The following is a 55,915-nucleotide window of genomic DNA, read 5'->3' as shown; positions in this document are numbered from 1 at the left end:
CGCGCAGCCAGCGGACGATACGGATCTGCGGCAGCGGCCGCGGCACCAGGCCCTGCTCGCGCAGCGCCGAGCGGCGGGTCTGCTTGAGCGCGCGGTCGAAGAGGACCGCGGCCGACAGCGACATACCCGCGAAGAACTGCGGGGCGCCCGCGTGGCCGAAGCCGCGCGGCGCGTGCACCCAGTTGAACCAGGCCGCCGCGCCCGCGAACAGCCACACCAGCAGCCGCGAGCCGAGCGCCGCGTCACCGTGGCTGGCCTCACGCACCGCCAGCACCGAGCAGAACATCGCGGCGCCGTCGAGCCCGAACGGCACCAGGTACTCCCAGCCGTTCGTCAGGGCGAGGTTCTCCCGGCCGAAGCCCACCAGGCCCTGGAAGGAGAGCGCGGCGGCCACTCCGGCGCAGCAGAACAGCAGCACGTAGGAGGCCATGCCATAGATGGCCTCCTTACGGCGGCGGCGCTCCTCGCTGCGCTCCCAGGAGTCCGTGGTGGCGCCCTCGCCGTTCTTTCCGTTGCGGCCGCGCGCGAGGACAACCGCCGCCCCCACGACGCCGGCGAGCGCCACGACGACTGGCAGGGCCCAGCCCAGCGATATGTCGGAAAGTCTCATCCGGTGTCCTTGTCTCGCTTCCGTGAAGTTCTGGCCGCGGTGCGGCCCTACTCGCGCGACATCCTGGCGGAATCCTGCCGGGCCTCGAGCGGTTTCTGGACAAGAGGCCGCCAAGTGGGCGGGGGGACACGCGGATAGGTGCGGTACGGTTCGAACGCTCGCTCTGTGCAAGCGGCTTGATTCTATTCACGGAACCCGATCGCGGGTAATCCGAGCGATCATCCCGCGGCCCGGTGTTTCGATGCGCCTCGTCTCACCGGGGCCGCGGTGCGGGCGAGGGGGAGCGTGGGCACGGTCATGCCGGGACCACCGATGCGCGGTGCGGTGCCGGCTTAGCCTTGCCTTCGTTGTGTTCATGGGCTTTGACCTCGGGCGGCGTCCGCATATCGTTTCGAAGGGATGTCAGGAGGACCCGAGTGGAGCAGGTCGAAGCCGGAGCGGCAGCGGAGCCGTGGCAGCCGTCCGGCCTGCCCGCGGCGCGCAGGTCCCCCCGCCGCCACTCCGTGCGCGGACAGATCCTGGACGCCCTGCGGGACGCGCTGGTCGGCGGCGAGCTGACCCCGGGCGAGGTGTACTCCGCCCCGGCCCTCGCCGAGCGCTTCGGCGTCTCGCCCACCCCCGTACGGGAGGCCATGCAGCAGCTCGCCGGCGAGGGCGCCGTCGAGGTGGTGCCGAACCGGGGCTTCCGGGTGGCCCGGCGCAGCGCGCGCGAGCTGGCCGAGCTCGCCGAGGTACGCGCCCTGCTGGAGGTCCCCGTGATGCTCAGCCTGGCGCGGGCCATCGCCCCCGAGCGATGGGCGGGGCTGCGGCCCTTCGCCGAGGCGACGGCCACGGCCGCCGCGAAGGGCGACCGGGCCGCCTATCTGGAATCCGACCGTACGTTCCACCAGACCGTGCTCGGCCTGGCCGGGAACCAGCAGCTCGTCGTCGTCGCCGACGAACTGCACCGCCGCGCCCAGTGGCCCCTGGCCTGCGGCCGCGCGGTCCGCACCGCCGACCTCGTCGCCGACGCGGCCGAACACATGGCCCTCCTCGACGCCCTCACCGCCGGCGACGTCGACGTCGTCGAGTCACTGGTCCGCGACCACTTCACCTGACCGGCCTACGGCCGGGAGAACCGGATCCCGCGCCGTGCCTCCCCCGAGGCGGGGTCCGCCTCGGCCCCGGCCCCGGCCCCGACCGACGGCGCCGGGCCCGGCCGTATCCCATGGCCGTCGTCGGCCCGGACACGGCGGCCGGCCCTGACCGCGGCGGCTTCGTCCACGGTGGGCCCGTAGCGGCCCGGCCATCGACGGCCCCGCCCTGCACCGTCTCTGGCCGCCGTCACCTGGGCTCGGTCCCGCGGGTCAGCTCAGCCCCCTGGGACGGCGCCGTACGGGTCTCACCGGCCGGGGCCGTGCGGGATGCGTCCCGGACCGCCGGGGCCGGCCCTGCGTCGGTCCGGGGCACCGTCGGCCGGGTCCCGCCGGCCGGGTCCGCCCCTGGGGCGGACCGGGGCCGTACGGTCCCCGTCGGCCTGGGGCCGGGCCGCCGGCGGGGCCTGGGGTCGGCCGGGGGCATCGGTTGCGGGCGGGGGTCAGGCGCTGCGGTCCTTTTGGCCTAATTTCTCCGCGAGCCAGACCGGGACGCCGCCCAGCAGGCGGACCAGGCGGTGTGCTTCCGTGCGGAGGCGGGTGGCCTCCCGGGGGTCCGGTTCCACTTCGGCCAGGGCGGCCAGGGCCGGGGCGATGCCGACCAGGTAGCCCAGCTCTTCGCGGATGCGCAGCGACTCGGCGAAGCCGTGCCGGGCCGCGGGGAGGTCGCCCTCCTCCTCCGCGATACCGGCCAGGTGCCGCCAGGTGGAGGAGCGCAGCAGGTCGTCGCCGTGGGTGTCCGCACCCGTGTGGGCGCGCTGGAAGGCGGCCTGGGCGCCGGTCGGGTTGTGGGCGAGGTGCTGGGAGATCAGCCCGCGCCGGAAGTCCAGCAGCGGGCGGGTCGGGGAGCTGGGCGAGAGCAGCGCGGCGGCGCGGCCGAGGGCGGTCCGCGCCTCGTCGGCCCGGTCGCGTACGCCCAGCAGTGTGGACGCGTACGCCAGATAGCCCCGCTCGCACGCCGTGGCGCCCCGCTGGCCGTCGGTGAGCGCGAGCGCCTCGGCCGCTCGCAGCGCGTCCTCGGCGGCGTCCCACCCCTGGGAGGTGTACATGCACCGCTCGATCAGGACGACGCTGCGCCTGAGCGCCGCCGTGGCGTCGGCCGCGGCGTACGGGGTGAGCAGCTCGGCGGCGTCCTTCCAGCAGCCGCGCGAGCGCAGCCGCCAGACCGCCGTGTCGAGCGGGTCGTCCACGCGTCCCGCTGGTACCTCTGGTACCTCTGGATCGGAATTCGACGATCCAGGTGACATGGCGGTGTCCGCCACATTGCCCTCCCCAAGCGCGCCATTGAGCCGGAAGCCGTGAGCCGAATCTCAGCATGAATGGCGGGCGGGGCCAAGAGGTCGGTGTGAACGAATTCACAAACCGGCCGTGAAAGGGGTGGCTCCTTGAGGCGCTGGTGGGGCGCGGGGGCGTGTGCGGGGCTTGTGGGGGCTCGTCAGCTCGTGCGTCGGTTCACGCGCCAGCTCGTGCGGCTCGTGCGTCGGTTCACGCGTCGGTTCACACGTCGGCTCACGTCAGCTCCGTGGGTTCATCCGCGGCGCGAGCCGTCAGCTCATCCGCAGCGCGAGGAAGAAGTCCAGCTTGTCCTCGAGCCGGGACAGTTCACGCCCGGTCAGCTGCTCGATCCGGCCGACCCGGTAGCGCAACGTGTTGACGTGCAGATGCAGCCGGGCCGCACAGCGCGTCCAGGAGCCGTCGCACTCCAGGAAGGCCTCCAGGGTCGGGATCAGCTCGGCGCGATGGCGGCGGTCGTACTCGCGCAGCGGGTCGAGCAGCCGGGCGGTGAAGGCGCGCCGTACGTCGTCGGGGACGAAGGGGAGCAGCAGGACGTGCGAGGCCAGCTCCTGGTGGCCGGCCGCGCAGACCCGGCCGGGGCGCGCGGCGGCGACGCGGCGGGCGTGCCGGGCCTCCTCCAGGGCGCCGCGCAGCCCGTCGGCGGAGTGCACGGCGGCGCTGACGCCGAGGGTCAGCCGGCCGTCGCCGTCCAGACCGCGGGAGAGCGGTTCGCGGACGGCGGCGAGCAGCGTGTCCGCGTGCAGCCCCTCGTCATGGGAGGGCGCGCTGTCCGGGGAGTCGTTCGCGGGGGCGTCGGAGAGCGCCGGGAGCGGTACGAGCGCCACGGCCTCGTCGCCGGTGTGCGCGACGGCGATCCGGTCGGAGGGCTCGGGCCCGGACGCCTCCGGGTCGACCAGGACCTCCTCCAGCAGCGCCTGGGCGACCGGGCCGCCCGGGACGCCGCCGCTGGGAGCACCGCCGCTCTGGGGATCGCTGTCTCCCCACTCCACGCGCGCCACCACCACCTGCCAGTGCGGCGCGGTGCCGAGCCCCGGCAGCAGCACCGGGGCCGCCACCCGCAGTCGGGCCGCGATCTCGGCGGGCGGCGCGCCCGTCTGGACCAGCTCCAGCACCTCCTGGGCGAGCCGCCGCCGCACGGTGCGGGCCGCGTCGCGCCGGCCGCGCTCGACCGCGATCAGCCGGGTGACGCCGTGGAGCAGCTCCAGCCGCTCCTCCGGCCAGTCGCCGGCGTCCGCGCCGACGACCAGCAGCCAGTCGGAGAGCACGGTCTGGCCTACGTCGCCGGAGTCGCCGCTGCGGATGGGGAAGACGGAGTACGTCACGCCGTTCGCGGCCGTCAGCCGGAGCGGGCCCCGGCGCCCGGTGCGCCGCGCCGCCAGATGTTCGCCCGCGAGCTGCGCGCGGACCGCGGGCGGCAGCTGCGCGGCCGTGTCGTCGGCGGTCGGGCCCGCGATCCTGCGGCCGGTGGGGGAGAGCACCCATGCCGGCAGGTCGAGGTCGGAGCCGAGCAGATCCAGGAACACCTCCGGGCCGCCGCCCGCCGGCCCCGAGGTCATCAGCCGCCGGTGCCGGTCCACGACGGCCGCGAGATCCCCGGCCCGCTCGCCGGAGACCTGGCGCACCACATGCTCGGTGATCGACGCGAACGAGACATCCTCGACGACGGAGAACAGCGGCAGCCGGTGCCGGCCGCAGGCCAGCACCAGATCCTCGGGGACGGCGCCGAGCTCCGCCTCGCCCGCCGCGAGCCCGGCCACCCCGGCGGCGGCGAGGATCCGTACGAACCGCTCGGAGTCCTCCGGCTCGCGCCGCCAGGCGAGCCCCGTCAGCACGAGCTCACCGCCCGACAGATAGCGGCTCGGGTCGCGCAGATCGGTGGTCATCACGCCGCGCACGGTGCGGTCCAGCTCGTCCTCGCCGCCGAGCAGGCGCAGGCCCAGGGCGTCGGTGTCCAACAGTGCGCGCAGCCGCATGGTGATGCCAGCCGATCTTCTCTTCGTCGCCGGTGGAATGTTGCCGGTGGAATACCGCGAGGTTTCGGGGCCTCGTCGTTCGTTCGAATCTACAAGACCAGCCCGCTGGCCAGCCAACTGCTTCATGTCTTCGGTGACTGCACCAGGTGGCCCACACCTCGGTCTACTGGCGGAAAGCCCGCGTCCATAGTTCTTGAGGGCCCCGTCCGGACCCCGTCCCCCGCCACCCCGCCCGATCGTCCCGCCTGCCCGCCGACTCGAGATTCGAGAAGAGAACCATGGACTTCCTGCGCCCCGCCGGCTGGGAGGAGGCGCTCGCCGCCAAGGCCGAGCATCCCACCGCCGTGCCCATCGCGGGCGGCACCGATGTGATGGTCGAGATCAACTTCGACCATCGGCGGCCCGAGTACCTGCTGGATCTGAACCGCGTCGGCGAGCTGGCCGAGTGGGAGGTGGGGGAGCGTACGGTCCGGCTGGGCGCGGGGGTCCCGTACACCCGGATCATCGAGGAGCTGCGCGCCGAGCTGCCGGGGCTGGCGCTCGCCGCGCACACCGTCGGCTCGCCGCAGATCCGCAACCGCGGCACTGTGGGCGGCAACCTCGGCGCCGCCTCGCCCGCCGGGGACGCCCATCCCGCGCTGCTGGCGGCCGGGGCCGGGGTCGAGGTGGCGTCGGTGCGGGGGACACGGCTGATCCCGGTCGAGGAGTTCTACACCGGGGTCAAGCGCAACGCCCTGGAGCCCGACGAGCTGATCAGGGCCGTCCACATCGAGAAGGCCGACGGACCGCAGCAGTTCTCCAAGGTCGGCACCCGCAACGCCATGGTCATCGCGGTGTGCGCGTTCGCCGTGGCGCTCCATCCGCGCACCCGCACGGTGCGCACCGGTATCGGTTCGGCCGCGCCCACGCCCGTACGCGCCCGCGAGGCCGAGGAGTTCCTGACCGCCGCGCTCGCGGAGGGCGGCTTCTGGGAGAGCGGGGAGCGTATCACCCCGTCCGTCGCCCGGCAGTTCGCCGAGCTGTGCTCGGGTGCCTGCAGTCCGATCGACGACGTACGCGGCAGTGCGAAGTACCGCCGTCACGCGGTGGCGGTGATGGCCCGCCGCACACTCGGCTGGACCTGGGAGGCGTACCGCGAGGGAAACGAGAGGACCGCACAGTGCGCGTGAACGTCACGGTCAACGGCCGGCCGCAGGAGGCCGACGACGTCTGGGAGGGCGAGTCCCTGCTGTATGTGCTGCGTGAGCGGCTGGGGCTGCCGGGCTCGAAGAACGCCTGTGAGCAGGGCGAATGCGGGTCGTGCACGGTCCGGCTCGACGGAGTGCCGGTGTGCGCGTGTCTGGTGGCGGCGGGGCAGGCCGAGGGGCGCGAGGTGGTCACCGTCGAGGGGCTGGCGGACTTCGCCGAGCGGCGCGCGACGGGCGCGGGCGAGTCGCGCGGCCGAAGCGTGGACGAGGCGAGGCGCCGGCGGCCCGCGCCGGGCGGCGGCGCCCCGCTCGCCCCCGTCCAGCAGGCGTTCATCGACGCCGGCGCCGTCCAGTGCGGCTTCTGCACCCCCGGGCTGCTCGTCGCCGCCGATGAGCTGCTGGAGCGCAATCCCGACCCCTCCGACGCCGACATCCGCGAGGCCCTGTCCGGCAATCTCTGCCGCTGCACCGGCTACGAGAAGATCCTTGACGCGGTCCGGCTCGCGGCCGCCCGCACCGGGGAGGCGGTGTGACCATGGGAGCCGGCCGCACCCCCACCACGGTCACCCAGTCCAGCAGTGCCACCCAGGGCACCATCGGCGAGTCCACGCTGCGCCCCGACGGCACGCTCAAGGTGACCGGTGAGTTCGCGTACTCGTCCGATCTGTGGCACGAGGACATGCTGTGGGGCTTCACCCTCCGCAGCCCGTACGCGCACGCCGAGATCAGGTCCATCGACATCGGCGAGGCCGTCGCCCTGCCCGGGGTGTACGCCGTGATGACCCACGACGACCTGCCGGCCGCGACCCACTACGGTCTGGAGATCCGCGACCAGCCCGTGCTCGCCAAGGACCGGGTCCGCTACCACGGCGAGGCGGTCGCGATCGTCGCCGCCGACCACCCCGAGACCGCCCGCCGCGCCGCCGCCAGGATCAAGGTGGAGTACGCGGAGCTGCCGCTGGTCGTCGACGAGGCCACGGCCACCGCGCCGGGGGCGCCGCTGCTCCACCCCGGCCGGGACGACCACCACGCGAGCCATGTCCCGCACCCCAACATCGTGCACCGCCAGCCCGTCGAGCGCGGCGATGTCGCCGGCGCCAGGGTCCGCGCCGATGTGGTCGTCCGCCGGGACTACGAGGTCGGCATGCAGGACCAGGCGTTCCTCGGCCCCGAGTCGGGGCTCGCGGTGCCCGCCGAGGACGGTGGCGTCGACCTCTACATCGCCACCCAGTGGCTGCACGTCGACCGCGATCAACTCGCCCCGGTGCTGGGGCTGCCCGCCGACAAGGTGCGGCTGACGCTGTCGGGGGTGGGCGGGGCGTTCGGCGCGCGCGAGGATCTGTCCATGCAGGCGCACGCGTGTCTGCTGGCGCTGCGCACCGGCAAGCCCGTCAAGATCGTTTACAACCGGTACGAGTCGTTCTTCGGCCATGTCCACCGGCACCCCGCCAAGCTCACCTATGAGCACGGCGCGACGCGCGACGGTGAGCTGGTCTACGTCCAGTGCCGCATCGTCCTGGACGGTGGGGCGTACGCCTCCTCCTCCCCGGCGGTTGTCGGCAACGCCGCCTCCCTGGCGATCGGCCCCTACGTCGTCGAGCACGTCGACGTCGAGGCCATCGCCCTCTACTCCAACAACCCGCCCTGTGGCGCGATGCGCGGCTTCGGCGCGGTCCAGGCGTGCTTCGCGTACGAGGCGCAGATGGACGCGGTGGCCGGGGAACTCGGTCTGGACCCGGTCGAGTTCCGGCAGCGCAACGCCATGGCGCAGGGCGCGACCATGCCCACGGGACAGGTGGTCGACTCCCCGGCCCCGGTCGCCGAGCTGCTGCGCCGCGTCAAGGCGCTCCCGATGCCGCCGGAGCGGCAGGGGGTCCCCCCGGACGGAGTCCGGGGGAGGGAAGCGCTCGGCTCGCTGGACGTACGGGCCCTGCCGGGCGGGCTGTCCAACACCACCCACGGCGAGGGCGTGGTGCGCGGGGTCGGCTATGCGGTCGGCATCAAGAACGTCGGCTTCTCCGAGGGCTTCGACGACTACTCCACGGCCCGGATCCGGCTCGAGGTCATCAATGGCGAGGCCGTCGCCCTGGTGCACACCGCGATGGCCGAGGTCGGCCAGGGCGGCGTCACCGTCCACGCCCAGATCGCCCGCACCGAACTCGGCGTCAGCCAGGTCACCATCCACCCCGCCGACACCCAGGTCGGCTCGGCGGGCTCCACCTCCGCCTCCCGCCAGACGTATATGACGGGCGGCGCGATCAAGCACACCTGCGAGGCCGTACGGGAAGAGGTGCTGCGGCGCGGCCGCGAGCGCTTCGGCTCCCACCACCCCGCGTGGGCGACCGCCGAACCGCTGCTGGAGGGCGGCAAGGTGGTCGCCGACGGCGGCGAGGTGATCGGTGACCTCGCCGAGATCCTCGGCGACGAGGCGATCGATATCGAGAAGGAGTTCCGGCACCGGCCGACCGAGCCGTTCGATCTTCGGACCGGGCAGGGCTTCGGTCATGTCCAGTACTCCTTCTGCGCCCATCGCGCGGTCGTCGAGGTCGACACGGAGCTGGGGCTGGTCAAGGTGATCGAGCTGGCGGCGGCCCAGGACGTCGGCAAGGCGCTCAATCCGCTGTCGGTGGTGGGCCAGATCCAGGGCGGTTCGATGCAGGGGCTGGGCCTGGCGGTGATGGAGGAGATCGTCGTCTCGGCGGACGGGGCGCGGGTCCGCAATCCGTCCTTCACCGACTATCTGATCCCCACCATCCTGGACACCCCGACAATCCCCGTGGATGTGCTGGAACTGGCCGATGACAACGCGCCGTACGGGCTGCGCGGGGTCGGCGAGGCACCCACGCTCTCCTCGACCCCGGCCGTCGTCGCCGCCATCCGCGCGGCGACGGGCCTCCCCCTGAAACGCGTCCCCGTCCGCCCGGAGCACCTGACGGGCACGTGACCGTTGCTCCTCCTGGGGGCTCCGCCCCCTGGACCCCGCCGGGGCCGGCCGGGGCGGGACTGGGCCGATCGGGGGGTGGCCATTCCGGTCTTTCCGACCGGGGCCCTGACGCCGTTCACCTGCTCCATCACCGCCGGGGTCGGCGCGGGAGTGATCGCATACACCGCGATCAAGGGGGCGCAGGGCAGAATTCGGGAGCCCGGAGCGTTCAATTGGGTATTGACGGCCGTTTTCATCAGCTATTTCGCGCTGGACCCGATCGAGCACGGGGTCGGAGCCACGTAGCAGCGGGCACAAGGAGCTGATCATCATGCTGGACATCGCTGCCGAGCTGCACCGCTGGTGCGAGGAGGGGCGTGACTTCGCCGTCGCCACGGTGGTGTCCGTCGGCGGCAGCGCGCCCCGTCAGCCCGGCGCGGCCCTCGCGGTCGACGCCGACGGAACGGCGGTCGGCAGCGTGTCCGGCGGCTGTGTCGAGGGCGCGGTGTACGAGCTGTGCCAGGAGGCGCTGCGGACCGGCGAGACGCTGCGCGAGACCTTCGGCTACTCCGACGAGGACGCCTTCGCGGTGGGCCTGACCTGCGGCGGGACCATCGATGTCCTGGTCACGCCGGTCCCGGCCGCCGACCGCCCCCTCCGCCCGGTCCTGGCCGCCGCCGCTCGCTCCGCGGCGGACGGAGGGAGGGCCACGGCTCTTGTGCGGGTGGTGGACGGCCCGCCGGATCTCCTGGGCCGCGCCCTGCTCGTACGCTCCGACGGGACGTACGAGGGCGGCTTCGCCGCGCTCCCGGGCCGTGCCGGCCCCGCCTCGGACCGCACCGTGCTCGACCGCACCGCCGCGGCGGAGGCACGGGCGCTGCTGGACGCCGGGCGCACCGCGACCGTGGTCGTCGGTGCCGAGGGGAGCCGGTGCGGGCAGGCGGTGACGTTGCTGGTCGAGTCCAGCGTGCCGGCCCCGCGCATGATCGTCTTCGGTGCGATCGACTTCGCGAGCGCGCTCGTGCGGATCGGGAAGTTCCTCAACTACCACGTGACGGTCTGCGACGCCCGCCCTGTCTTCGCGACCGCGCACCGCTTCCCGGACGCCGACGAGGTGGTCGTCGACTGGCCGCACCGCTATCTCGACACGGTCGAGGTGGACGCCCGGACGGTGCTGTGCGTGCTCACCCACGACGCGAAGTTCGACGTGCCGCTGCTGGAGCGGGCGCTGCGGCTGCCCGTCGCGTACGTCGGGGCGATGGGCTCGCGCCGTACCCATCTGGACCGGCTGCGGCGGCTACGCGACGTCGGCGTGGGCGAGCGGGACCTGGCACGGCTGCGCTCCCCGATCGGGCTCGACCTCGGCGCCCGCACCCCGGAGGAGACCGCCCTGTCCATCGCGAGCGAGATCGTCGCAAGTCGGCGGGGTGGCAGCGGGGCGCCGCTCACGGGGGTGCGGACCCCGATCCACCATGACACCCACCCGCCCACGGGCCGGATCGGGTCCGTCGCTTGACGATCATCTGATCTAACGCCACTCCTGGGCGGGAAACCCGTTCCGCCACCTGGCGGAAGGGGCGTTGCCGGGCGCCGGTTTCTGAGTGAGAGTCAGAAAACCGACCGTGGCCCCGCCGCCCCCTGGAGTGCGCCTGTGCGAAAGAGACGGAAAACCTTCATCGTGCCGATGGCCGTTCTGGCCGCGACCACCCTGCCTCTGCTGATGACTCCCGCCGTGAACGCGGCCGTGCAGAAGGGCGGCGACGAGCCCTCGCGCAGGGTCCGTCTCTATGTGCCGCCGTCCGACCGGGACTCCTACCGCCAGGTGACCCGGCTCGCCTGGCGGGGCGCCTACCGCGACTCCGTCGGGCTCCTCTCCATGGTGCGTACGCCACAGGCGGTCTGGTACGGGGACGAGACGCCGGAGCAGGTCGAGCGGATGGTCCGCAGGACCACCCGCCGCGCCCACTGGCAAGGAGCGCTGCCGGTCCTCGCCCTCTACGACGTCCCCGGCCGTGACTGCGGCAGCTACTCCAGCGGCGGAGCGCGGAGCGCCGCCGAGTACGAGGCGTGGATCGACGCCGTCGCCGAGGGCATCGGCGACCGCGAGGCGCTCGTCGTCCTCGAGCCCGACTCGCTGGCGCTGCTGCCGTCCGACTGCCCGGCGGAGGAGGACACGGGCGCCGCCGGGCAGGAGCAGGGCGGTACGGATGCGCGGCCGGGCGCCGTGCCCGGCGGTGCCGTGGCCGATCCGGCCGCCCCCGCCGAGGGCAGTACGGATGCGCAGCAGGGCACGGTGCCCGCCGCGACCGACAACGCCGATAGGGCCACCCCCACACCCAAGCCCACGCTCACCGAGCTCCCCCCGCTGCCCGACCCGAACGGGCCGACGGCTCCGGCGGCGCAGACCGCCCCCGCGGCCGAGGCCCCCGTAGCCCAGACCGCCGCACCTCGGACCGACGCACCCCAGACCCCCGCGGCCGACCCCGCCCCGACGCCCACTCCCACCCCGGACCCCGACCCCGCGATCCCCCCTGTCGACGACCCGGCCGCCGCCGGACGCCTCGACGAGCCCGACGACCCCACCGCCGAGGACGACCCGCAGACCGTCGCCCGCTACTCCGAGATCCACTACGCGGTCGACGCCCTCTCCGCGCTCAGCCACACCATGGTCTACCTGGACGCGGGCCATGCGGGCTGGCATGCCGTCAGCAGCATCGTGCCCCGCCTCATCACGGCCGGGATCGACGAGGCCACCGGCTTCGCCGTCAACGTCTCCCACTACCAGACGGACAAGGCCAACGCCTGGTACGGGCGGCTCGTCTCCTCCTGCCTCGCCTACGTCGACGACGGCGGAGACCCCGAGGACTGCGCCGACCAGACCTGGTCGCGGCGGCACGCCCGCGCCTGGATGCGCGCCCACGCACCGGCCGATCCGGCCCGTATGAAGCACTTCGTCACCGACACCAGCCGCAACGGCCGCGGCCCGTGGACGCCCAGGACCAGTGAGCACATCGACCCCCAGGCGTGGTGCAACCCGCCCGGCCGCGGACTGGGCACCCGGCCCACCACCCGTACGGGCGATCCGCTGCAGGACGCGGCGCTGTGGGTGAAGACGCCCGGGGAGTCGGACGGACGGTGTCTGCGCGGTACGGCCGGGCCCCAGGACCCGGAGCGGGGGACGGTCAACCCCGACGCGGGGCAGTGGTTCCCGGAACAGGCCCTGGAGCTCGTACGCCACGCACGCCCGGTGGTCGGCGTCCGCCGCCGCTGACCACCCGCTTCTTCTCCCTCCCCGCTCCTCGTCAGGCCGTCGGGTTGTGCCGGACCAGGGCGTCGACCAGGCCGGATGTGGTGTTCGGGAAGTCCATCGGGACGATGCCGAGCCCCGTCCAGCCCTGGGCCTCCGAGCCCTCCAGGAAGGACTTGACCTGGGGGTTGAGACGGTCCGCGTTGGAGCGGGGCGGGAGGAGGGCGGCGGTGCTGACGTAGTTCATGAAGAGCTTGCCGGGCTGGGCCGCCGCCTTGCGGAACTGGCCCTCGATCTTCGGGTACTTGCCGAACGGCTCCGCCATGTAGTCGTCCTGGATGTCGAAGAGCTGCGCGTCGGCGTACCGCACCCCCGGCATGTTGTCGGAGTCGGCGAGCAGCACGACCCTGCCGCGGGCCTGGCCCAGGGTGGGCAGGGTGCTGTCGAGACGGAAGAGCGAGCGCCAGCCCTTGCCGTCGAGGTAGGTGTCGAAGATCCGGCGGAACTCGGCGGCGCTCTCCTCCGAGTACTCCTGCTTGACCCGCATCAGCACCGTCTCCGACGGATGCGCGGAGAGGAAGGAGCGGCAGGCGCCCAGCACATCGTCGAAGTTGAGATTCTGGTAGAAGGCGCCGTGGTGGATGGGGAAGGCGTTGTCGAAGGCGCGGCAGCGGATGTCCAGGAAGCGGATGCCGCTGTTCAGCTGGTCGGCGATGGTGGTGTTCTGGCACTCCGTCCAGGGGCCGCCGTAGCGCGCGCCGGAGTCATGGGTTCCGGGCAGCGTCAGCCGCTGGACGGGCGTGGCGTCGGCGATGGCGGACAGCCAGTCCTGGGCGGCCAGCGGCCGGGGCGGTGCGGCGATCGCCGTCGCCGCCCCGCCCGCGGCGGTGATCAGCCCCGCGGTGGAGAGGGCGGCCGCGCCCCTGAGAAACCCTCGCCGGTCCATACGCATACTCCTGTCGCTCGCCTGTTCGTACCGTGCCGAACGGCATCGAAGCACAACCAGCCCGGGAAATCTGCCAGTTGAGGCGAGAGACGGATCAGGACCGCCGGGCGAGTTCCTCCACCCGGGTCTGCAGCCCCGTCACATGGTGCTCGGATTCCGGCTTCATCAGCACGCTGCGCAGGATCCGCGCGCCCGATAGCCGACGATGGCGGCGGGATGCGGGGGCTTGAGTATCTGTCCGGCGTAACGGGAATGAAAAAAGGGGTAGTTGTCCTTCAGCCGCTTTGTGAACTCCCTGAACGCCTCGGCGAACCTGGTGTCGTCGATGTCGAGCGACGGATGGGCCGGAAACGGGCCGAACCCCTCCGACCACTCCATCGGTGTTCGGCCTTCCCTCGCGCAGAAGATTTGAGCCCAAACGTATGGGGGTGCGCGCGAGCTCGGCAACCATCGGGACACCGGATTCTCAGAGCCAGCCGCGGCGCTTGAAAACGAGGTAGAGGCTGACGCACACCACCGCCATCAGCACAATCGCGAAGGGATACCCCAGCACCCAGTCCAGCTCCGGCATATGAGTGAAGTTCATGCCGTAGATGGTGCCGACGAGGGTCGGCGCGAAGAGGATGGCCGCCCAGGCGGAGATCTTCTTGACCTCTTCGTTCTGCTCGAATCCGGCCTCCGCCAGCGCCCTCATCTCCGCGTTCTGCTGCTGGGTCACCAAGGTGGCGTTCACCGCGAGAATGTCGCTGAGGGCCGAGCGGAAGCCGTCCACGCGCTCGCTGGTGTGGGTCACGTGGTCGGCGACATCGCGCAGATAGCGCTGCAGCTCGTCGTCGGTGCCGTACTTGTCGAAGCCCGCCATCAGACCGTGCAACATTCCCACCAGCGGGCGGGTCGCCCGCTGGAACTCGACCATTTCGCGGGAGAGTTCATAGATACGGCGCGACACCTCGGGGTCGCCGCGGAAGACCTCGGTCTCGATTTCGTCGATGTCGTTCTGCACCCCCGCGACCACCGGGGCATAGCCGTCCACCACCGCGTCCAGGATCGCGTACAGCACGGCCTCGGGGCCCAGCGCCAGCAGCTCGGGCGTCGTCTCCATCCGGCCGCGCACCGCGGACAGATCCGGGGCGGCGCCGTGCCGGACGGTGATGACGAAGTCGGGGCCCACGAAGACATGCAGCTCGCCGAAGTCGACTTCCTCGGCCGCGTCGAGGTAGCGGGCGGCCCGCAGCACCACGAACAGCGTGTCGCCGTATCGCTCCAGCTTGGGCCGCTGATGGGCCTCCAGCGCGTCCTCGATGGCCAGCTTGTGCAGATCGAACTCCTGAGCGAGCGAGAGCAGCTCCGCCTCGCTCGGCCGGTAGAGCCCGATCCACGCCATGGCGCCCGGCGCCTCGCGCAGCCGCCGGTAGGTCGCGGCGAGGGTGTCGGGCGTGCCGACCCGGCGGCCGTCGCGGTAGACCGCCGCGTCGACCACACTGCGCTCGTCGGTGGCGGGGGCGGCATCGGCGGAGGAGTCGGGCCGGGACTCACCGCGCGAGGGGCCCGGGGGCGCCGGGGCGGGCCGCGGGGTGGAATTGGCCCGGCCCGTCCCGGCGGGGCGCAGCCAGGGGTACCGCTTCGTCGGGCGCGGGGTGCGGGAGCGGCGCTCGGGCATGAGGGGTCCTTACGGGTAGCGGACGCTGGGCGGGGCAACGGGGCACACCACAGACGCCGCCACCGGGCCGGGGGCCGGGGTCGAGCCGGGCGTCGCGCTGGGCGTCGCGCTCAGGCTCGGACCAGCCGGGCCGGGGTGGCGCCTCGCGGCATGCGACTGGGAGGTTCACTGTTCATCGCGGACCTCACCTCCTTGTCGCGGGCGCACGGGCGCGGAGCACTGGCCTCAATGCAGGATATCCCCGCAAATGCCCACGTGGCGGCCCGGGGCCCCGGCGGGCCCCCGGCTCCGCCGAGCCCCGGGCTCCGGTGCGCGGGGCAGGGGCGGCAGGGCGCCACGGACGGCCCGCGCCGCCGCGCCGCGGTGACGGTCACCCGGGTCTCATCCGGCCGGTGGCGGCGACGACGCGGCGCCGGGCGCGTGCGGCGCCTCGTCGGCCGCCGCGATGTCGCGGCAGCGGGCGCCCGGCAAGCGGTACGACGGCGACCGGCCCGGCCGCGTCGAAGAGCGTCGCAAGGCAGCGTGATCTCCTTGCGCCCCGGCTTCCGGGGGCGCGGTCCGTGCTCGCCGCCGCCGGCCGGGCCCGCGCCGCCGTGGTCGGGCCGCGGCGTGGCGCGCGATACCCGCGGCTCGGTACGAGCACGGGCACGGCGCCCACAGGGCCGAGCCGGGGTGCCGCGCGGGGCGGCGTTGTCCGTGCCCGGACCGGCACCCGGGCCCCGGTGCGCCGCGCGGGGACGGCACCCCGGGCTCGCCGTCGCCCCCTACGGCAGGAGCCCCGCCCGGCGAGCCTCGACCACCGCGTGCAAGCGCGTTTGTGCCCCCAACTTCCGCATACAGGAGCGCAGATAGCTCTTCACCGTCTCCGGCCGCAGCCCCAGCCGGTCCGCCGCCGCCGAGTTCGTGGCGCCCGAGGCCACGCAGGCCAGTACGTCCACCTCGCGCGGTGACAGCTCCACCACCTGCCGGGCCGACGGCTCACGGCCGGTGCCCGAGGAGGCCCGGGCCAGGCGGCCGCAGGCGGTGAGGATCTCCGCTCGTAGCTGCGGGTCCGGGACGCGGTGCGCGAGCGCGCGGAGGTCGACATGGGCCTTGCGCACCTCCTCCCACAGCGCCGGATCGGTATCCGCGGCCGATGGCGGCTGATGTGCCACGGTCATCAGCCGCTGCGCTTCCTCCTGCACCGCGAGCGACTGCTCGAGTTCGCGCGCCGCCTCCACCGCCGCGCTCAGGGCGCGGTCGCCGAGCATCAGCGGCTGGCGCAGCGCGCCGTACAGCACTCCGCGCACCCGGCCCCGTACGACGACCGGCACCGCCAGCATCGAGCGCAGCCCCTCGGCGCCCACCACCGCGTCGTACTCATGGCTGATCGCCCGCGAGGTGGGGTAGTCCGCCACCGAGATCGGCCGGGACATGGTGAGCACCTTGCCGCCCAGCCCGTTGCCCGGCGTGATGGCGAGCCCGTGCAGGGCGTTGGTGGTGGTCCCGGTGAGTTCGGAGATACGGAACTGCCGTGAGCCCGTGAAGAGCCCGCCGAACGCGACGGGCAGTCCACCGCGCCGGCGCATTCGCTGCAGCGTGGTCCGTACGTCGACGGCCCGGTCCGATTCCGCCACGGCCACCTCCCGGAAATACCGCCACCCCCGTCCGGGGGTGGTGAGACTCAGATCACTCGTCGCACGATGCTAGCGATCGGTACGTCAATCAGGAGGACAAGTGACAGCAAAGAGTCCGTCTCGCGACTTCCGCATGGCACGGGACTTCCTTCTCGACCACCGGGACGACTACACGGCGGCATACGAGGGGTTCAGCTCACCACGCCCCACCCACTTCAACTGGGCACTGGACTGGTTCGACCACATCGCCGACACAAGCGGCGACCGTACCGCGCTGCACATCGTCGAGGAAGACGGCCAAGAGATCCGCGTGAGCTTCGACGAGATGCGCCGCCGCTCCGACCGGGCCGCGCACTGGCTGCGCGCCCAGGGGGTCCGGGCCGGGGACCGCATCGTGGTCATGCTGGGCAACCAGGTCGAGCTGTGGGAGACGGCGCTGGCGGCGATGAAGCTGCGCGCCGTCGTCATCCCGGCCACCCCGCTGCTCGGCCCGCTCGACCTCGCGGACCGCATCGACCGCGGCAAGGCGAAACATGTGATCGTGCGGGCCGCGGACGCCGGGAAGTTCGCCGAGGTGGCGGGCGCCTACACGCGGATCGCCGTCGGCGGCGCACCGGCCGGCTGGCTGGCGTACGAGGACGCCCGTACGGCCGACGTGACGACGGGCGGCACCCAGGACGACGAGCCCTTCGTACCCGACGGGCCCACCCTCGCCGGCGACCCCCTGATGCTGTACTTCACCTCCGGCACGACCGCCCGCCCCAAACTCGTCGAACACACCCATATCTCGTACCCCATCGGACATCTGGCGACGATGTACTGGATCGGGCTCAAACCGGGCGATATGCACCTCAACATCTCCTCCCCGGGCTGGGCCAAGCACGCCTGGTCCAACCTCTTCGCCCCCTGGAACGCCGAGGCGACCGTCTTTGTCCACAACTACACGCGCTTCGACCCCACCCGCCTGATGGCGGAGATGGACCGCTGCGGGATCACCACCTTCTGCGCCCCGCCCACCGTCTGGCGCATGCTCATTCAGGCCGATCTCACCCAGCTGCGCACCCCGCCCCGCGAGGCCGTCGCCGCGGGCGAGCCGCTCAACCCCGAGGTCATCGAGCATGTGCGGCGCTCCTGGGGCGTGACGGTCCGGGACGGTTTCGGCCAGACCGAGACCGCCGTCCAGGTCGCCAACACCCCCGGTCAGCCGCTCAAGACCGGCTCGATGGGCCGGCCGACCCCCGGTTTCAGGGTCGTCCTGCTCGATCCGGTCACCGGCCGGCCCGGCGACGAGGGCGAGATCTGTCTCGATCTGACGGGCCCCGACGGCCGCCCCGTCGGCCTGATGACCGGCTACGAGGGTGATGAGGAGCGCACCGCCGAGGCCACCGCCGGCGGCTACTACCGCACCGGGGACATCGGCTCGCGCGACGCCGACGGCTACATCACCTACATCGGCCGCTGCGACGACGTATTCAAGAGCTCCGACTACAAGGTCTCGCCCTTCGAGCTGGAGAGCGCCCTGCTGGAGCACGAGGCGGTCGCCGAGGCCGCCGTCGTCCCGGCGCCCGACCCGCTGCGGCTGGCCGTGCCGAAGGCGTACATCGTGCTGGCGGAGGGGTGGGAGCCCGGACCGGACACCGCGAAGGCGCTCTTCGCCCACTCCCGTGCGGTGCTGGCCCCGTACAAGCGGGTCCGCCGTCTGGAGTTCGCGGAGCTGCCCAAGACCGTCTCCGGCAAGATTCGCCGCATCGAGCTGCGCGAGCGCACCGCGCGCGGCGACGGCGTCGAGTTTCGTGAGGAGGGGGCATGAGCCCCTTGAGCCCGTGAACCGTATAAGGCGCATGAAGCGCATGAAGTGTATGAAGCGCATAAGGCGCATGAAGCGCATGAACCGCTTGAGACTTAGGAACCGCGTGGAACTCATGAGCCGTATGACCCGCATGAGCCGTATGGCCTCATGACCTCATGACCGACCCTCACTCCGCATGTGATCACCAGGAGACGCCATGACCGACCTGCCATCCGACCCACCGGCGCCACCGGCCCCACCGGCCCCACCGGTCCCAACGACCCCACCGGCCCCTTCCTACGCCAGCGGAGCCAGTGACGTGCCGCTGCTCGGCGACACCATCGGCGCCAATCTGGCCCGTGTCGTCGAGCGGTTCGGCGAGCGCGAGGCGCTGGTCGACATCGCCTCCGGCCGCCGCTGGACGTATGCCCAGTTCGGCCGTTCGGTCGACGCGGTCGCGCTCGGACTGCTGGCCAAGGGGGTCGGCAAGGGCGACCGGGTCGGCATCTGGGCCGTCAACTGCCCCGAATGGGTGCTGATGCAGTACGCGACCGCCCGCATCGGCGCCATCATGGTCAATATCAACCCCGCCTACCGCGTACATGAACTGCGGTATGTGCTGCGGCAGGCCGGCATTTCCGTTCTGGTCTCCTCCATCGAGCACAGGACCAGCGACTACCGCCGGATGGTCGAGCAGGTGCGCTCCGACTGCCCCGCCCTGCGCGATGTCGTCTACATCGGCGACCGGACCTGGGACGGGCTGGTGCGTGCGGGCTCCGGGGTGGCGCCCGAGCGGCTGGCCGAGCGCGAGGCCCGGCTCTCCTGCGACGATCCGGTCAATATCCAGTACACCTCCGGCACCACCGGCTTCCCCAAGGGCGCCACCCTCTCCCACCACAACGTCCTCAACAACGGCTTCTTCGTGGGCGAGACGGTCGCCTACACCGAGCGGGACCGGGTCTGTCTCCCGGTGCCCTTCTACCACTGCTTCGGCATGGTGATGGGTAACCTGGGCGCCACCAGCCACGGCGCCTGCATCGTCATCCCCGCCCCCACCTTCGACCCCGCCGCCACGCTCGCCGCCGTCGAACGGGAGCGCTGCACCTCGCTCTACGGCGTCCCGACGATGTTCATCGCGGAGCTGGCCCTGCCCGACTTCGCCACCTTCGACCTCTCCTCCCTGCGCACCGGGATCATGGCCGGATCGCCCTGTCCGGTGGAGGTGATGCGGCGGGTGGTCGCCGAGATGCATATGGCCGAGGTGTCCATCTGCTACGGCATGACCGAGACCTCACCGGTCTCCACCCAGACCCGGCGCGACGACGACCTCACGCGCCGCACCGGCACGGTCGGCCGGGTGATGCCCCATGTCGAGATCAAGGTCGTGGACCCGGTCACCGGTGTGACCGTCCCCCGCGGCACCCGCGGCGAGCTGTGCACCCGCGGCTATTCGGTGATGCTCGGCTACTGGGAGGAGCCGGAGCGGACGGCCGAGGCGATCGACACGGCGCGCTGGATGCACACCGGTGATCTCGCGGTGATGGGCGAGGACGGCTATGTCCAGATCGTCGGCCGGATCAAGGACATGATCATCCGCGGCGGCGAGAACGTCTATCCGCGGGAGATCGAGGAGTTTCTGCACACCCACCCCAAGATCGCGGATGTGCAGGTCGTCGGCGTACCGGACGAGAAGTACGGCGAGGAGATCCTGGCCTGCGTCATCCTGCGCGAGGGCGCCAAAACCCTCACCCGCGATGAGCTCGCCCGCTTCTGCCGCGGCCGCCTCGCCCACTACAAGGTGCCCCGCCATCTGCGCATCATGGACGCCTTCCCGATGACGGTCAGCGGTAAGGTCCGCAAGGTCGAACTGCGCGAGGCGGGCGTCCGCGAGCTGACGCACCTCCCCGAGTCGCGGTCGGCATCCGAACTGCGAGCCGAGCAGCCCGAGACGGCGCCGCGCTGACGCCCCACTGACCCGACCGGGGTCCGCCCGACCCGTGCGGGGCCGTGTACCGCCGCGGCTCGGCCTGGATGGCCGAGCCACGCATCACTGCCCCGCGTTCGGAAGACAGCCCTTCACCCCACTCTGCGCTCCCCGGCTGAAGTACGAGACGCGCTGGGACGCGTCGCCGTGGTCGGAGGTGTTGGTCCAGGGGGTTTTGTCGGCGAGGGCGGTCAGGGCGTCGGCCAGTTCATTGGTGTCGCCGTCCTCGAAGGTGAGGGTCTTGTCCTTCGCGGCGCCGAAGAGGACCGCCCCGGCGAGGCAGTCGGCCTGCAACTCCCGGGCGAGATCGACGAGGCCCGCGTCCAGGCGGTTCTGGACGGCGTGGCCCCATTCATGGGCGATCACCAGATAGACCCAGGCGTCGCCCCGCTCATGGCCCCATCGCATCAGGTCCATGTCCCAGGCCACGAAGTCGCCGTCGGGGCAGTAGACGGCGTTGTCGTTGGGCAGCGGCGTTCCGCCGCACGAGGGGACGTCGGCGGCGGCACCGTCGTACGGGCCCAGGACCTGCGGGGGGTTGTAGGCGCCGGTGAAGAGCTCGGCCCAGTGGGTCTGCCAGTAGGCGTTGGTCACGGACACCGCCGCGTTGATGTCCCCTTCCACGCTGTCGCCGGCGCTGTCACCTCCGCCGGTGGTGCTGCCGGACGATGTGCCGGGCGGGGCGCCGGACGATGTGCCGGGCGGGGGTGTCGTACCGGCCGCAGGGGTCTCGGCCGTGCGCGGCGGCAGGTCGCTGCCGCCGCCGCAGCCGGCGACCAGGAGCAGAGTCAGGAGGGTGAGGAGCGACGCCGACAATCTCAGGTACCACGCAACAGCCATCGTTCGGCCTCCGGCCGGTTGAGCGGACAGGTCGGGTGAGCTGCTGAACGGTGGGGGTGGTGACTCAACGGAAGCGTTCACACGTCATGAGCGCAAGTACAGACGGTTGGTGAAGGCGCGTATTTCCCCGGTCGGCGTGCGCGGGCGCTCGAGGAGCGTGGGCGTGCGTGGCGCCGACCGGCCCTCGGCCGGTCGATAATGGACAAGGGACAGACGGGGTCAGCCGTCCGGCGGCCCCCTCCGGATCAGCACATCCGCCGGATCGTTGACCGGCTGCGGAGTGCCCGTCAGGTCCATGATGAACAGCGGGATGTGCAGCGCGTCGGCGCGCGCCCGCGCCTCCCGTGCATAGCCCGCGAGCGAGAAGAAGACGCTCACGGCCGACTCATGGAGCCCGTTCAGCCACAGGCATTCGATGTCCCGCAGCCCGGTGGGGCGGGTGGTCGGATCGACCTGGGCGACGACACCCGATCCGTAGAGGTCCACACCGGACGCCGCCCGGTCCTCCCGCTGCCGCAGGCTGCGGAAGCCGAGCCACTTCAGATACTGGGCGGCGGCGGTGACCGCGTCCTTGGCGGTGCGGATCGTCACCGGCCGGAAGGCGGGGCGCAGCACGGCCGGGCCGCCGCCCGTGGCCGCCGTACGACGATCCGAGGGGTCCGGCGCGGGCACGACGGGGACGCGGACCACCGCGCCGCATCCACAGCCGAACTCCGGCTGCGGCCAGTGTCCTTGGCGGCCGCAGGACGGGCAGTTCACCGCCACCCAGAGGTCCTGCCAGGTGCGGTGCTCGATCTCCTCAAGGGAGCCGTCGCGGAGGACGGGAAGGGTGAGCGGCGCGCCGCACGAACACGGGAAGGTGGGCGGCGTGAACGACTGCTCGCGACGGCACGCGGGGCAGCGCACCGGCACGCTGTCTGTCATCAGGGCGCTCCGTAGAGGGTCTATGGGAGAGGCGGACGCGGTATCCGCCCATGCTCCACGAAACGGGCCACCGGGGGGAGGGACTTGGGCGATCCGTCCCCCGCAGTGGGGGCGACGTGTTAAGGCCTGAGCGCCCGGTCCCCGCTCACGCCCCCACCGGACAGCCGTTCGACGCCGCGCAGCAGCGCGGAGTGGTCCAGTCCGCCGTCGCCCTGCGCCCGGAGGGCGGCGACCAGTTGGGCGACCACGGCGCCGACCGGAAGCGCGGCGCCGACCTCGCGGGCGGCGGCGGTGACGATGCCCATGTCCTTGTGGTGCAGATCGATCCGGAAGCCGGGGGCGAAGTCGCGGGTCAGGAAGGCGGCCTTCTTCCGGGTGAGGACGGTGGACCCGGCGAGGCCGCCCGCGAGCACGTCCAGCGCGGCGTCGAGGTCCACCCCCGACTTCTCCAGGAAGACGACGGCCTCGGCGCACGCCTGGATATTGGTCGCGACGATCAGCTGATTGGCGGCCTTCACGGTCTGGCCGGCGCCGTGCGGACCGCACAGGACGATCGTCTTCCCGAGCGCCTCGAAGATCGGCCGGGCCCGGTCGAAGTCCTCGCGCGCCCCGCCGACCATGATGGACAGCACCGCCTCGGCCGCCCCCGCCTCGCCGCCGGAGACCGGGGCGTCCAGGACGTGGATGCCCTTGCCGCCGTCGGCCGCGGCCTTCGCCACGGCGAGGGAGGTCCGCGGGGTGATCGAGGACATGTCGATCAGCAGCGCGCCGGGGCGGGCGTGCGCGAGGACGCCGTCCTCCGCGAGCACGACGGCCTCGACCTGGGGCGAGGCCGGAACCATGGTGATGACGACATCGGCCTTTGCCACGGCCTCCGCGAGGGAGGCGGCGGGGGTGCCGCCGGCCGCGGCGAGACGGTCCAGCTTCTCCTGTTCCAGGGTGAATCCGGTGACGTCGTAACCGGCCTTGATCAGGTTCTCGGACATGGGGGAGCCCATGATCCCGAGTCCGATCCAGGCGATCTTCGCCAGTGTGCCGCGTGGCGGTGTGCCGTTGGGCGGTGTGTCGCTCACGAGGGGCCTTTCGCTCGGCTCAGCCACGGGAAGGAGTCGGCGCTGGGACCGGTGGGCTTGTACTCCAGGCCGATCCAGCCGTCGTAACCGGCCTTCGTCAGCCGCCCGAGGAGATCGGGGAAGTCGAGACCGCCGGTGCCGGGCGCGCCGCGGCCCGGGTGGTCGGCGATCTGCACATGGCCGGTGCCGGCGGCGTAGCGGTCGATGACCTCGGGCAGGTCCTCGCCGTTCACCGCCAGGTGGTAAAGGTCCATCAGAAAGGCGGCGTTGCCGAGCCCGGTCGCCTTGTTGACCCGGTCGGCGACCTCGACGGCGGCGGCAGCGCTCACCAGCGGATAGTGCGGTGACTCGGGCGCGCCCAGGGCCTCGATCAGCAGGGTCGCGCCCACCCGGTCGGCGGCGCGGGCGGCCAGTGCCAGATTCTCCAGCGCGAGGGCGTCCTGGACCTCGGGGTCCACGCCCGCGACCCGGTTTCCGTACAGCGCGTTCAGCGCCGTACAGCCGACGGAACGGGCGAAGCCGGCCGCGGCGTCGATATTCGCGCGGAAGCGGTCCGACTCGGCGCCGGGTACGGACAGGGCGCCGCGGTCGGGGCCCGGCAGCCGGCCCGCGTAGAAGTTCAGCCCCACGAGCCGGGTCCCGGCGTCCTCCAACGCGCCGCGCAGCGCGTCGAGTCGGTCCGTCCCGGGTGCGGGCTCCTCGACCCACGGCCACCACAGCTCCACCGCGTCGAAGCCCGCCGCGGCCGCTGCCGCCGGGCGCTCCAGGAGGGGGAGCTCGGTGAAGAGGATCGAGAGATTGACGTCGAAGCGCTGATCGTCCGGGAATCCCACGGACCTTCGACTCCTTCCGCATCTCGGAAGTAAGCTTCTGTATTACGGAAGAATGGATCCGGTCTCGAAGGGCTGTCAAGAGGGGCTGCCGGAGGCGCCCGCGGGCGCAGTAGGTTGGCGGCGTGAGATTGAGGGTTGAGTTCACCACCGAGCCGTTCGACCTCGACGAGGTGCCGCCCCACGCCGTGGTGGCCCGCGAAACCGTCCAGGCCGCCCCACTGGACACCGTCGACGTCGGCCCCTTCGGCAACACCGCCGAGGGCCGGGCGGACGCGGTGCTCGCCGCCGTGGACCAGCTGCTGCGCAAGTCCCTGGAGGCGGGCGCCACCCGGGTCTCGCTCCAGGTCAACGTCATCGCGGAGGCCGACGCGTGAGCGGCCCGGGGGACCACCCCTTCGTCTCGGCGGTCAAGCCGCTCGTCGACGCCATGGGCGGCGAGCTGATCGCCCCCGACCGGGCTCAGGGCGACGATGTCCTGCTCTCCTGGGAAGGCCGCGCGCTGGTCGCCGTACGGCTGCCCCACCTCTCCGACTCGCTCGACCACATCCTCGCCGACCTCCAACGCCGCCACGGCGCCCCGCTCTCGGCCCTCGACCGCAAGACCAAGCAGTCGATCGTCCGCCGGCTGGAGCAGCGCGGCGCCTTCTCGGTGCGCCACGGCGTGGAAACGGTCGCGAGCGCGCTCGGCGTCAGCCGCTTCACCGTCTACAACTACCTCAACCGCGAGAAGGGCTCGCAGTGACCCGTTTGACGACCCGCTTGACGCCGACCAGCGTCCGATAGCGCGGCCGGGCCGCGAACGCGGCCATGGGCCATACGGCCGGGCGCCCCACCTCGGCGCAGAGGTGGAGGACGTGATCCGGGCCCGCCCAGACGCCCACATGGGCGCCGAAGGCGGCGTCGCCGGCGTTGAAGAGCAGCAGATCGAGCGGGCGGGCGGCGGTGACGCGCGCTGTGGACTCCCGGTCGTCCCACAGTTCGCTCGACCGGAGTACGGGCGGCTCAAGCCCGAAGTGGCGCAGCACCGCGTAGGCGAACAGCTGGCAGTTGGCGCCCTCGCCGAGGCCGGGGCGCTCCGTCACCGCGGCCGAGCCGGGGAAGCGGGCGCCGGCATAGGGGACGGACCACAAGCGGTCCGGCAGGCCGGCGAGCAGAGGGCTCGCCCCTGTCCCGTCGCCGCCTCGGTCGCTCATGCCGCCTCGGTCGTTCATGGGGAACAGCATGACGCGGGGCCCGGCCGTGCGGGGGCCGGCAGCCGTGATGTGGCGCGAAGTTTTCAACAAAGCGTTGACGGTCGAGGGGGGAGGCTCCTAGCTTGCGAGGGTGACTTCCAGCGCTCCGCCGGGCCTGACCCGGTTCAACGCAGCGGACGAGCGGGACGTGGCCCGGCTGCTGCACGAGGTGTGTGCCAGCCGGGCCTGGGGTGCCGCGGTGGCCGCCGGGCGGCCGTACGGCCGGGTCGGCGTGCTGCTCGACGCCGCCGACGCGGCCATGGCCGGGCTGACCGCCGACGATCTCGCCGAGGCGATGGCCGGTCACCCGCCCATCGGCCGGCCGGCACCGGGCGACGCCACCTCGGCGCGGGAGCAGAGCGGGGTGCGGGACGATCTGCGCGAGGAGCTGCTGGAGCTGAACCTCGCGTACCAGGAGCGCCACGGCCATGTCTTTCTGATCTGCGCCACGGGCCGCACCGGCGAGGAGATGCTCGCCGCTCTCGAAGAGCGGATCGGCAACGATGAGGACACCGAGCGCGAGATCGTCCGCACCGAACTGGGGAAGATCAACCGCATCCGGCTGACCCGGCTCATCGAAGCCCGAGCGGAAGGAGAGCGGTGATGGCATCCGCCACCTCCGTGTCCACCCACATCCTCGACACCAGCCTCGGCCGCCCGGCGGCGGGTGTGGGCGTCGAGCTGTCCGTCCGTTCGGGGCACGACACACCGTGGGCGGCCCACGCCGGCTCCGTCACCGACGCCGACGGCCGCTGCAAGGATCTGCCCGCCCTCCCCGAGGGCACCACCCAGGTACGGCTGCGCTTCGAGACCGGGCCGTACCTCTCACGCGAACAGCGGGGCGGGGCCACCGCCTTCTTCCCCGAGATCTCCGTCGTCTTCGCCGTCGGGCCGGGTGAGCACTACCACGTCCCGCTGCTCCTCACCCCGTTCGGCTACTCCGTATACCGAGGGAGCTAGCACCGATGCCCAAGCTCGGCCAGAACCAGTACGGCAAAGCGGAAACCCGCGTCGTCCGGATGGTGCGCGACGGTGCCGTCCACCACATCAAGGATCTCAACGTCTCGGTGGCGCTGTCGGGAGAGATGAGCGACGTCCACCTCTCCGGCAGCAACGCCAACGTCCTGCCGACGGACACGACCAAGAACACCGTGTACGCCTTCGCCAAGGAGCACGGCATCGAGTCGGCCGAGCAGTTCGGCATCCACCTCGCCCGCCACTTCGTCACCAGCCAGGAGCCGATCCACAGCGCCCGTATCCGCATCGAGGAGTACGCCTGGGAGCGGATCGGGACGACCGGAGGAGCCCAGCACTCCTTCGTCCGCAAGGGCCAGGAGGTCCGTACCGCGCAGATCGCGTACGACGGTGAGCGCTGGGAGGTGCTCGCCGGCCTCAAGGACCTCACCGTGATGAACTCGACGGACTCCGAGTTCTGGGGCTACGTCAAGGACAAGTACACCACCCTGAAGGAGGCGCGCGACCGCGTCCTCGCCACCGAGGTGCACGCCCGCTGGCGCTACGGCTGGAGCGACGACGCGCGGCCGATGCCCGACTGGGACCACGACTGGGCCGAGGCGCGCGGCCATCTGCTGAGCGCCTTCGCCGAGACGTACTCGCTCTCGCTCCAGCAGACGCTGTACCAGATGGGGGCGCGGGTGATCGAGCGTCGTCCCGAGGTCGACGAGATACGGCTCTCGCTCCCCAACAAGCACCACTTTCCGGTCGATCTGGCGCCCTTCGGCCTCAAGAACGACAACGAGGTGTACTTCGCCGCCGACCGGCCATACGGGCTCATCGAGGCCACCGTCCTGCGGGACGGCGCCGAGGCCACGATCCCCACCGACTGAAGGGCCCCGCCCCCGTGAACCGCATCGTCATCGAGAACTGCGCCGTCGCGACCGTCGACGCGCACGACACCGCATACGCCTGTGGGCATGTCGTCGTCGCGGGCAACCGCATCGAGTCGGTGGGCGCGGGGCGCGCGCCGGAAGGTCTGGGGGGTGTCGTACGCCGAGTCGACGGCACCGGGCATCTGGTCACCCCGGGCCTGGTCAACACCCATCACCACTTCTACCAGTGGCTCACCCGCGGCCTCGCCCAGGACTGCAACCTCTTCGACTGGCTGGTCGCCCTCTACCCCACCTGGGCGCGGATCGACGAGGACATGGTCCACGCGGCGGCGCGCGGCTCGCTCGCGATGATGGTGCGCGGCGGTGTCACCACCGCCATGGACCACCACTACGTCTTCCCGCGCGGCGCCGGCGATCTGCTCGGCGCCGAGATCCGGGCGGCGCGCGAGATGGGCGTGCGGTTCACCGCCGCGCGCGGCTCCATGGACCGCGGTGCCTCGGACGGCGGGCTGCCGCCGGACTTCGCCGTCGAGACCACCGAGGGCGCGCTGGCCGCCACCGAGCAGGCGGTCGACACCCACCACGACCCCGGCTTCGACTCGATGCTGCAGATCGCGGTCGCGCCCTGCTCGCCCTTCTCCGTCTCCACCGACCTGCTCCGCGAGGCCGCGGCGCTGGCCCGGCGCAAGGGCGTACGGCTGCATACGCACGGCTCGGAGACGGTCGAGGAGGAGAAGTTCTGCCATGAGCTGTTCGGAATGGGGCCGACGGACTACTTCGAGTCGACCGGCTGGCTGGGCGAGGACGTATGGATGGCCCACTGCGTCCATATGAACGACGCCGACATCCACGCCTTCGCGCGGACCGGGACGGGCGTGGCCCACTGCCCGTCGTCCAACGCCCGGCTGGCCGCCGGGATCGCGCGGGTCCCGGACATGCTCGCCGAGGGCGTCCCGGTCGGCCTCGGCGTGGACGGCACCGCCTCGAACGAATCCGGTGAGCTCCACACCGAGCTGCGCAACGCGCTGCTGATCAACCGGCTCGGCGCCCATCGCGAAAAGGCGCTGACCACCCGTCAGGCGCTGCGGCTCGGCACCTACGGCGGCGCCCAGGTGCTCGGCCGCCAGGACCAGATCGGATCGCTGGAGGCGGGCAAACTCGCCGATCTGGTGCTCTGGAAGCTGGACGGCCTCGGCCACTCGTCCATCGAGGACCCGGTCGCGGCCCTCGTCCTCGGCGCGGCGGCCCCGGTGGCCCTGTCACTGGTCAACGGCCGCCCGGTGGTGGAGGCCGGGCGGCTGCTGACCGCCGACGAGGACGAGATCGCGCGGGACGCGCGCACCGAGGCGCGGCGCCTCGCCCGTATCGCCGCCGAGAGCTGACCCACGGACTCCGGCCGGGAGGGACGGCTCCCGGCCGGACGCGGGCCCGGGCCCGACCCGGGCCCGTGGCGGCGGCCGCACCCGGGGGCGAGGGCTCTGGATCCATGTCCTCGGGTGCGGCTTTCCCTCGCCGCACAGCTCCACGCGCCGTAACGCCGTAACGCCGTAGCGCGGTGAGGGCCCCGGACCGTCCGTACTACGGTCCGGGGCCCTTCGCCGGTGCGGCCGGGGCGCGTCGCGCTCAGCCCAGCAGCTCGTACGCGGGCAGCGTCAGGAACTCCGTGTAGTCCTCGTCGAGCGCGACCCGCAGCAGCAGTTCGTGCGCCTGGGTCCACTTGCCCGCGGCGAAGGCGTCCGCGCCGACCTCCTCGCGGATCGCCGCCAGCTCCTCGGCTGCCACCGTGCGCACCAGATCGGCGGTGGCCTTCTCGCCATTCTCGAAGACGACCCCCGCGTTGATCCACTGCCAGATCTGGGAGCGGGAGATCTCGGCGGTGGCGGCGTCCTCCATCAGATTGAAGATGGCGACGGCGCCCAGCCCGCGCAGCCACGCCTCGATATAGCGGAGGCCGACCTGGACGGCGTTGCGCAGCCCCTCGTACGTCGGCTTGGCCTCCAGCGAGGCGATGTCGATCAGCTCGGCCGCCGTGACCCGGACGTCCTCGCGCAGCCGGTCCTTCTGGTTCGGCCGGTCGCCGAGGACCGCGTCGAAGGAGGCACGGGCGACCGGGACCAGATCTGGGTGGGCGACCCATGAGCCGTCGAAGCCGTCGCCCGCCTCACGGTCCTTGTCCGCCCTGACCTTGTCGAAGGCGACGGCGTTGACCTTGGGGTCGCGGCGGGAGGGGATGAAGGCCGCCATGCCGCCGATCGCATGCGCGCCGCGCTTGTGGCAGGTGCGGACCAGCAGTTCGGTGTAGGCGCGCATGAACGGGGCGGTCATCGTGACCGCGTTGCGGTCGGGGAGGACGAAGCCGGGGCCGCCGTCGCGGAAGTTCTTGACGATGGAGAAGAGATAGTCCCAGCGGCCCGCGTTGAGCCCGGAGGCGTGGTCGCGCAGCTCGTAGAGGATCTCGTCCATCTCGTACGCCGCCGTGATCGTCTCGATGAGGACGGTGGCGCGGATCGTCCCTTGCGGAAGGGAGAGGTAGTCCTGTGCGAAGACGAAGACGTCGTTCCAGAGGCGCGCCTCCAGATGCGACTCGGTCTTCGGGAGGTAGAAGTACGGGCCCTTGCCCATCTCGATCAGACGCCGGGCGTTGTGGAAGAAGTAGAGCCCGAAGTCGACGAGGGCGCCGGGGACGGGACGGCCCTCGGCGTCCCGCAGATGGCGCTCGTCGAGATGCCAGCCGCGCGGCCGGGTGACGACGGTGGCCAGCTCCTCGGCGGGGCGCAGCGCGTACGTCTTGCCCTCGGGGGAGGTGAAGTCGATCCGGCGCTCATAGGCGTCGCTGAGGTTGAGCTGGCCGCCGATCACGTTGTCCCAGGTGGGCGCGGAGGCGTCCTCGAAGTCCGCGAGCCAGACCCTGGCGCCCGAGTTGAGGGCGTTGATGGTCATCTTGCGGTCGGTGGGGCCGGTGATCTCCACGCGGCGGTCGTCGAGGGCGGGCGGGGCCGGGGCCACGCGCCAGCTCGGGTCCTCGCGGATGGCGGCGGTCTCCGGGAGGAAGTCCAGGGCGCTGGTGCGGGCGATCTCGGCGCGGCGCTCGGCACGGCGGGCGAGCAGCTCGTCGCGGCGCGGGGTGAAGCGGTGGTGCAGCTCGGCCAGGAAGGCCAGGGCCGCGTCGGTCAGCACCTCTCCCTGACGCTCCAGCGGCTCGGCGTCGACGATGGCCAGCGGGGACGGCGCTGGTGCGGACATGGGCTGTCACTCCTTAGCGGCCTGCGGTGGCCTGCCTCAGCGGCCTGCTTCTGACCTGTGGATACTAATTTCCTCATGGTGGAACTTCAATCGTTTGTTGAACCACGCGCCCCGTCGGCGGCACGCTTCCTGTCGGCCTCACTCCAGCAGTGTCAAGTCCTCGGGGGTGTCGATGTCGGCCGTACGGGCGATATCCGAGCAGTCGACGAGGGTGATCGCCGACTGATGCGCCCTCAAATAGGCGCGTGCCCCTCGGTCGCCCACCGCACTCGCCGTGATATCGGCCCACCGCTCGGCCCCGAACAGCACCGGATGCCCGCGCTCCGCGCCGTACACCGCGGCCGCCAGGCTCGTCGGCGAGCGATAGGCGGCCCGCACCCGTGCCACGGCCTCGGCGCCGATCCCCGGCTGGTCCACCAGCGCGACCAGCGCCGCCCGCGCCCCCGTACCGGCCAGCGAGTCGAGCCCGGCGCGCAACGAGGAGCCCATGCCCTGCTCCCAGTCGGGATTGTCGACCAGTACGCAGCCGGGGAGCCGGGCCCGCGCCCGTACGGCCGCGGCGGCGGCGCCCAGCACGATGTGCACCGGAGCGCAGCCGCCCTCCCGCAGCGCCTGCGCCGCGTGCTCCACCAGCGGCCGTCCCCGGTGCGTCAACAGGGCCTTCGGCCGCCCGCCCAGCCGCCGTCCACCGCCCGCCGCCAGCAGCACTCCGGCGACCTGCGCATTGTCACGTGAGGTGCGATCCATGGCCCCTGTTTACCGCACCGCGGGGCGCCGTGGGCCCTTCATCCCAGCCGGTCTGATTTTCGCTCTCCGTATGGCGCGTCGTGCACAGAGTGGCGTTAACTGATCCGCAGCCCCTTGTGCCCGAATCGGCGCATGGCGGCCGTGCGGGAGAGGGGGCAGGCTCGTGCAACAGTGCGCGAGGGGGAGAAGGGCAGTGTTGTCCAACGATGGAACGAGGCTCTGGGACGCACCAGGGGCCTCGTCAGTGGAGGGCGCCGCAGTCGTGGAACCCAGGCGAGTGGCGGGCACCGATGGAGACCCACGAGCGGCCGAACTGCGTCTGGCCGTGGCCCGGCTGAGGCGCGACCTGGCCGCCCATCCGGTGGAATTACCCGACCGGGCGATCGCGGACGACGAGCTGGCCGCCCTGGACGCCATGGCCCGCACCGGAGCCCCCGAGCTCCATCGCCTCCGCCGCTCCCTCCTGCTCATCGCGGGCGCCCTGGGCTCGGTCAGCGCCCTGGGCCCGGCCCTGACGGGCGTCCGGGCGGCGATCGACGTCTTCGGCAGCGTGCCGCAGTCGCGGGGGAGGGACTGAGAGAAGCCCCCGGGGCCCCACCGGCCCCGGGCCGCCCCACCGACGGTGCCTCCCCGCCGTCGGCCGGGGCTGCGGCCCGCCCGGCGCATGTGCACGTGCCGTCGGGCGGCTCGGGGCCGGCCTGCCTGTGGCTGGCTTTGGCCGCCCCGTCCCGGGGCACTGCTGGCTATGGCCGCCTTGGGCACGGTTGAGCGGGCCGGGCCGGGGCTGTCGCCCCGCCTTGTGCGCGTACGGCGCGCCCATGCCGCTTGGCGTCGGGTCGGCCCGCCGGGCCGTACGCCCCGCCAGCGGGCGAACACCCGCCGGGCGGCTGCCCGCGCATGTGGCGGGTGCGGCCCGACACGGGCGGGGCGCGAGGTCGGCGGGCGGCGCCGCCCGTACCGCACGGCCGCCGCCCCGCGCCGTGACGTCAGGCGGAGGCGGCGTTGGCCAGGGCGCCCGAGAGGTCGGCCGCGACCTGCTGGAGGATCGGCACGATGTCCTCGGTGGCCTCGTCCGTCACCCGGCCCGCCGGGCCGGAGATCGAGATGGCCGCCGCCGTCGGGGAGTCGGGCACCGACACGGCGAGGCAGCGGACGCCCATCTCCTGCTCGTTGTCGTCCACCGCGTAGCCCAGCTCGCGCACCTGCCGCAGGGCGTCGAGGAACTCGTCAGGCGAGGTGATCGTCTTCTTGGTCGCGGCGGGCATGCCCGTACGGGCGAGGAGGGCGCGTACCTCCTCGGGCGGCGTGGTGGCCAGCAGCGCCTTGCCGACGCCCGTCGAGTGCGGCAGCACCCGCCGGCCGACCTCGGTGAACATCCGCATCGAGTGGCGCGAGGGCACCTGCGCGACGTAGACGACCTCATCGCCGTCCAGCAGCGCCATGTTCGCGGTCTCGCCGGTCTCCTCCACCAGCCGCGCCAGATACGGCCGCGCCCAGGTGCCGAGCAGCCGTGACGAGCTCTCGCCGAGCCGGATCAGCCGGGGGCCGAGGGCGTAGCGCCGGTTGGGCTGCTGGCGTACGTAGCCGCAGGCCACCAGCGTGCGCATCAGCCGGTGGATGGTGGGCAGCGGCAGTCCGCTGCTGCCGGAGAGCTCGCTCAGCCCGACCTCGCCCCCGGCGTCGGCCATCCGCTCCAGCAGATCGAAGGCGCGCTCGAGGGACTGGACGCCCCCTGAGCTGGCAGCGGCGGTCTTGGGCTCGGCGGACGGCACGTCGGCATTTCCTTTCACAGCGGGCGGCACCGGCCCGCGCGCGGTGACGATTCGCGGCCGGCCGGCCACGGGCAGCCTACCGGTCCACGGCGGCGTCCACAGGGGCTTCGGAATGCTGTTGGCGCCGGTCACGGCCGGTTTGCCGGGGCGGCGGTCCGTCGGCCGTCCGGCGACCGTCCCCGCACGCGTTCTGCTTCTCGAGAATCAACTTCCATTTTATGGAATCCCTCTGGGGGCGGGTCTCGGCGGATGGAGTCTTGACCGGGCAGACGGCGGAGGGAAAGATTCAACGGAATGTTGATCTCGAGTCACGGAAGCCGAGTCGCCGAAGAGTGACGGAAGCGGAGGTGGGTGCCCGGTGCTCGACGTGGAGCTGGTGCTGCGCTCGAGGAATGTGGTCACCCCGGACGGCATGCGCGCGGCCTCCGTGTCCGTCGCCGGGGGCCGCATCGCGGCCGTCGAGCCGTACGACTCCGAAGTCCCCGCCGGGACCCGGGTCGAGGAGCTGGGGGACGACGTTCTCCTCCCCGGCCTCGTCGACACCCACGTCCACGTCAACGACCCCGGCCGCACCGAGTGGGAGGGCTTCGCCTCCGCCACCCGCGCGGCCGCGGCCGGCGGCGTCACCACCCTCGTCGACATGCCGCTCAACAGCGTCCCGCCGACCACCACCGCCGAGGCGCTGGAGACCAAGCGGGCCGTCGCCCGGCGGTCGGCCCATGTCGACGTCGGCTTCTGGGGCGGGGCCGTCCCCGGCAACGCGGCGGATCTGAAGCCGCTGCACGACGCCGGCGTCCTCGGCTTCAAATGCTTTCTGCTCCCCTCCGGTGTGGAGGAGTTCCCGCAGCTTTCCCCCGCCGAGCTGGAAACCGCCCTCGCCGAGATCGCCGGCTTCGGCGGACTGCTCATCGTGCACGCCGAGGACCCCCAGCTCATCGACGGCGCCCCGCCGCCCACCGGCCCGCACTACGCCGACTTCCTCGCCTCGCGCCCGCGCGACGCCGAGAACCACGCCATCGCGGGGCTCATTGCGCTCGCGCGACGGCTCGACGCCCGCGTCCACGTCCTCCACCTCTCCTCCGCCGAAGCGCTCCCGCTGATCGCCGACGCCCGGCGCGAGGGCGTGCGGATCACGGTCGAGAGCTGTCCGCACTTCCTCACCCTCACGGCCGAGGAAGTCCCCGACGGCGCCACCGAGTTCAAGTGCTGCCCGCCCATCCGGGAGGCCGCCAACCAGGACGCGCTCTGGCAGGGCCTGGCCGCCGGGCTGATCGACTGCGTCGTCTCCGACCACTCGCCCTGCACCGCCGATCTCAAGGTCGACGACTTCGGGCGGGCCTGGGGCGGCATCTCCTCGCTCCAACTCGGCCTCCCCGCCGTCTGGACGGCGGCCCGCCGCCGCGGCCACACCCTCCAGGACGTCGCCCACTGGATGTCCACCGCCCCCGCCGCACTGGTCGGCCTCGGCCATAAGGGCGCCATCGAGGCCGGCCGCGACGCCGACTTCGCGGTCCTCGCACCCGACGAGACCTTCACCGTCGACCCCACCGCCCTCCACCACCGCAACCAGGTCACCGCCTACGCGGGCAAGACGCTGCACGGCGTCGTACGGTCCACCTGGCTGCGCGGCCGGAAGATAGCCGACCATGGCGCGCCGGCCGAACCCACCGGCCGACTCCTGGAAAGGCAGCCCCGCGCATGACCGCGCCGATCCCCCGCTTCACCGGCGACGCCACCCCGTACGGCGGCGGCGACCCGTACGCCGACTACCGCACCGCGGACTTTCCCTTCACCCGTCTGGCGGACCTGGCCGACCGGCGGCTCGGCGGAAGCGTCCTCGCGGCCAACGACGAGTTCTTCGCCGAACGCGAGAACCTGCTGCGGCCCGAGGCGCCGCATTTCGACCCCGAGACCTTCGGCCACAAGGGCAAGGTCATGGACGGCTGGGAGACGAGGCGCCGCCGCGGCGCCTCGGCCGAGACCCCGCACCCCACCGACGAGGACCACGACTGGGCCCTGATCCGCCTCGGCGCGCCGGGTGTCGTCCACGGCATCGTCGTGGACACCGCCCACTTCCGCGGCAACTACCCGCAGGCGGTGAGCGTCGAGGCGACGTCCGTACCAGGCGCCCCGTCGCCGGACGAACTCCTCGCCGACGAGGTGGAGTGGACGGAACTCGTCCCCCGCACCCCGGTGGGCGGCCACGCGGCCAACGGCTTCGCGATCGCGGTGGAGCGCCGCTTCACCCACCTCCGCCTGAAGCAACATCCCGACGGCGGCATCGCCCGCCTCCGCGTCCACGGCGAGGTCGCCCCCGACCCCCGCTGGCTCACCGCGCTCGCCACCTTCGACCTGGTCGCCCTGGAGAACGGCGGCGCGGCCGAAGACGCCTCCGACCGCTTCTACTCCCCACCCGCCAACTCCATCCAGCCCGGCCGCTCCCACAAAATGGACGAGGGCTGGGAAACCCGCCGCCGCCGCGACAAGGGCCACGACTGGGTCCGCTACCGCCTCACCGCCCAGGCGTCGATCCGCGCCGTGGAGATCGACACCGGCTGCTACAAGGGCAACGCGGCGGGCTGGGCGGCGTTGTACGGCCTCGACGCGACGTCGGGCGCGGTCCCGGCCGACCACACGGCCCCCGGCTGGACCGAACTCCTGCCCCGCACCCGCCTCCAGCCCGACACGGTCCACCGCTTCCTGCTGGACGAGGCGCCACCGGTGACCCACGTCCGCATCGACATCTACCCGGACGGCGGCATCGCGCGGTTGCGGCTGCACGGGGCGCTGACGGAGGACGGCGCGAAGCGGCTGGCCGCGCGCCACGCGGAGTTGGGCGGCGCTTAGCCTCGTGCCCTTGCGCGAGGCTGAGGATGACCGGGTTCGCGCCCGCGGGGGTGATGTCAGGCCTCGGCACCGCGCTGGTCGTGGTCCGCGGTCGCCTGGGCGAGGGCGAGGCTGGCGCGGCGGGCGACCGCGATGATGTCCTCGGTGCTGGTGTCGGTTCCTTGCGCCGAGAGGAGCGCCGCGGCGGCGGTGTCGAAGGTCATGCGCAGCAGGAGGCGGTCCTGCGTGCTTGCGTCATCGTCAACGAGAAGGTCGATGACGCGGTCAAAAGCGCTGCGGATGTCCTGTCCGCTGTCCGCCAGCCGCCGCATGATCGGCTGGTTGGCATGCGCGAGGCGCATGGCCTGAAGGCGCTCGGGCGTGGTGCTCTCCACCCACCGCAGCGCTGCCCGCTGCGGCAGATCAGGCGTCCTGGGCTGCGCGGTGATCCACTCGACGAGCTCGTCCAGTTCCTGGCGGCGCTCGGTCACGAGGCTCGCCACGATCTCCTCTTTATTGCGGAAGTGGTAGTAGAGCGACGACTTCGTCAGGCCGAGCGCCTCCGAGATGTCCCGGGTCGAGGTCGCCTCAAAACCCTTGTCGGTGAACAGTCTCAGCGCCACGCGCAAAATCTCCGCGCGTGTCTCAAGGCCGCTGCGTCGCTCATGTCCCGTGGTCGTGGCCATCGCGGTTCCTTTCGTCGCCGCCATCCTACTTGCTTACCGACCGCCCGTTCAGCTACGTTCACTTACCGACCGCTCGTTAAGTAAGCGCTGAGGTGCGCTTTCTGTCCTGCCCCGGCCCCCTGCGGACGCGGCCACGCGGCGGTCACTCCACACCGAAGGAGACCCACCATGAAAACCACCCCCCGTATCGCCATCGTCGGCGCGGGCCCCGCGGGCCTGACGTGCGCCCGCGTCCTGCAGATCCACGGCATCGAGGCCACCGTGTACGACGCCGACGCCTCAGTGGACGCCCGCGACCCGGGCGGCACCCTCGACCTGCACGCCGACTCCGGGCAGATCGCGCTCGAGGACGCCGGCCTGATGGACGCCTTCACCGAGCTCGCCCGGCCCGAGGGCCAGGCCAACAGCCGCCTCGACCAGCACGGTGCCGTGCTCGACTCCTTCGTCCCCGACCAGGACGACATCGCCGCCCCCGAGATCGACCGCGGACAACTGCGCGCCATGCTCGCCGCTCACATCGCGCCCGGCACCGTGCGCTGGGGACACAAGCTGATCGCGGCATCACCCCTGGGCGAGGGGCGGCACCGCCTGGACTTCGCGGGCGGCGCGCATGCCGAGGTGGACCTGGTCGTCGGCGCCGACGGCGCCTGGTCCCGTGTGCGGCCCTTACTGAGCCCCGCTCGGCCGCAGTACAGCGGCGTCTCCTTCCTCGACGTCCGCTTCGAGGACGTCGACCGCCGCCACCCCGGGATCGCGAAACTCGTCGGCGACGGCCATATGTTCGCCAACGACGGCGACGGACGGGCCATCATCGGCCAGCGCAACAGCAACGGCCATGTCCGCGGATACGTCGCCATGCGCATCGACCTCGACTGGCACGCCACCGCCGGCGTCGACCTCGACGACGCGGCCTCCGTACGGCGCTTCCTGCTCGCGGAGTTCTCCGGCTGGGCGGAGCAGATGCTGCCCTTCGTCACCGACAACGACGGCGACTACGTCAACCGCCCCGTCCACGCCCTGCCCGCCCCCCTCACCTGGGAGCACACCCCCGGCGTCACACTGCTGGGCGACGCGGCCCACCTGATGGCGCCCTTCGGTGGATTCGGCGCGAACCTCGCCATGCTCGACGCGGCCGAACTCGCCCGCGCCATCGCCGAGGAGCCCACCCTCGACGCCGCCGTCACCCGCTACGAAGCCGACATGCTGCCCCGCTCCGGGCGCCACGCCGTCGGCGCCAACGACGCTCTCACCGGGTTCTTCGCCCCCGGCGCGTTCGACCCCGCCGACGCGCCGGACCACGCGGCCGAACACCAGCGGTACCAGGAGGCGGCCGCCGCCTACCGCCGTCGGCAGAACCCCCGCGCGCGCCAGCAGGAGCCCGCCCCGTCGGCGGACGGCACCTGGACGGTCACCTTCCGCACCCCACGCGGCCAGCAGCACGCCGCCCTTGTCCTCAACGCCGACGCGACGACCCTGACCGGGACCTTCGACGGCGTCCCGATCGAAGACGGCCGCGTCGACGGCACCGAGATCGGCTTCACCGCCGCACTCACCTCACCCTTCACCATGAAGGTCACGTTCACCGTGTCGATCGACGGTGACACGATGACCGGCAAGGCGAAGGCGCCCATGATGACCCTCGGCATCAAGGGGACACGCACCGCGGGGTGAGACACCGCGGGTGGCGTCGGGCAGTGCGTCAGCTTCCGAGCGCGTCGATCAGGTGCTCAACGACCCAGTGGCGCGGGAGATGGAGCGGCCGCAGCGACGATCTCGTTCGCTGCGGCAACGCGCCCGATGGCTCGACGATCGTCGAGGCCGCCCAACACCGCCTGCCAGAACCAGCCGCGCTCGGCCCTGCGCCGCGCTCGCCCATGCGGACGTACGTCATGGCCGCCTCCGCCCTCGGCCCCGGCCGCGACGCCGACACAGATGAGGCATGGCGCGCGGCACTGGACCACTCCGCGGGCTGCCGAAGCTGCCGGGAGCCCACCGAGGAGTGCGGGACCGGCCGGGCTCTGCTGCGGGCCTACCGTCAGGCGCAGTGCGAGAGCAGACGGGCGGGTGGCGTCAGCTGACCGCTTAGGGCACCGGCTTCGGGAGCCCGATGGGGTTGGGGAAGCGGAGCGCCGCGCCGCAGGCGGCTGCCAGGGGGCTGAGCAGGCGGACGAGTTGGCCGACCTCGTCGGGGTCCAGCGCCCGCCACGGCCGTTCCGCGGCCCGGTCCGTCGCCTCCTCCACCGTGCGCAGGACCTCGCGTCCGGCGTCCGTCGCGGAGCCTGACGGGTCCAGCCAGCCGCGCTCGGCCAGGCGCTGCTGGGCCGCTTCCCACTCCTGGTCGGTCCAGCCGCGGTAGGGCTGGAGTTCGGTGCGGGGGAGGTCGATGGCGGCGCGGAGGGCGAGAGCCTCGCAGCCGTCGAGGCCGGCGGAGACGAGGGCCGCGACGTGGCCGTCGCCGCGGTGCTCGCGCAGGAGGGTGGCGGCGTGCCAGAGGCGGTCGGCGGGCTTGTCGGGGAAGTCCAACGAGGCGTTGGCGGCGGCCAGTACGCGGCCGGACCCGTCCAGGCCGGCGGCCCGGGGCACCAGGGCCTCGGCGGCCCGCTCCACCTCGCCCTCGTACCCGGCGAGCAGACGCCGCAGCGCGGCGACGGCGCCCGCGTGGCGTAGCTCCAGGGCGCGCTCGGGGGCGGTCAGGGCCCATGCGTCGGGCAGGGCGCGGGCGACCATGCCGGGGGCGAAGCTGAAGAAGGCGGCGACGACGGGCTCCGGCCCGACCGGGCCGAGAGGGGCGGCGCGGCACGCGAAGTAGCCGCGCCAGAAGCCGCGCAGGCCCGCGTCCTCGTACGCCGTGAGGGCCTCCGGTGCGAAGTAGGTGACCGCGTGGATGGGCTCGAACAGGGCCCACATCCTGCGGGCCGTCGCCGAGGCGCTGTCCTTCATCGTTGTGCTACCTCCAGCTGCGGGGCGGGTGATCGCAGACCGTGTGAAGCGATCGTCGCACTGAGTGCCCGGCCGGGTCCCGTCTTCGGCGAGGGCCGGGAGAGACCTGCGCCACCCGACGGAACCGAACGGTTCGGGTCGATCGTTGACGGGGATGTCCGATAACGACCACATCGAGGAGGCCGGCAGTGACCCTGCAGCAAGAGATCGTCGGGAACGCCATGCAGATGGCCGTCTGCAGCCTGAAGCCGGGCCAGACCGTGTACTGCGAGGCCGGGAAGTTCCTGTTCAAGACGGCGAACGTGACGATGGAGACCCGGCTGTCCGGGCCGAGCACCCAGGGGCAGCCTTCAGGAGGCAGTGGCGGCGGCGGGATGGGCGGGATGCTGCGGCAGGCGATGGGGACCGCGATGCAGGTGGGGCAGCGGGCGCTGGCCGGGGAGTCGCTGGCGTTTCAGTACTTCACCTCGACCGGGGGTGAGGGGACCGTCGGCTTCGCGGGGGTGCTGCCCGGGGAGATGCGGGCGCTGGAGCTGGACGGGACGCGGGCCTGGTTTGCGGAGAAGGACGCCTTTGTGGCGGCCGAGTCGACCGTGGAATTCGGTATCGCGTTTCAGGGCGGGAAGACGGGGCGCAGCGGCGGTGAGGGGTTCATCCTGGAGAAGTTCACCGGACGTGGCACCGTGATCATCTGTGGTGCGGGTAATTTCATCGACCTCAATCCGGCCGATTTCGGGGGCCGGATCGAGGTCGACACGGGCTGCATCGTGGCCTTCGAGGAAGGCATTCAGTACGGGGTGCAGCGCATCGGCGGGCTCAACCGCCAGGGGCTGATGAACGCGGTCTTCGGCGGCGAGGGGCTTTCGCTGGCCACGCTGGAGGGCAACGGCCGGGTGATTCTGCAGTCGCTCACCATCGAGGGTCTGGCGAACGCCCTCAAGAAGGCGCAGGGCGGCGACAAGCAGGGGCCGACGGGCGGGCTGTTCTCCACCAACGCGGGGTGAGGCAGCGCAAAGAGGCAGGGCGAAGACGCGAGCCGCTACTTCAAGCGCGAGCCTCTACTTCGCGCCGCCCAGGTAGAAGAGCATAAAGAGAAACGCGGCGATGAAATGGACGCCCACGAGATAGATGAAGACCCGGACGGTCAGGGACATCGGTGCCCTGTCCTCCTCGTTCATCACCTTGGGCGCCGGGGTGTGGGCGGCGGCGTCGTGGGCGCCGTCGTTGATGCGGTCGTTCACGGGGTACCAGGCCTTCCTTCGCTAGCGGTGTCGCCGAGGCACAGCTCGGCCGCGCCGCTCTGCAGCAGCGTGTGGACGAAGAGCAGATCCGCACCGCCGGGTGAGACGGCGGCGATGCGGTGTGGGGTGAGGGAGTCGAAGTGGGCGGCGTCGCCGACGTCGAGTACGTGGATCGCCTCGCCGAGGGCCAGCCGCAGCTGCCCCCGGAGGACGTACAGCCACTCCTCGCCCGGGTGGACCCGTACCAGCTCGTCCTGCCGGCCGGACCGCTCCGGCACATGCAGCCGCAGCGCCTGCATGGCCCGGCCCGAGCCGCCGGCCTGCCAGTACGTCCAGCCGCCCGCCTCGGACGCCTCCATACGGCGGGCCCGGATGATCGGGTCCCGCTCCGGCGCCACCTCGCCGAGGAGGTCGGATACCGTGGTTCCATAGGTACGGGCCAGGGTCAGCAGCATCGGGAGCGATGGCTGGCGGCGGCCCGTCTCCAGCCGGGACAGATGCGCGGGCGAGAGACCGACGCGCTGGGCGGCGGCCTCGAGCGTCAGACTGCTGCGTCGTCGCAGGTCACGCAGGCGGGGGGCGACGGTGGGCAGCTCGGCGGGCGCTCCGCCGGCCGATTCGTCGGTGGATCCGTCCGCAGCCCCGTGGGGGATGGGATTCATATCACTGGTATAGCCATCTTGTGCCTCAGAGGCAAACCTTTTGCCTGATAGGCAAGATTACGCTTCGGTTATCGGTCGTGACGGTTCGCGCAGGTCTTGTGAACTCGTGGGGAACGAAGGTGACTTGGCATTGACACGTCATGGTCTACGCGCGTCATGCTATCCGCATGAAAATCCCCCCACGGATTGCCCGCATCGGTGCCCTCGGAGCCCTCGCCTCGACGCTGATCATCGGTGGTACGGCCGCCACGGCCACCGCCGCCGCGCCGCTCGCGCCCCGGACCGTCGCATCGACCCAGGTCATCGCGGCCGTCGGCGACATCTGCTACTCCGACCTGCCGTCCCAGGCCCATGACACCCTGGACCTGATCGACCAGGGCGGGCCCTTCCCGTACCCGCAGGACGGCGTTGTCTTCCAGAACCGCGAGGGCGTCCTTCCGTCCCAGTCCTCCGGCTACTACCACGAGTACACCGTCATCACCCCGGGCTCCAGCGACCGCGGCGCCCGCCGCATCGTCACCGGCAAGAAGACGGACGAGGACTACTACACCTCCGACCACTACGCGTCGTTCGACCTGGTGGACTACGGCTGCTGACCCAGCCCGCCACCCACGAAGACCGCCACCCCCCGCGCTGCGGCAGCTGCCCTGTGCCAGGGCAGCGGCCGCAGCGCATCGCCGGGGCAGCGGTCACGGCCGCGGCACCCTGCCGGTGATCTTCCGCCGACGTACCGTGGGCACTGTGAGCACTCCCGCGAGCACCCCCTTCGCCGAACCCCTCGCCGAGCCCCTCCCCGAATCCCTCGACGGCCGCCGCGCCCTGGTCACCGGCGGCACCCAGGGGTCGGGCGCGGCCATCGCGGACCGGCTGGCGCGAGCCGGCGCCACCGTGCTGGTGACCGCCCGCCGCCGGCCCGAGGGCCTTGATCCGGAGCGGTTCATCGCGGCCGACCTCGCCACCGCCGAGGGGGCCGCCACCGTCGTCGCCGAGGCGCTCGACCGGCTGGGCCGGGTCGACATCCTGGTCAACACCCTCGGCGGCTCGGACGCGCCGGCCGGTGGGTACGCGGCCCTGGGGGAGGACGAGTGGGCCAAGGAGCTGAACATCAACCTCCTGGCCGCCGTCCGGCTGGACCGCGGTCTGCTGCCGGGGATGATCGAGGCGGGGAAGGGAGTGATCGTCCACGTGACCTCGATCCAGCGCCGGATGCCGCTGTGGAACGGCACGCTTGCCTACGCTGCCGCCAAGGCCGCGCTGACCACCTACAGCAAGGGCCTGGCCAATGAGGTCGCCCCGCACGGGGTGCGGGTCAACACCGTCTCCCCGGGCTTCGTCCGGACCGCCGCCGCGGAGGCTCTCGTCGACCGGATCGCCGAAGGGGCGGGGATCGCCCCCGAAGCTGCCCTGGAGCGGCTGATGGACTCCCTCGGCGGCATTCCGCTCGGCCGCCCCGACGAGCCGCGGGAGGTCGCCGAGTTGGTCGCCTTCCTCGTCTCCGACCGCGCGTCCGCCGTCGTCGGCGCCGAGTACGTCATCGACGGGGGCACCACCCCCACCGTCTGACGCACCGTGCGCGCTCGCCCCGGCTTGGCGCCGTCTTGATCCCGCCTTGATCCCGTCTTGGTCTCGTCCATAACGATCTCGGAACCCCGGGCGGTCCCATGTCACTCCTTCCCGATAACGTTTCGGTAGAAGCGGACGTGTGGGGAGGCACCGGTGGCGAACGGTCCGGAAGTGGTCACGTGCGGCGAGGCGATGCTGCTCCTGCTCGCCGAACCCGGGGTTCCGCTGGACCGGGCCGTGCACTTCCGCCGCTCCGTGGCGGGGGCCGAGTCCAATGTGGCCGTGGGGCTCGCCCGGCTCGGCCATGGGGTGCGCTGGCTCGGCCGGGTCGGTGCCGACCCGGCGGGCGAGGCGGTGCTGCGCGAGCTGCGCGCCGACTGTGTGGATGTCGCGCACGCCGTCGTGGACGACCACGCTCCCACCGGGCTGATGATGCGGGACAGCCATCCGCACCGCGCCATCGATGTGCAGTACTACCGGATGGGATCGGCCGCCTCCCGGCTCACCCCCGAGCAGATACGCCCCGAGGCCCTCGAAGGCGCCCGGCTGCTGCACATATCGGGGATCACGCCGATGCTGTCGCCGACCGCGGCCGCCGCGAGCCGGCGTCTGGTGGAGCTGGCCCGGGAGGCGGGGGCGCGGGTGTCCTTCGATCCGAACGTACGGAGCAAGCTGGGCGGCGCGGCGCAGTGGGCCCAGACGGCCGGGCCGTTGCTGCGCGAGGCCGATATCGTCCTCGCGGGGGAGGACGAGTTGGAGCTGCTGACCGCCCAGCCGGCCGACGACGCCGCCCGGGAGCTGCTGCGCGGCGCGGCCGGCGAGGTCGTGATCAAGCGCGCCGACCACTCCTCGTCGGTCCTCACCCTGGACGGACGCTGGGACCAGTCACCCCACGCGGTGCCGGTCGTCGACCCGGTCGGCGCCGGTGACGGCTTCGCGGCGGGCTATCTGTCGGCCCGGCTGCGCGGGTTGCCCGAGCACCGGGCGCTCGCCGAGGCCGCCTGCGTCGCCGCGCTCGTCGTCCAGGCCGCCACCGATACGGACGGGCTGCCCACCGCCGCCGCGCGGGACCGGGCGCTCACGGAGCTGACGAAGGGTGGCGGCGCGGTCCACCGCTGAGCCGGCCTCACCCCCGGAGATCACGCACACAGACGGAGAGACGCAGACAGGTAAGGATCCCGGAGCGGATCACCAAGCGCACCGCAGCACCGCAGATCGTCAACCGCACACCGAAAATGTCGCATATCCCGGGGGCAATCCGGTGCGGCATCACAGGCAGACCCTCGGAGAGGAAAGGCGGCGACCGCCGTGTACCGCTGGGAGATCACCCGGGCCGCGCTTGCGCAGCGCGTCCTTGCCATTGTCCGGAGCGACAGTTACGACCACGCCAACGCGACGGCGGACACCCTGCTCTCCGCCGGCATCACCAGCCTGGAGATCTCACTGACCACGCCCTTCGCGCTGGAGGCGGTCACCACCCTCATCCGGGAGGTCGGCGATGACGCGGTGATCGGCGCGGGCACGGTGCTCGACGCCGCCTCCGCCCGGATGGCGGTCGACGCGGGCGCCCGCTTCCTCGTCTCGCCGGGCCTGGACGCCGAGGTCATCCGCACCGGCCACCGCTACGGACTGCCGGTCTTCCCAGGCGTCGCCACGCCCACCGAGGCGCTGCGCGCGATGGAGCTGGGCGCGGACGCCCTGAAGCTCTTCCCCGCCTCGGCCTACGGGCCCAGATGGGTCACCGATGTACGGGCCGCGCTGCCGCAGGCCGCCGTGATGCCGACGGGCGGGGTGACCCCTGCCGAGGCCCCGGAGTGGATCGCCGCCGGGGCGGTCGCCTGCGGGATGGGCTCGGCGCTCTCCGAGGGCGACCGGGACACCGTGGCCAAGCGCGTCTCCGAGCTGCTGGCCCGCCTCGCGGAGGTGGCGCCGCCGCTGGACGCCGGACCGGAGCCGCACTGACGGGCGCACGGACGGCGGTTCCTCGCGGGACGGGACCGCATCCCAGCAGACGGTCGACGGGTTCACGGCGGCGGGGACTTCTGTCACCCTGAGCGCGCTGTGATCATGCGCGCAGCGCGGCGGCGTGCCGCAAGCCGCGGCGTGCCCTCGTGCGTGCCGCCGATGCCGTCCGTGCCACCCGTGCCGCCCGTGCCCCGCCCCGTCCGTGCCCCCGCCCCGTCCGTGCCCAGGAGATGCCGTGAGACGTACCGTCACGCTGTCCGCCCTCGCCACCGTGCTCGCCGCCCTCGCCGCCGGCTCGGCACTGGCCGCCGGCTCCGCGCCGGAGCCCGCCGCCGACCGCAAGCAGCAGCGCGGCACCCTGCTCGACCGGGTGCCCGACCGCGGGGTGCTGCGCGTCTGCACGACGGGGGACTACCGGCCGTTCAGCCATCTCGACCCCAAGACCGGCGCCTACACGGGCATCGACATCGCGATGGCCGGGGATCTCGCCAAGAGCCTGGACGCCAAGCCGGCGTTCGTGGCGACCACCTGGGCCAAGCTGGTGGACGACCTCGCCGCCGGGCGCTGTGACGTCGGCATGGGCGGGGTGTCGGTGACCCTGGCCCGCGCCCGTAAGGCGTCCTTCAGCGAGCCGTATCTGACCGACGGCAAGACGCCGATCGTGCGGTGCGAGGACAAGGCGAAGTATCAGACGCTGGAGGACATCGACCGGCCGGGCGTGCGGGTGATCGTCAACCCGGGCGGCACCAACGAGCAGTTCGCCCGCGCGCATATCAAGCGGGCCACCCTCACCGTCCACCCGGACAACACCACGATCTTCGACGAGATCATCGCGGGCCGCGCCGATGTGATGATGACGGACGCCAGCGAGACCCGCTATCAGTCCGCCATCCACCCGGAGCTGTGCGCGGTCCATCCGGACAAGCCGTTCTCCTTCGCCGAGAAGGCGTATGTCCTGCCGCGCGGCGATGCGCAGTTCAGGGAGTACGTCGACCAGTGGGTCCAGCTGGCCACGCATGACGGCACGTACAAGAAGTACGAGGACGAGTGGATGAGGTAGCGGACCGTCACCCGGAACAGCTTCCACCACGGGCCCGTGCGGCTGGGCGTCCGGAGAGGAAGATGGACCGCATGAGTCCCGCCCAGCCCACCCGCCGCCGCTCGGACGCCGTCGCCAACCGTGTCGCCCTGCTCGACGCGGCCGAACAGGTCCTGCTGCGCGACGGGCCGGGTGCGCCGCTGGACGTCGTCGCCCGCGAGGCCGGGGTCGGCATCGCCACGCTGTACCGGAACTTCGCGGACCGCGAGGAGCTGTGCGCCGCCGTCGTCCACCGCTCCTACGAGCTCCTCGCCGCGCTGGCCGGCGAGGCCGAGCACAGCACGGCGCGCCCGCTCGACGCCCTGGCCGGCTTCTTCGACCGGCTCATGGAGGAGCGCCGGCACCTCGCCCTGCCGCTGCTGGGCACCCCGGGCCCGCTCCCGGGCCAGGGCGACCCGCTCGGTCCGCAGATCACCCGCTCCCTGACCGAGGTGCTGAACCGGGGTATCGACGACGGCTCCGTCCGCCCCGACGCCACCGCCACCGATCTCATCGTCACGGGCGCGATGCTCGCCCACGCCCAGCTGCCCGCCGACGACTGGGACCGCGCGGCCCGCCGGATCGTGGCCCTTCTCCTGGACGGTCTGCGCGCCCGCCCGGACACCCCCCGGCTCCCCGCCGGCCTCACCAGGGGCCAGCTCGACCAGGCCATGACCCGCACCCCCACCGACCGCGCCACGGATTAGAGGTCTGGCCCGACGAGCCCGGCGTCGCGGTTGCGCATTTGCGCGAATCCGGCAGCGGGCCGTCACGACGTACTACACGCTGACGGATGCCGGTCGTAGTGCCCTGGACCGGCGGCCGTTTCCTCGCCCCGGAGAGACGATATGCGCAGTGCCCTCAGCCACCCTCTCGTGCGGACCTTTCTGGCATCGGTCGAGCAGCAGACCGCGGCGCTCCCCGCCGAACGGCGCGAGGAGCTGCTCGCGGATCTGCGCGAGGAGATCGAGGCGGCCCTCGCGGAAGACGGCGGCACGGAGGTCGGCGAGGAGCGGGTGCACCACGTACTCGACTGGCTCGGGACCCCGCGGGAGATCGCGGAGGACGCGCTGGCCGAGGAGTTGGGCAGCATCCCTCCCGAGCCGGAGAACGTGGGAGGCACCTGGGTGACGCTCGTCCTCGCCGTCCTGCCCGTGCCGCTGTGTCTCGTCCCGGGGATCGGCATACCGCTCGGGCTGGTCGCCGCCTTCGCCGCTCTCGTACGGCTGTGGCGGTCCGCGCCGTGGGTGCGGCGCGAGAAGTGGCAGGCCACGCTGTTCGTGCTGTCGCCCCTGGTGACGGTGCCGTTCCTCGCTCACGTCTTCGCCTTGGTGTTCGACGGGATCAGCGCCCCCTCGATCGTGCTCGCCCTCCTGATGGCGCTCAGCCTCCCCGTGGCCGGCGCCGTACGGCTGGCGCGGTCCGCCGCACGGCTGCGCGAGCGTGCCTTCTAGGCGGTGTCTCGCCCCCGCTGCCGCCCCCGCTCCGGGGCGAGCCGGAAGCAGGCGCGGGCCGCGCGGGCGGCGCGGCCGGCGGCGGACGGCGCCCGCGACGATGACAGCGTTGTCCGTTTCTCCGAGTAGTTTGTCCGGACAACAGAACTTCACGACTTCCCGTCATCAGCTCATCCGGATACGCTCGCCCCGTGGCAATGCAGGAAGAAGAATCTTCTGGCGGGGCGGAAGCGCTCCAGTTCAGCGTCGACCGCAGCAGTCCGGTCCCGCTGTACTTCCAGCTGTCCCAGCAGCTTGAGGCGGCGATCGAGCAGGGGCGGCTGGCGCCCGGAAGCCTGCTCGGCAATGAGATCGAGCTCGCCGGGCGGCTCGGGCTGTCCCGGCCCACCGTCCGCCAGGCCATCCAGTCGCTGGTCGACAAGGGCCTGCTGGTGCGCCGCCGGGGCGTCGGCACCCAGGTGGTGCACAGCCAGGTCAAGCGCCCGCTGGAGCTGAGCAGCCTCTACGACGACCTGGAGGCGGCGGGCCAGCGCCCCGCCACCCGCGTCCTGCGGAACACCACCGAGCCGGCGACCGCCGAGGTCGCCGCCGCGCTCGGGATCGCCGAGGGCACCGAGGTGGTGGTGATCGAGCGGCTGCGGCTGGCGCACGGCGAGCCCATGGCGCATCTGTCCAACCGCCTGCCCGCCGGTCTGCTGAAGCTGGACAGCAAGGAGCTGGAGGACACCGGCCTCTACCGGCTGATGCGCGCGGCCGGCATCACCCTGCACAGCGCCCGCCAGGCGGTCGGCGCCCGCGCGGCCACCGCGGAGGAGGGGGAGGAGCTCGGCGAGCCGGAGGGCGCGCCGCTGCTGACCATGGAGCGGACGACCTACGACGACACCGGGCGGGCCGTCGAGTTCGGCTCGCACACCTACCGGGCCTCGCGCTACGCCTTCGAGTTCCAGCTGCTCGTACGCCCCTGACCGCTGCCGTGCCCGTGAGGCGGCGCACCCGCTCAAGACCCCCGGAGCCCCGGCGTCCGCCCGTAACGGATACTTGGGCGGCGGCCGGGCCGACCGATCATGCGGCGCCCCGGCCGCGAAGACGACAGCGGGACAGACAGCGAGAAGGGCGACTCTTCGTGGCGAGGGTTCGGACAGGGGTACGCGCGATAACCGCGGCCGTGCTGGCGGCGGCACTGGGTACGGCCCTGGCGGGGTGCAGCAGTACGGGCGGCAAGCGCGCCGAGGAGCGGGCCGCCCAGGCGGCGGCGCAGGGGCGGGCGGCGGTCAACACCCCGAAGTGGACCTTCGCGATGGTCACCCACTCCGGCGACGGCGACACCTTCTGGGACATCGTGCGCAGCGGCGCCAAGCAGGCGGCGGCCAAGGACAACATCAAGTTCCTCTACGCCAACAACGAGGAGGGCAAGGAGCAGGCGCAGCTGGTCCAGTCGTACATCGACCAGAAGGTCGACGCGCTGATCGTCACCCTTGCCAAGCCCGACGCCATGAAGTCGGTGGTGAAGAAGGCCGAGAAGGCCGGTATCCCGGTGATCACGGTCAACTCCGGCTCCGAGGTGTCCAAGGAGTTCGGCGCGCTCACCCACGTCGGCCAGGACGAGACCGTCGCGGGCGAGGCCGTCGGCGAGGAGCTGAACAAGCGCGGCCGCAAGAAGGCGCTGTGCGTGCTGCACGAGCAGGGCAACGTCGGCCATGAGCAGCGCTGCGACGGTGCGGCGAAGACCTTCGAGGGGAAGATGGAGAAGGTCTACGTCAAGGGCAGCAATATGCCCGACGTGGAGTCCTCCATCGAGGCCAAGCTCCAGTCGGACAAGGGTATCGACGCCGTCGTGACGCTCGGCGCGCCGTTCGCGGACACCGCCGCCAAGGCCGCCGACCAGGCGGGCAGCGACGCCGAGATCGACACCTTCGACCTCAACGCGAAGGTCGCCGCTGGGCTCCAGGACGGCACGCTCGGCTTCGCCGTCGACCAGCAGCCGTATCTCCAGGGCTATGAGGCCGTGGATCTGCTGTGGCTCAACCGGTACAACGCCGATGTCCTCGGCGGCGGCAAGCCGGTCCTCACCGGTCCGCAGATCATCACCAAGGACGATGCCGCCGAGCTCGCCGCGTACACGAAGCGGGGGACCCGATGAGCGCGGACGCACCGCCCGTGAGTGCCGAGCCGGCCGACGAGCGGCCGGTCCGCGCTTCGCTGCCGCGCCGGCTGGTGGCCCGTCCCGAGCTGGGCGCGGTCGTCGGCGCCGTCGCCGTCTTCGTCTTCTTCTCGGTCGTTGCCGGTTCCTTCCTCCAGTGGTCGAGCTTCAGCACCGTGCTCTACGCCTCGTCGACCATCGGGATCATGGCGGTGCCGGTCGCCCTGCTGATGATCGGCGGCGAGTTCGATCTGTCGACCGGGGTCATGGTCACCTCGTCGGCGCTGATCTCCTCGATGTTCTCGTACCAGATGACGGCGAACGTCTGGGTCGGCGTCGGGGTGTCCCTGCTGGCCACCCTCGCCATCGGCTTCTTCAACGGCTATCTGCTGGTGCGCACCGATCTGCCGAGCTTCATCGTCACGCTCGGCACGTTTCTGATCCTCCAGGGCTGCAACCTCGGCTTCACCAAGATGATCAGCGACACCGTCTCCACCAAGAGCATCGCCGATATGGAGGGCTTTCCCTCCGCCCATCAGGTCTTCGCCTCGCGTCTGTCCCTCGGGGATGTCGATCTGCAGATCACCGTTCTGTGGTGGTTCGCCCTGATCGCGCTCGCCACCTGGATTCTGCTGCGCACCCGTGCCGGGAACTGGATCTTCGCGGTGGGCGGCGCCAAGGAGGCCGCCCGCGCGGTGGGCGTGCCGGTGAACCGCACCAAAATCGGGCTCTATATGGGCGTCGCCTTCGCTGCCTGGATCTCCGGGCAGCATCTGCTGTTCAACTACGACGTCGTCCAGTCCGGTGAGGGCGTCGGCAATGAGCTGCTCTACATCATCGCGGCCGTCATCGGCGGCTGTCTGCTGACCGGTGGCTACGGCTCGGCGGTCGGCGCCGCCGTCGGCGCGTTCATCTTCGGCATGACCAACAAGGGCATCGTGTACGCGCAGTGGGGCGCGGACTGGTTCCAGTTCTTCCTCGGGGCGATGCTGCTGCTCGCCACGCTGCTCAACTGGTGGGTCCGCAAGCGGGCGGAGACCAGCAAATGACTACATCCAAGGTATCCGGGGCATCCCAGGCATCCCGGACTCCGCTGATCGCGCTCCGCGACATCAGTAAGTACTACGGCAACGTCAAGGCCCTGGACGGCATCTCCCTAAAGGTGCACGCCGGGGAGATCATCTGTGTCCTCGGCGACAACGGTGCGGGCAAGTCCACCCTCATCAAGATCGTCGCCGGGCTGCACCGGCACGACGGAGGCAGCCTCACCATCGACGGCGAGGAGACCCTGCTCGGCTCCCCGCGCGAGGCCCTGGACCGCGGTATCGCCACGGTCTACCAGGACCTCGCCGTCGTCCCGCTGATGCCGGTGTGGCGGAACTTCTTCCTCGGCTCCGAGCTGCGCAAGGGGTACGGCCCCGCCAAGCGCCTCGACGTGGCGACGATGCGTGCCACGACCCGGAGCGAACTGCTGCGGATGGGCATCGACCTGCCCGATGTCGACCGGCCCATCGGCACCCTCTCCGGCGGCCAGCGCCAGTGTGTGGCCATCGCCCGCGCCGTCCACTTCGGCGCCAAGGTCCTCGTGCTGGACGAGCCGACGGCGGCGCTGGGCGTCAAACAGTCCGGGGTGGTGCTCAAGTACGTCGCCGCCGCCCGTGACGCGGGGCTCGGGGTGGTCCTGATCACCCACAACCCGCACCACGCCTATCTCGTCGGCGACCGCTTCGTGCTCCTCAAGCGCGGTGCGATGGCCGGCCGCCACGCCAGGGAGGAGATCGCCCTGGACGAGCTCACCCGGCAGATGGCGGGCGGCAGCGAGCTGGAGCAGCTCAGCCACGAGCTGGCGCGCCCGGAGGGAGAGAGCTAGTCCGGCCGTGCGTCGAAGGCCCGCGGAGCGGGCGCGGGGGGACCGGGACGGAGCGGGGTCCGGGGCGTGGCCCCGGGGCTCCACCATGCGGCGTGAGGCCAAGGTGAGGCACAATCGCACGGCGGGTCCCACCCGCCACGACCACGCAGCCCGAGGCCCCCGGCCTCCCGAGACCCCCGCAGGGACGACGAACTCTTGCGAGCACCCACCCGCAGCGACCGCACCCCCCGTACCGGTGAAGGGGCCGGCCGATGAGCATCTACCGCGAAAGAGTGCATCGGGGCTCGGCCCGGGCCACCGTGCTGCGGACCGTGGGCACCCGCGAGCGCCGGTCTCATCTGACCGCGCCCCGGGTCCCCACCGTCGGCATCGACATCGGCGGCACCAAGGTGATGGCCGGGGTCGTCGATGCCGACGGCAACATCCTCGAGAAGCTGCGCGCCGAGACGCCCGACAAGTCCAAGAGCCCCAAGGTCGTCGAGGACACCATCACCGAGCTGGTCCTGGACCTCTCCGACCGGCACGATGTGCACGCGGTGGGCATCGGCGCCGCGGGCTGGGTGGACGCCGATCGCAACCGCGTCCTGTTCGCACCGCATCTGTCCTGGCGCAATGAGCCGCTGCGCGACCGGCTCGCGGAGCGGCTCGACGTCCCCGTCATGGTCGACAACGACGCCAACGCCGCCGCGTGGGCCGAGTGGCGGTTCGGCGCGGGCCGCGGCGAGGACCATCTCGTCATGATCACGCTCGGCACCGGTATCGGCGGCGGCATCCTGGAGGACGGCCAGGTCAAGCGCGGTAAGTACGGTGTCGCGGGCGAGTTCGGCCATATGCAGGTCGTCCCCGGCGGCCATCGCTGCCCGTGCGGCAACCGCGGCTGCTGGGAGCAGTACAGCTCCGGCAACGCGCTGGTCCGGGAGGCCCGGGAGCTCGCCGCTGCCGAGTCCCCGGTGGCGTACGGCATCACCGACCGGGTCGGCGGCAACATCAACGAGATCACCGGGCCGCTGATCACCGAGCTGGCGCGCGAGGGCGACGCGATGTGCGTCGAGCTGCTCCAGGACATCGGCCAGTGGCTCGGCGTCGGCATCGCCAACCTCGCCGCCGCCCTCGACCCCTCCTGCTTCGTCATCGGCGGGGGCGTCAGCGCCGCCGACGACCTGCTGATCGGGCCCGCCCGGGACGCCTTCCGGCGCACCCTCACCGGCCGCGGCTACCGGCCTGAGGCCCGGATCGTCAAGGCTCAGCTGGGCCCCGAGGCCGGAATGGTCGGCGCCGCCGACCTCGCCCGGCTGGTCGCCCGCCGCTTCCGTCGCGCGAACCGCCGACGCGTCGAGCGGTACGAGCGCGCGGGGTCCTCCCCGCTGCGGCTGGCGTCGCGCGGCGAGGCAGGCAACCGGTGAACGCCGCCGAGCAGCGCCCCGTGCCGGGTGCGGGCCCCGGCAGTACGGGCGGCACCCCGCCGGGCCGCGACAGCGGCGCCCCCGAGCGGCCCGGCGCGCCCGGCGGCGACGGCGGGCGGCCGCCCCGCCGCTGGGTCAAGGGCGTGATCATCTTCCTGCTGATCGCGATCCCGGCGGGCTATCTGGTGATCTCGGCCATCCAGAGCCGCAACGGCGGCGAGGACAAGGCTGAGAGCGCCGTGGCCAAGGGCCTCACCGTGGGCTGGCCGAGCAGGGTGCAGCGGCGCATCTACGATGTGCCGATCCCGGCCTACTCCGCGGACGTCGCGTTCTACGAGACCAACTCGTGGGACACCAGTCGGCTGTACGCGCAGTTCATCACGTCCCGAGAGGGGCTCGACCGCTTCCTCGCCCGGCTCGGCACCCGCCCGTCCGCCCTGGCGAAGGGCGAGGTGACCATCAGCGCCAAGGAGGCCGTGAAGGTGGGCTGGCATCTCGGCAGCGGTCAGGATTGGTCCGGAATGGTCCTGAAACAGAAGGATCCGCAGCCCGTTGTGAAGATCACGGTCAGCGGTCAACACGCCTTGCACCCGAAGGTGTACGTGGTCTCCACAGTCACGCCATAAGGCCGTCACACCTGAGGGCCTCACTCCGTATGGGGCCCTTCACCCTGTTCGGATACCGTTCCCGGGTGAGCGAGACGAAGACACTTCAGTACCGGACCGACGGCCCCGAGGACGGGCCCCGATGCGCAGCAGAACCCGCCACGGCCGGTGGTGTCCCGTTCGATCAGCAGGGCCTGGGTCGCGTGGGGGAAGCGGACCTGGTCCTTGGCGAGGGGCTGGACGCGGACGGTGCGGATCTCGTGCCGGGTGGAGTTCTTCTCCTCGGTGCGGTGCACGCGCACGTTCGCGTTGCGGGTCTCGTCCCAGTCGAGGGCGTCGAGTTGAGCGAACAGTGTGGGGCGGTTCAGTTTGACCCGGAAGAGCCGTAGGCGCGGCGTCGGTGCAGGTAGTGGGCGTGGTCGGCGACGGTGTGCGGTGCGTGGCACTCACGATCACGCCGGTAAGGTCGGCGACCGTGTCCAGGGCGGCGCTGAAGTGCAGGTTCTCGTGCGGCTTGTAGAGGGCGTCCTGGCCGATGGAAGCTATCTGGCCCGGATCCATGCGGACAAAGCCAACAAGGCGACCGGGACCGTCAAGGCACCGCCGGCCCCGGTATGGGTGGTCGAATACCGGATCGACGGCCAGGCCGAGGTGATCCGGCTGATCACCAGCCTCATGGACCACGAGAAGTACCCGGCCGCCGAACTCGCCGAACGCTATGCACGACGCTGGGAGATTGAACTCGTCTTCGACGAGATCAAGACCCACCAGCGCGACAGACCCATCCTGCGCTCACAGACCCCGGACGGCATTCGGCAGGAGATCTTCGCTCACTTGGTCGTTCACCATGCCACCCGGGGGCCTGCTCGTCGAGGCCGCCCCCATCGCTCAGTGCGCGGCGGAACGGACCTCGTTCACCCGGGCCCTGAACGTCATCCGCCGCTCGGTAATTGCACCGACCGGCTTTTCCCCCCTCGGCACGCAAACGTGACCGTCGCCTCGGCCTCACTGAGATCACCAGAGCCTTGCTGCCCCGACGACGGTCACGAGACTGCGCGCCGAAGCTCAAATCGTGCATCACCCCGAGCCGCAGCAGAGCCTCCGACGAACCCGCCAGCCAGCACCGGCCAGCCGTCAAGATCACCTTGAACCAAAGATAGCAGCGACCCCAAAGGCAACGGCATTGTCTTAACAAGGGGGGAGTCATGCCGGCCCCGGAGGCCGGAAGCTCCGTCGTGGAGTTAGCGAAAAGGGGGCTGCCCGTCGCCGCGACGGCCCCGCGGCGCTCCTGAGGGGAACCCGTGGCCCGTCCCCTGGGCGCGATCAGCGCGTAAGGTGTCGGGTACCTGCCGTCAGCGCCCCCGCCACACGGGTTCACGCCCCTCCGTGAAGGCGCGCGGGCCCTCGACGGCATCCGCGCTGTGCCTGCGCTGCTGCTCCCAAGGGAAGGGGGTGACGAATGCTTCCTCCAGGGGCATGTCGACAGAGCGCATCACGGCCTCCTTGATGGCACGCACGGCCAGGGGAGCGCTGCGGAGCAGCGCATCGGTCCATGCGGTGACCGCGTCATCCAATCCCTCGGCAGGCACGACCTCATTGACCAGCCCCAGGCGCAGCGCCACGTCCGCACTCATCCGGCGGCCGGTCAGCAGATAGCCCATGGCGACCTTCAGAGGTACCTGTCGTGCGAGCCTGAAGGCCCCTCCGGCACCGGGCACCAGCCCCAGGGTCGCCTCGGGCAGTGAGAAGACCGACTCGTCGGAGGCGATGATGAGGTCACAGGCGAGGGCGAGTTCGAAGCCCCCGCCGAGGGCGTAGCCGTTCACCCGGGCGACAACCGGTTTGGACAAGCCGAACCGCTCGGTCAACCGCGGCCACCCCGGCTGACCGCGACTGCCGAACGTGGACGGAGGGACTCCCTGCCCGTCGAGACGGGAGCGTTCGCGCAGGTCCTGCCCGACGGAGAAGGACCGGTCGCCGGCACCGGTCAGTACGGCGACCCCTATGTCGTCGTCCGCCTCGATGTCGTCCCAGACCCGGGCCAGTTCCTCGTGCATGCGCAGATTCATCGCGTTGAGCACCGCGGGCCGATCGAGTGTGACGTAGGCGATATGGCCCTTCTTCTCGTAGCGCACGCCAGACTCTTCTGTATCAGTCACCGGGTCGATACCTCATTTCTGGATGAAGCGGCGAGAGCCGCCCGACTTTTCGAGTGATTTTTACGTGAAGTCAGTGCATACCGGCAGCCCCTTCTGTGTTCAACTGATGCGCTGCCGCAGTTGAGCGACGCCCCGGCCGAAAGGTGACACTCCGGAGTGTTCAGTTCACGGGCTCCCGGACACTATTGATCGAATGCGGCAACCCGCGTCATAGTGCTGACCGAGCGCATGGGTGCGCTGTGGAGTGAGGTGTGCGGGACCGTCCAACCTCTGCACTTCATCTGCCGTTCCCGTGGTCCAGCGTTCCGCCAGCGGTGAGTTGGCATCCGCACTCCCGGGGCGATATTTGACGTTGGATCTCGAAGAGAGGGTGGGGAGCAGATGGCTGAGGAGCCGTTGTTTCTGCGTTCGAAGGCCATTGTGGAGCCATTGGTTGACCGGTTCT

54 protein-coding genes and 3 pseudogenes (1 of these 57 cut by a window edge) are annotated in these 55,915 nt (G+C 71.9%); 36 read left to right on the top strand and 21 right to left on the bottom strand.

Annotated features, from left to right (window positions below):
* Window positions 1-610 carry the 5' portion of a DUF2637 domain-containing protein gene (locus tag ABZS71_RS02775; RefSeq protein WP_355854719.1) on the bottom strand. Its footprint begins 554 nt before the window's first position, so the window shows 610 of its 1,164 coding nt (coding positions 1-610); the start codon lies at window positions 608-610; its stop codon lies off the left edge, out of view.
* Window positions 611-1,077: 467 nt separating this feature from the next.
* Between ABZS71_RS02775 and ABZS71_RS02770 the strand changes: the two genes are divergently transcribed.
* A complete protein-coding gene (locus ABZS71_RS02770) occupies window positions 1,078-1,707 on the top strand; it encodes a GntR family transcriptional regulator (RefSeq protein ID WP_356207527.1) in 630 nt (209 codons plus the stop codon).
* Between the two features lie 479 nt (window positions 1,708-2,186).
* Here the strand turns inward: ABZS71_RS02770 and ABZS71_RS02765 are convergent, their stop codons facing one another.
* A complete protein-coding gene (locus ABZS71_RS02765; RefSeq protein ID WP_356207525.1) occupies window positions 2,187-2,990 on the bottom strand; it encodes a hypothetical protein in 804 nt (267 codons plus the stop codon).
* A 300-nt stretch (window positions 2,991-3,290) separates the two neighbouring features.
* Window positions 3,291-5,012: a PucR family transcriptional regulator ligand-binding domain-containing protein gene (locus tag ABZS71_RS02760; protein ID WP_355854722.1), complete on the bottom strand. Its 1,722-nt coding sequence runs from the start codon at window positions 5,010-5,012 to the stop codon at window positions 3,291-3,293.
* 278 nt (window positions 5,013-5,290) lie between these two features.
* On the opposite strand from ABZS71_RS02760, the gene ABZS71_RS02755 reads away from it, so the two are divergent.
* The 7 genes and pseudogenes from ABZS71_RS02755 to ABZS71_RS02725 form a co-directional block, all read left to right on the top strand.
* Entirely contained in the window at window positions 5,291-6,181 is an 891-nt protein-coding gene (locus ABZS71_RS02755) for a xanthine dehydrogenase family protein subunit M (protein ID WP_356206975.1), read from the top strand.
* The gene (locus tag ABZS71_RS02750) at window positions 6,172-6,732 is read left to right on the top strand and encodes a (2Fe-2S)-binding protein (protein WP_356206972.1); all 561 of its coding nucleotides are present in this window, start codon (window positions 6,172-6,174) and stop codon (window positions 6,730-6,732) included. The genes ABZS71_RS02755 and ABZS71_RS02750 overlap by 10 nt, the downstream gene beginning before the upstream one ends.
* Window positions 6,733-6,734: 2 nt before the next feature.
* Window positions 6,735-9,143, top strand: coding sequence for a xanthine dehydrogenase subunit D (gene pucD, locus ABZS71_RS02745; RefSeq protein WP_356207524.1), 2,409 nt, complete (start codon window positions 6,735-6,737; stop codon window positions 9,141-9,143).
* Between the two features lie 57 nt (window positions 9,144-9,200).
* Window positions 9,201-9,428, top strand: a pseudogene (locus tag ABZS71_RS02740) (NCS2 family permease); the annotation flags it as partial.
* A 25-nt stretch (window positions 9,429-9,453) separates the two neighbouring features.
* Window positions 9,454-10,638 (top strand): XdhC/CoxI family protein, encoded by a 1,185-nt coding sequence (locus tag ABZS71_RS02735; RefSeq protein ID WP_356206970.1) that lies wholly within the window; start codon window positions 9,454-9,456, stop codon window positions 10,636-10,638.
* Between the two features lie 168 nt (window positions 10,639-10,806).
* Window positions 10,807-11,268: pseudogene (locus ABZS71_RS02730) on the top strand (glycoside hydrolase family 6 protein); the annotation flags it as partial.
* A gap of 453 nt (window positions 11,269-11,721) precedes the next feature.
* Window positions 11,722-12,393 (top strand): annotated as a pseudogene (locus tag ABZS71_RS02725) (glycoside hydrolase family 6 protein); the annotation flags it as partial.
* Window positions 12,394-12,424: 31 nt separating this feature from the next.
* Here the strand turns inward: ABZS71_RS02725 and ABZS71_RS02720 are convergent.
* The 4 genes from ABZS71_RS02720 to ABZS71_RS02705 form a co-directional block, all read right to left on the bottom strand.
* The gene (locus tag ABZS71_RS02720; protein ID WP_356206967.1) at window positions 12,425-13,315 is read right to left on the bottom strand and encodes a phosphatidylinositol-specific phospholipase C; all 891 of its coding nucleotides are present in this window, start codon (window positions 13,313-13,315) and stop codon (window positions 12,425-12,427) included.
* A 165-nt stretch (window positions 13,316-13,480) separates the two neighbouring features.
* The gene (locus tag ABZS71_RS02715; protein ID WP_356206964.1) at window positions 13,481-13,693 is read right to left on the bottom strand and encodes a hypothetical protein; all 213 of its coding nucleotides are present in this window, start codon (window positions 13,691-13,693) and stop codon (window positions 13,481-13,483) included.
* An 88-nt stretch (window positions 13,694-13,781) separates the two neighbouring features.
* The gene (locus ABZS71_RS02710) at window positions 13,782-14,975 is read right to left on the bottom strand and encodes a magnesium and cobalt transport protein CorA (protein ID WP_356206961.1); all 1,194 of its coding nucleotides are present in this window, start codon (window positions 14,973-14,975) and stop codon (window positions 13,782-13,784) included.
* Between the two features lie 764 nt (window positions 14,976-15,739).
* Window positions 15,740-16,591 (bottom strand): LuxR C-terminal-related transcriptional regulator, encoded by an 852-nt coding sequence (locus ABZS71_RS02705; RefSeq protein WP_355849138.1) that lies wholly within the window; start codon window positions 16,589-16,591, stop codon window positions 15,740-15,742.
* Window positions 16,592-16,724: 133 nt separating this feature from the next.
* Here ABZS71_RS02705 and ABZS71_RS02700 point away from each other — a divergent pair, with 133 nt between their 5' ends.
* Together ABZS71_RS02700 and ABZS71_RS02695 are read left to right on the top strand one after the other, a co-directional pair.
* Entirely contained in the window at window positions 16,725-18,401 is a 1,677-nt protein-coding gene (locus ABZS71_RS02700) for an AMP-binding protein (protein WP_356207522.1), read from the top strand.
* A gap of 196 nt (window positions 18,402-18,597) precedes the next feature.
* A complete protein-coding gene (locus ABZS71_RS02695) occupies window positions 18,598-20,343 on the top strand; it encodes an AMP-binding protein (protein ID WP_356206959.1) in 1,746 nt (581 codons plus the stop codon).
* An 84-nt stretch (window positions 20,344-20,427) separates the two neighbouring features.
* Here the strand turns inward: ABZS71_RS02695 and ABZS71_RS02690 are convergent, their stop codons facing one another.
* From ABZS71_RS02690 to ABZS71_RS02675, 4 genes are all read right to left on the bottom strand, one after another.
* A complete protein-coding gene (locus ABZS71_RS02690; RefSeq protein ID WP_356206957.1) occupies window positions 20,428-21,204 on the bottom strand; it encodes a neutral zinc metallopeptidase in 777 nt (258 codons plus the stop codon).
* Between the two features lie 219 nt (window positions 21,205-21,423).
* Window positions 21,424-22,128 (bottom strand): hypothetical protein, encoded by a 705-nt coding sequence (locus tag ABZS71_RS02685; RefSeq protein WP_356206955.1) that lies wholly within the window; start codon window positions 22,126-22,128, stop codon window positions 21,424-21,426.
* A gap of 119 nt (window positions 22,129-22,247) precedes the next feature.
* Window positions 22,248-23,201: a 2-hydroxy-3-oxopropionate reductase gene (locus ABZS71_RS02680; protein ID WP_355849126.1), complete on the bottom strand. Its 954-nt coding sequence runs from the start codon at window positions 23,199-23,201 to the stop codon at window positions 22,248-22,250.
* Entirely contained in the window at window positions 23,198-24,034 is an 837-nt protein-coding gene (locus ABZS71_RS02675; RefSeq protein ID WP_356206953.1) for a TIM barrel protein, read from the bottom strand. The genes ABZS71_RS02680 and ABZS71_RS02675 overlap by 4 nt, the downstream gene beginning before the upstream one ends.
* A gap of 122 nt (window positions 24,035-24,156) precedes the next feature.
* Here ABZS71_RS02675 and ABZS71_RS02670 point away from each other — a divergent pair, with 122 nt between their 5' ends.
* Complete coding sequence (locus ABZS71_RS02670; protein ID WP_356206951.1) at window positions 24,157-24,408, top strand: hypothetical protein; 252 nt, start codon at window positions 24,157-24,159, stop codon at window positions 24,406-24,408.
* Window positions 24,405-24,776, top strand: a complete 372-nt coding sequence (locus ABZS71_RS02665) for a helix-turn-helix domain-containing protein (protein ID WP_355849117.1) — start codon at window positions 24,405-24,407, stop codon at window positions 24,774-24,776. Before ABZS71_RS02670 ends, ABZS71_RS02665 begins: the two co-directional genes overlap by 4 nt.
* Here ABZS71_RS02665 and ABZS71_RS02660 read toward each other — a convergent pair.
* Window positions 24,751-25,245 carry a hydrolase gene (locus tag ABZS71_RS02660; protein WP_356206948.1) on the bottom strand — a complete coding sequence of 165 codons (495 nt, stop codon included), beginning with the start codon at window positions 25,243-25,245 and terminating at the stop codon, window positions 24,751-24,753. The genes ABZS71_RS02665 and ABZS71_RS02660 overlap by 26 nt on opposite strands.
* Window positions 25,246-25,357: 112 nt before the next feature.
* Here ABZS71_RS02660 and uraD point away from each other — a divergent pair, with 112 nt between their 5' ends.
* From uraD to ABZS71_RS02640, 4 genes are read left to right on the top strand one after another with little or no spacing between them, the layout of a single operon-like run.
* Window positions 25,358-25,870 carry a 2-oxo-4-hydroxy-4-carboxy-5-ureidoimidazoline decarboxylase gene (gene uraD / locus ABZS71_RS02655; protein ID WP_356206945.1) on the top strand — a complete coding sequence of 171 codons (513 nt, stop codon included), beginning with the start codon at window positions 25,358-25,360 and terminating at the stop codon, window positions 25,868-25,870.
* On the top strand, window positions 25,870-26,226 hold the full coding sequence (gene uraH, locus ABZS71_RS02650; RefSeq protein ID WP_356206943.1) for a hydroxyisourate hydrolase: 357 nt from the start codon (window positions 25,870-25,872) through the stop codon (window positions 26,224-26,226). The genes uraD and uraH overlap by 1 nt, the downstream gene beginning before the upstream one ends.
* 5 nt (window positions 26,227-26,231) lie before the next feature.
* On the top strand, window positions 26,232-27,113 hold the full coding sequence (pucL, locus tag ABZS71_RS02645; protein ID WP_356206940.1) for a factor-independent urate hydroxylase: 882 nt from the start codon (window positions 26,232-26,234) through the stop codon (window positions 27,111-27,113).
* A 14-nt stretch (window positions 27,114-27,127) separates the two neighbouring features.
* Complete coding sequence (locus tag ABZS71_RS02640; RefSeq protein ID WP_356206937.1) at window positions 27,128-28,498, top strand: 8-oxoguanine deaminase; 1,371 nt, start codon at window positions 27,128-27,130, stop codon at window positions 28,496-28,498.
* Window positions 28,499-28,739: 241 nt separating this feature from the next.
* Here the strand turns inward: ABZS71_RS02640 and aceB are convergent, their stop codons facing one another.
* Window positions 28,740-30,359: a malate synthase A gene (aceB, locus tag ABZS71_RS02635; RefSeq protein WP_356206935.1), complete on the bottom strand. Its 1,620-nt coding sequence runs from the start codon at window positions 30,357-30,359 to the stop codon at window positions 28,740-28,742.
* Window positions 30,360-30,497: 138 nt separating this feature from the next.
* Window positions 30,498-31,106, bottom strand: a complete 609-nt coding sequence (locus ABZS71_RS02630) for a nucleotidyltransferase family protein (protein WP_356206932.1) — start codon at window positions 31,104-31,106, stop codon at window positions 30,498-30,500.
* 262 nt (window positions 31,107-31,368) lie between these two features.
* Here ABZS71_RS02630 and ABZS71_RS02625 point away from each other — a divergent pair, with 262 nt between their 5' ends.
* The gene (locus tag ABZS71_RS02625) at window positions 31,369-31,683 is read left to right on the top strand and encodes a DUF5955 family protein (RefSeq protein WP_355849095.1); all 315 of its coding nucleotides are present in this window, start codon (window positions 31,369-31,371) and stop codon (window positions 31,681-31,683) included.
* Between the two features lie 409 nt (window positions 31,684-32,092).
* Here ABZS71_RS02625 and ABZS71_RS02620 read toward each other — a convergent pair whose 3' ends face one another.
* Window positions 32,093-32,878, bottom strand: a complete 786-nt coding sequence (locus ABZS71_RS02620) for an IclR family transcriptional regulator (protein ID WP_355849092.1) — start codon at window positions 32,876-32,878, stop codon at window positions 32,093-32,095.
* A 358-nt stretch (window positions 32,879-33,236) separates the two neighbouring features.
* Here ABZS71_RS02620 and allB point away from each other — a divergent pair, with 358 nt between their 5' ends.
* A complete protein-coding gene (gene allB / locus ABZS71_RS02615) occupies window positions 33,237-34,580 on the top strand; it encodes an allantoinase AllB (protein WP_356206929.1) in 1,344 nt (447 codons plus the stop codon).
* The gene (alc, locus tag ABZS71_RS02610; protein WP_356206927.1) at window positions 34,577-35,725 is read left to right on the top strand and encodes an allantoicase; all 1,149 of its coding nucleotides are present in this window, start codon (window positions 34,577-34,579) and stop codon (window positions 35,723-35,725) included. Before allB ends, alc begins: the two co-directional genes overlap by 4 nt.
* Window positions 35,726-35,781: 56 nt before the next feature.
* Here the strand turns inward: alc and ABZS71_RS02605 are convergent, their stop codons facing one another.
* Entirely contained in the window at window positions 35,782-36,390 is a 609-nt protein-coding gene (locus ABZS71_RS02605) for a helix-turn-helix domain-containing protein (RefSeq protein ID WP_355849083.1), read from the bottom strand.
* 168 nt (window positions 36,391-36,558) lie between these two features.
* On the opposite strand from ABZS71_RS02605, the gene ABZS71_RS02600 reads away from it, so the two are divergent.
* Both ABZS71_RS02600 and ABZS71_RS02595 read left to right on the top strand, forming a co-directional pair.
* Window positions 36,559-38,061, top strand: a complete 1,503-nt coding sequence (locus ABZS71_RS02600; RefSeq protein ID WP_356206924.1) for an NAD(P)/FAD-dependent oxidoreductase — start codon at window positions 36,559-36,561, stop codon at window positions 38,059-38,061.
* A 203-nt stretch (window positions 38,062-38,264) separates the two neighbouring features.
* Window positions 38,265-38,468, top strand: a complete 204-nt coding sequence (locus ABZS71_RS02595; protein WP_356206921.1) for a hypothetical protein — start codon at window positions 38,265-38,267, stop codon at window positions 38,466-38,468.
* Between the two features lie 4 nt (window positions 38,469-38,472).
* Here the strand turns inward: ABZS71_RS02595 and ABZS71_RS02590 are convergent, their stop codons facing one another.
* Entirely contained in the window at window positions 38,473-39,330 is an 858-nt protein-coding gene (locus ABZS71_RS02590; RefSeq protein WP_355849042.1) for a hypothetical protein, read from the bottom strand.
* A 188-nt stretch (window positions 39,331-39,518) separates the two neighbouring features.
* Between ABZS71_RS02590 and ABZS71_RS02585 the strand changes: the two genes are divergently transcribed.
* On the top strand, window positions 39,519-40,334 hold the full coding sequence (locus ABZS71_RS02585) for an AIM24 family protein (RefSeq protein WP_355849039.1): 816 nt from the start codon (window positions 39,519-39,521) through the stop codon (window positions 40,332-40,334).
* A gap of 54 nt (window positions 40,335-40,388) precedes the next feature.
* On the opposite strand, the gene ABZS71_RS02580 is transcribed toward ABZS71_RS02585, so the two are convergent.
* Both ABZS71_RS02580 and ABZS71_RS02575 read right to left on the bottom strand, forming a co-directional pair.
* Window positions 40,389-40,571: a DUF6126 family protein gene (locus tag ABZS71_RS02580; RefSeq protein WP_355849036.1), complete on the bottom strand. Its 183-nt coding sequence runs from the start codon at window positions 40,569-40,571 to the stop codon at window positions 40,389-40,391.
* Complete coding sequence (locus ABZS71_RS02575) at window positions 40,568-41,233, bottom strand: XRE family transcriptional regulator (RefSeq protein ID WP_355849033.1); 666 nt, start codon at window positions 41,231-41,233, stop codon at window positions 40,568-40,570. Before ABZS71_RS02575 ends, ABZS71_RS02580 begins: the two co-directional genes overlap by 4 nt.
* Before the next feature lie 167 nt (window positions 41,234-41,400).
* Between ABZS71_RS02575 and ABZS71_RS02570 the strand changes: the two genes are divergently transcribed.
* The 13 genes from ABZS71_RS02570 to ABZS71_RS02510 all read left to right on the top strand — a co-directional run bounded on the left by ABZS71_RS02570 (window position 41,401) and on the right by ABZS71_RS02510 (window position 53,332).
* The gene (locus tag ABZS71_RS02570) at window positions 41,401-41,829 is read left to right on the top strand and encodes a ribonuclease (RefSeq protein WP_356206918.1); all 429 of its coding nucleotides are present in this window, start codon (window positions 41,401-41,403) and stop codon (window positions 41,827-41,829) included.
* Between the two features lie 145 nt (window positions 41,830-41,974).
* Window positions 41,975-42,796, top strand: coding sequence for an SDR family oxidoreductase (locus tag ABZS71_RS02565; protein ID WP_356206915.1), 822 nt, complete (start codon window positions 41,975-41,977; stop codon window positions 42,794-42,796).
* Between the two features lie 153 nt (window positions 42,797-42,949).
* Entirely contained in the window at window positions 42,950-43,915 is a 966-nt protein-coding gene (locus tag ABZS71_RS02560) for a sugar kinase (protein ID WP_355849025.1), read from the top strand.
* A gap of 189 nt (window positions 43,916-44,104) precedes the next feature.
* The gene (locus ABZS71_RS02555) at window positions 44,105-44,758 is read left to right on the top strand and encodes a bifunctional 4-hydroxy-2-oxoglutarate aldolase/2-dehydro-3-deoxy-phosphogluconate aldolase (protein WP_355849023.1); all 654 of its coding nucleotides are present in this window, start codon (window positions 44,105-44,107) and stop codon (window positions 44,756-44,758) included.
* Between the two features lie 238 nt (window positions 44,759-44,996).
* A complete protein-coding gene (locus tag ABZS71_RS02550; protein WP_355849020.1) occupies window positions 44,997-45,821 on the top strand; it encodes a transporter substrate-binding domain-containing protein in 825 nt (274 codons plus the stop codon).
* A 71-nt stretch (window positions 45,822-45,892) separates the two neighbouring features.
* Window positions 45,893-46,546 (top strand): TetR/AcrR family transcriptional regulator, encoded by a 654-nt coding sequence (locus ABZS71_RS02545; RefSeq protein ID WP_355849017.1) that lies wholly within the window; start codon window positions 45,893-45,895, stop codon window positions 46,544-46,546.
* A gap of 141 nt (window positions 46,547-46,687) precedes the next feature.
* Entirely contained in the window at window positions 46,688-47,293 is a 606-nt protein-coding gene (locus ABZS71_RS02540) for a hypothetical protein (RefSeq protein ID WP_355849014.1), read from the top strand.
* A gap of 197 nt (window positions 47,294-47,490) precedes the next feature.
* Window positions 47,491-48,258: a GntR family transcriptional regulator gene (locus ABZS71_RS02535; protein ID WP_355849150.1), complete on the top strand. Its 768-nt coding sequence runs from the start codon at window positions 47,491-47,493 to the stop codon at window positions 48,256-48,258.
* Between the two features lie 200 nt (window positions 48,259-48,458).
* A complete protein-coding gene (locus tag ABZS71_RS02530) occupies window positions 48,459-49,433 on the top strand; it encodes a sugar ABC transporter substrate-binding protein (protein WP_356206913.1) in 975 nt (324 codons plus the stop codon).
* Entirely contained in the window at window positions 49,430-50,482 is a 1,053-nt protein-coding gene (locus ABZS71_RS02525) for an ABC transporter permease (protein ID WP_356206910.1), read from the top strand. The genes ABZS71_RS02530 and ABZS71_RS02525 overlap by 4 nt, the downstream gene beginning before the upstream one ends.
* On the top strand, window positions 50,479-51,303 hold the full coding sequence (locus tag ABZS71_RS02520; RefSeq protein ID WP_356206908.1) for an ATP-binding cassette domain-containing protein: 825 nt from the start codon (window positions 50,479-50,481) through the stop codon (window positions 51,301-51,303). Before ABZS71_RS02525 ends, ABZS71_RS02520 begins: the two co-directional genes overlap by 4 nt.
* A gap of 251 nt (window positions 51,304-51,554) precedes the next feature.
* Window positions 51,555-52,706 (top strand): ROK family glucokinase, encoded by a 1,152-nt coding sequence (locus ABZS71_RS02515; RefSeq protein WP_355849005.1) that lies wholly within the window; start codon window positions 51,555-51,557, stop codon window positions 52,704-52,706.
* Entirely contained in the window at window positions 52,703-53,332 is a 630-nt protein-coding gene (locus tag ABZS71_RS02510; protein WP_356206905.1) for a hypothetical protein, read from the top strand. The genes ABZS71_RS02515 and ABZS71_RS02510 overlap by 4 nt, the downstream gene beginning before the upstream one ends.
* 20 nt (window positions 53,333-53,352) lie before the next feature.
* On the opposite strand, the gene ABZS71_RS02505 is transcribed toward ABZS71_RS02510, so the two are convergent.
* Complete coding sequence (locus tag ABZS71_RS02505) at window positions 53,353-53,613, bottom strand: hypothetical protein (RefSeq protein ID WP_356206903.1); 261 nt, start codon at window positions 53,611-53,613, stop codon at window positions 53,353-53,355.
* A gap of 133 nt (window positions 53,614-53,746) precedes the next feature.
* Between ABZS71_RS02505 and ABZS71_RS02500 the strand changes: the two genes are divergently transcribed.
* Entirely contained in the window at window positions 53,747-54,460 is a 714-nt protein-coding gene (locus ABZS71_RS02500; protein WP_356206900.1) for a transposase, read from the top strand.
* Window positions 54,461-54,663: 203 nt separating this feature from the next.
* Here the strand turns inward: ABZS71_RS02500 and dpgD are convergent, their stop codons facing one another.
* On the bottom strand, window positions 54,664-55,470 hold the full coding sequence (gene dpgD, locus ABZS71_RS02495) for an enoyl-CoA-hydratase DpgD (protein WP_356206898.1): 807 nt from the start codon (window positions 55,468-55,470) through the stop codon (window positions 54,664-54,666).
* Between the last annotated feature and the right edge of the window lie 445 nt (window positions 55,471-55,915).

Source organism: Streptomyces sp. NPDC005393 (assembly GCF_040606675.1).
Taxonomy (GTDB): Bacteria; Actinomycetota; Actinomycetes; order Streptomycetales; family Streptomycetaceae; genus Streptomyces.
Note: the sequence above shows the minus strand (reverse complement) of the source record. Positions and strands in the feature narration are given on the sequence as shown.

Bases quoted from the DNA above. Each gene is read 5' to 3' on its own strand.
- ABZS71_RS02590 (WP_355849042.1), bottom strand. From the start codon at position 39,330: ATGAAGGACAGCGCCTCGGCGACGGCCCGCAGGATGTGGGCCCTGTTC.
- ABZS71_RS02760 (WP_355854722.1), bottom strand. From the start codon at position 5,012: ATGCGGCTGCGCGCACTGTTGGACACCGACGCCCTGGGCCTGCGCCTG.
- ABZS71_RS02700 (WP_356207522.1), top strand. From the start codon at position 16,725: ATGGCACGGGACTTCCTTCTCGACCACCGGGACGACTACACGGCGGCA.
- pucD (WP_356207524.1), top strand. From the start codon at position 6,735: ATGGGAGCCGGCCGCACCCCCACCACGGTCACCCAGTCCAGCAGTGCC.
- ABZS71_RS02545 (WP_355849017.1), top strand. From the start codon at position 45,893: ATGAGTCCCGCCCAGCCCACCCGCCGCCGCTCGGACGCCGTCGCCAAC.
- ABZS71_RS02575 (WP_355849033.1), bottom strand. From the start codon at position 41,233: ATGAATCCCATCCCCCACGGGGCTGCGGACGGATCCACCGACGAATCG.
- ABZS71_RS02755 (WP_356206975.1), top strand. From the start codon at position 5,291: ATGGACTTCCTGCGCCCCGCCGGCTGGGAGGAGGCGCTCGCCGCCAAG.
- ABZS71_RS02660 (WP_356206948.1), bottom strand. From the start codon at position 25,245: ATGAACGACCGAGGCGGCATGAGCGACCGAGGCGGCGACGGGACAGGG.
- ABZS71_RS02735 (WP_356206970.1), top strand. From the start codon at position 9,454: ATGCTGGACATCGCTGCCGAGCTGCACCGCTGGTGCGAGGAGGGGCGT.
- ABZS71_RS02695 (WP_356206959.1), top strand. From the start codon at position 18,598: ATGACCGACCTGCCATCCGACCCACCGGCGCCACCGGCCCCACCGGCC.
- ABZS71_RS02605 (WP_355849083.1), bottom strand. From the start codon at position 36,390: ATGGCCACGACCACGGGACATGAGCGACGCAGCGGCCTTGAGACACGC.
- ABZS71_RS02720 (WP_356206967.1), bottom strand. From the start codon at position 13,315: ATGGACCGGCGAGGGTTTCTCAGGGGCGCGGCCGCCCTCTCCACCGCG.
- ABZS71_RS02570 (WP_356206918.1), top strand. From the start codon at position 41,401: ATGAAAATCCCCCCACGGATTGCCCGCATCGGTGCCCTCGGAGCCCTC.
- ABZS71_RS02710 (WP_356206961.1), bottom strand. From the start codon at position 14,975: ATGCCCGAGCGCCGCTCCCGCACCCCGCGCCCGACGAAGCGGTACCCC.
- ABZS71_RS02595 (WP_356206921.1), top strand. From the start codon at position 38,265: ATGCGGACGTACGTCATGGCCGCCTCCGCCCTCGGCCCCGGCCGCGAC.
- ABZS71_RS02515 (WP_355849005.1), top strand. From the start codon at position 51,555: ATGAGCATCTACCGCGAAAGAGTGCATCGGGGCTCGGCCCGGGCCACC.
- ABZS71_RS02535 (WP_355849150.1), top strand. From the start codon at position 47,491: ATGCAGGAAGAAGAATCTTCTGGCGGGGCGGAAGCGCTCCAGTTCAGC.
- ABZS71_RS02715 (WP_356206964.1), bottom strand. From the start codon at position 13,693: ATGGAGTGGTCGGAGGGGTTCGGCCCGTTTCCGGCCCATCCGTCGCTC.
- ABZS71_RS02685 (WP_356206955.1), bottom strand. From the start codon at position 22,128: ATGACAGACAGCGTGCCGGTGCGCTGCCCCGCGTGCCGTCGCGAGCAG.
- alc (WP_356206927.1), top strand. From the start codon at position 34,577: ATGACCGCGCCGATCCCCCGCTTCACCGGCGACGCCACCCCGTACGGC.
- ABZS71_RS02525 (WP_356206910.1), top strand. From the start codon at position 49,430: ATGAGCGCGGACGCACCGCCCGTGAGTGCCGAGCCGGCCGACGAGCGG.
- ABZS71_RS02520 (WP_356206908.1), top strand. From the start codon at position 50,479: ATGACTACATCCAAGGTATCCGGGGCATCCCAGGCATCCCGGACTCCG.
- uraH (WP_356206943.1), top strand. From the start codon at position 25,870: ATGGCATCCGCCACCTCCGTGTCCACCCACATCCTCGACACCAGCCTC.
- ABZS71_RS02765 (WP_356207525.1), bottom strand. From the start codon at position 2,990: ATGTCACCTGGATCGTCGAATTCCGATCCAGAGGTACCAGAGGTACCA.
- pucL (WP_356206940.1), top strand. From the start codon at position 26,232: ATGCCCAAGCTCGGCCAGAACCAGTACGGCAAAGCGGAAACCCGCGTC.
- aceB (WP_356206935.1), bottom strand. From the start codon at position 30,359: ATGTCCGCACCAGCGCCGTCCCCGCTGGCCATCGTCGACGCCGAGCCG.
- ABZS71_RS02540 (WP_355849014.1), top strand. From the start codon at position 46,688: ATGCGCAGTGCCCTCAGCCACCCTCTCGTGCGGACCTTTCTGGCATCG.
- ABZS71_RS02600 (WP_356206924.1), top strand. From the start codon at position 36,559: ATGAAAACCACCCCCCGTATCGCCATCGTCGGCGCGGGCCCCGCGGGC.
- ABZS71_RS02690 (WP_356206957.1), bottom strand. From the start codon at position 21,204: ATGGCTGTTGCGTGGTACCTGAGATTGTCGGCGTCGCTCCTCACCCTC.
- ABZS71_RS02630 (WP_356206932.1), bottom strand. From the start codon at position 31,106: ATGGATCGCACCTCACGTGACAATGCGCAGGTCGCCGGAGTGCTGCTG.